Below are 51,669 nucleotides of genomic sequence, written 5' to 3'. Positions count from 1 at the left end.
CGGAAAGTGAATTGGCTTCAGGATTTGCGGTCACGGTGAGGTTGAGGGTGGATGTGTTATAACAATTGTCATCACCAACTGATTGCAATCTGATAAAAACAGTTTGCGGATTGGAGACATTAGTATAAGGACTGGCTAGAGGATTCAAATTATTGTCTGCATCAGCTTGAGTTAAATGATAACTCACTTGCATCATCGATGAATCTTCAGCACCAACCACTTCTGCGTCCCTTTCTGTTAAAGTAAATGAGGTAAAACCGTCCGCCACTGTATCATCGCATAAATTGAAGGGAGAGATATCTCCAGGAACATTTAGAACATTACTTATCAGCTGGAACGATTCTGTTAAAAAGCAGGTTTGAGATATATTTGCAATTCTGACAAATACCGTTTGAGGATTTGAAATGTTATCATAACTATCTGGTAAGGGGTTTAAATTATCCATTGCCTCTTGTTCAGTAGAATGATAACTTATAACGAATTCGTCTGGGTCTTGCCCTCCTATTATCAATGCATTGTTTTCTGTAAGATTAAAGGTGCCTAAGCCTGAGAAACTACAAATGGACAAATCTGACAAATCCTCTATTTCGGGCACATCTCTAAACTCAATTACTATTGCATCAGAACCTTGGCAAACTCCAGAAAAAGAAAAATCAACGCTATAAACGCCTGACTGAGTAACCTCCAAAGTAGAACTTGTTTCGCCGTCTATTACAACTCCGTCTTTGAACCAGATATGATCGGCGGCCAATAAATCTGTTTCTAAAATAACTAAATCATTATCGCAAGGCGCATTATCAGCTGCAATTGTTCGGTCTTCGCCAAGATCTCCACCGAGATTAAAACTTCCTGCCTTTAAAAACACCCCTGAATCCAAAAGACTATCATTGTCATCTCCAATTACTAACTTAATAGTATAAGTTTCACCAGGTATGACATCCGACTGAGCGGTGAATATAGCTGTTCGGCCATCAAAAGCAGTCGGAGGTTGATTAAAATTAGTATAACCTCCAAAAAATTCTTCATTTATAGCCGGGCAAAAACCATTAAAAGGATGAATATTTGTAACTAAAATTGGCGTATTTGTACCAGGTAACACAGCTAAATTGGTTGTATTACCTTCCAAATCGGTTAGAAGGAATGCAAATGCATCAGAAAAATCGCACTCAAAAGAACCTTGATCATATTCTTCGGAGGCCATTAAAAATTCAAAGCTTATTGAGTTTGCAAGCGGTACAAAATCAAATTGAATATATGACGCGTCATTAGAAGTAATTCCTACAGCATTATTTAAATCGTTGTCACCCGGCCACGAACCAGCACTCATTGTAACATTATTTGGTCCACCAGCTTGACTCGCATCACCAGAGGTAATCAACAATCCTTCTTCAAATGGAAAATCAATCCCATTACTAATAAAATATCCTATTCCATTTGGCAGAGTTGAACCGAAATTAATTCCAGTTGAGGAAACAATATTAGAAACCTGCGCACATGGGCTATCGATTAAAACGTCTAAAACCAATTGCTCAACTGTAAATGTATCCTGATCAACTACTACGTTAGGCCCTAAAACAACCACCGTAATCGAGGCTGTAACTCCGCATCCTTGAGGATTATTATCGGAGGCAGTAAATTCAACTACATACGTTCCTGGATTATTAAAGATATTACTTACGACTGTTCCAAACGCAGAATTTCCGTCACCAAAATCCCATTCATATAAAGCCGATGAATCATCGTCAGAAAAAACAGCGGTGCCTTCAAAACTTATAGTTTCTCCAGGATTAATTGTTATGATACCAGACCCATTTGGAGTTGGATTTGTTTCATTTATAGTTGGAGTTATAGTTTGGCAGGGAGAGGCACATAAAATTTCGGCCTCCCAACCAAAAGTGTTTCCGCTGGCATTAGTTACCCATTCAATGGTTAAACAACCACTCGTGTTAGCAGATGTTGCAGATATAAAACCAGGACTAGCTACACCAGTAAAACTTCCCAGTACGCTAACCGTGGTATCAACACCATCATAAATGGTCATAATATCCTGATTTAATTGAGAGCTAAACGCTAAAAAATTAAGAATTATAAAATCATCAGGGTTTTGGGGGCATATGGTTGTAACGAAATTTTCATTATTGCCATAATTACCAAATTCCCCTCCTGAATCGTAAAACATATCTGGGGCGCATCGGTTAAAAGTGCCATCAACCATAATTATATCTTGAGCATTTGACGAAATGCCGATAGTAAAAATCAAAAACAGGTAGACATATTTTAATCTGTTTACTATAAGGTTTTTACAGCAAATAAAATTGAAATTGATATGGTTGAGGAACATTAGGTATAATTATGACATAAAAATTTAGTCGTGAAAAATAAGAAATATTCTACAAGTACAGTAAAATTTAATCATAAAAAAAGCATTTTGAGACCCAACTTAACACCTGATATGATTTAGGTTTTATACTTTTGTACCAAGAAAAAATGAAAATGAAAATTACTGTAAAACTAACCAATAAAGAAAGTATCATAAAATTTGAGGCTGACCAGTTTTTAGTCCCCAACGGAAACTTTGAATTTAATAACATAGATGAAGCTAAACCGTCACCTCTAGCGCAAGAATTGTTTTATTTACCTTTTGTAAAAAAGGTTTATATCGCTTCAAACTTTATTGCTATTGAACGTTATGATATCGTTGAATGGAAAGATGTGCAAAATGAAGTCGCAGAGCAAATTGAAGCTTTTATAAATAGTGGCAAGACTATTATTACTGCAGAAAATATCGTCACAAAAACAGCTGTCACTGTATATGCTGAAAGCACTCCAAATCCCAGTGTTTTAAAGTTTGTTGCTAACAAAAAAATAGTCATTCAAAGCATCGAGTTTAATTCTATAGACGACACCAAATTTGCTCCACTGGCGCTGGCATTATTCCAGTTTCCTTTTGTGAAAAGTGTTTTTTTTGATGATAATTTTGTTTCAATAACAAAGTATGATATTGCTGAATGGGATGATATTACCTTAGAATTACGTGAATTTATCAAGCATTTTTTGGAGACTGGAAAAACTGTTGTTGAAGATGCCGTGTATCAGAATGAAGTAAATACACAAATTAAAATCGATAAAGAAGACGCCATTAACAGCGCGTTAGACACAACGTCGAAACGAATAATAAGCATACTTGAGGAATATATTAAGCCCGCTGTCGCTAGTGATGGTGGTAACATAGAATTTCAGTCATACAACCCAATTACTAAAAGAGTAAGCGTAATACTGCAAGGCGCTTGTAGCGGTTGTCCTTCTTCTACATTTACCCTGAAAAACGGAATAGAAACAATGCTTAAGGAGATGCTAAATGATGACGTTTTAACGGTTGAGGCCTTAAACGGTTAAAATTATCTTAATTAACATGTTATAATTTTTCATTTATAAAAAAAAACTCATATTTGGTGGGTTAATGCATTATTAAATAAAAACTAAAACAAAAAATTTATGTCAAAATTTCCTTTAAAAACTTTCATCCTCATTTTTTCAGTGCTTCCGCATTTTATATTTTCTCAAGGTATCAATGTAGACCTTGCCTCAGAGGTTGGTTTTGCTCCAAAAAACGTAAGCAGGGCAATATCTGGAGCAATGGGTTCTCCTTATATAGAAGAAAGCTACCAAAGTGTAAAAATTAAAAATTTTGAAGATAAAATTTACAGTGGAAGATACAATGCTTTTATAAGCGAAATGGAGATATTACTGGGAGCTGGTCAAACCCCAATAGCTTTGGACATTGCCAATAATGATTATGAAGTGATTTTTCTCAATGAGAATAAAATTTATAAAAGTTTTGCTTACACCACCGACAGAGGTGTATCAAAAAAAGGTTTTTTAGTAATTGTTTCTGATGAAAATAATGTACAACTTCTCAAAGAAGAGCGCATTAAATATTATGATAAAATTCCAGCAACCTCATCTTATGACCAAGACAAACCAGCTAAATTTAGAAGAGAGGATGATACTTATTACATAAAATTAAAAGACGATAGTATTTTGTATTTGCCTTCTCGAACAAAAGATATTCCGAGTGTTTTTCCGAATAACGAAAAAGAAATTTCAACTTTTATTAAGAAAAATAAAATAAAAACTAAAAATGAAGAAGATATTATAAAACTTGTAAATTTTATAGGAAGTTTGTAAAATTGCATATATCTAAAAATATTTATAACGCTGTTAATTTAAATTAACAGCGTTATTTTTTTAACATAAATTCAAATAAATGGAAATGGAAAAATGGACTGAAAAAGGCTATGAACTAATACTTGAATTTGGCCCGAAACTAATTGGCGCTGTTATAATTTTCATTGTAGGGTCATGGTTTATAAAATTAATTCTGAAAAGCGTAGGACGTTTAATGGAAAAAGCATCGTATGATGAAAGTTTAAAAAAATTCTTGAGAAACTTGTTAAAATGGACTCTCAAGATATTATTATTTCTAGTTGTTCTAAGTATTATTGGCATTGAAACTACCTCGTTTGCTGCTATTTTAGCTGCCGCGGGTTTAGCAATTGGTCTTGCCTTGCAAGGTTCATTAGCTAATTTTGCTGGTGGTGCTTTGATAATGATATTTAAACCATTTAAAATTGGCGACCTGATAGAAGCCCAAGGAGAAATGGGTGTAGTTAAAGAAATTGAAATTTTTACAACAAGGTTAACTGGTCTTTCTAATAAAGAAATAATTCTCCCAAATGGGTCGTTATCCAACGGCAATATCGTGAATTATACTGTAAACGGAACTCGACGTGTTGACTTGGTATTTGGTGTTCACTACGATTCTGACATTAAGCAGACAAAAGAAGTCTTACTGAATGTTATTAGTACACATCCAAAAGTATTACAAGAACCTCAACCTAGTGTAAATGTTTTAGCCCTAGCCGAAAGTTCGGTAAATTTTGCAGTACGACCGTGGTGTAAAGCTGAAGATTATTGGGTAGTTTATTTTGAGATTATGGAAGCTGCAAAAATAGCCTTAGATCAAGCAGGGATTGAAATACCTTATCCGCACAGAGTGCTTATACAGAACAAGGATTAACGTTTAGATTTTAAAGCGATGAAATTTTTTAAATAAAAAGGTTCAAAATAGGCAACATCTTCGGTTTTGCCTATTTTTAATTGTTGAAATGCCAGTGAACTCATATCGTTTGCTGATGGTAGCTTATGATAAACAAATGTTGCTTTAGCACTTTCTATCAGCGATGAAAACTTATTAACGGCATTACCAATGAACACCACTTTTTGATGCTTTAAAATGTCTTCAAAACTATTGACAGAGAGAATTTCTGCTTTAATTTCTCTAACAAGTTCATGTCTGAAATTGTAAACAGCCGTGTAAGCTTCCATTCTTCGTGCGTCAAGCATTGCAACAATACATCCATTTTCTACAGTTACTTGATTGGCCAAACTCTCTAAAGTTGAAATAGCAATTAATGGGATGTCGAGTGAAAAACATAGTCCTTTAGCAGCAGAAACGCCAATTCTCAATCCTGTATAAGAACCAGGACCTTTACTTACGGCAATGGCTGAGAGTCGATTTATTGAAACTTCGGCTTCGGCTAATACTTCCTCGATAAATTGATGTAATAGCTCTGCATGAGAATAATTATGGCTGTTGTCTTCTTTTAAAGCAATAGTGTCACCTTCTTTCGATAAAGCTACCGAGCAATTAGTTGTTGACGTTTCTATTGAAAGTATATATGACAATTTTTACTGTTTTGATGTATCTTTTTTAACAGATACTTTATCACCAGGTTCCAATGTTTTTGACACCAGATTGTAAGGGCCTATTATTACCTCTTCATTTTCATTTAGGCCTGAAACTATTTCGATATTGGCATTATCCTGAATACCTGTCGTTACAACTCTAAGTTTCGCTTCTCCATTTTCTTTCACGAAAACACATTCAAACTTTTCTTCATCACCTATAATTTTAACCTGCTTGTATTTTTCGGCTACAGACTTTTTAACTTCTGAGGTATCGGTTTTGATTACAACTGCACTAATTGGAACTGCAAGAATATTAAATCTTTTTTCTGTTATTATATCTACAGTTGCGGTCATTCCGGGTCTAAAAGGCGAATAGCCATCTGGCTTGTCATTAAGTAAATCTTGATATGATGATTCAAGAATTCTGACCTTTACCTTGAAATTAGTAACCTGATCAGCCGCCAAAGTTCCTTGAGCTGAGTTTGCGATTTCGGTAACAATACCACTGAATTCCCGTTTCGGATACGCATCGACTTCTACAATAGAAGTATCTCCAACTTGTACTTTTACAATATCATTTTCATTCACATCCATTAAAACTTCCATTATATTGAGGTTGGCAACCCTCAAAATTTCAGTTCCTGCCATTTGCTGCGTTCCTACTACACGCTCGCCTAACTCTACACTTAACAAAGAAATAGTGCCGTCAATTGGTGCATAAATAGTCGTTCTTGCTAAGTTATCTCTAGCTTCATTAACAGTAGCGGCAGCACTTTGAACACTGTAATACACCGAATTTTTTGCAGCCACAGCACCTTCGTAATTAGCGATAGACCTATCCCAGTCAGCCTTAGAAATGACACCACGTTCAAACAAACTTTTATTTCGCTCGTAATTGGCGGTAGCTTCTTTTAAAGTGGCTTCGGCCTGGCTTAAATTAGCTTGGACATTCAGGTAACCAGCCTGAGATCTATTTAATGCGGCTTGGATTAAGTCGGGATTTACTTTTACTAGTAAATCGCCTTTGTTTACTTTTTGTCCTTCTTTAAAAGGCAATTCTATGATTTCACCAGATACTTCACTTGAAATTTTCACTTCAGTTGAAGGCTGTATTTTTCCCGTAGCCGATACCTTTTCAAAAATATTGATGGGCGCTATGATTTTAACTTCAACTGTTTTAGCGTCGTCTTTTTTACCAAACCAGCCTTGAGATTTGCCAGCCACTAAAACAACCACCAGCAGAACGACAACACCAATAATTATTTTAACTTTTTTATTCATCTTTAAAATTTTAATTCTGTAGCAGGAATACCAAAATATAATTCCAATACTTTTAATTTGAATATATAATCATACTTAGCACGATTGCTGTTTATGATTGCATTATCATACCTTATTTTTGATTGGCTGAAATCTAAGGCATTTATAATACCAACATCAAATCTTTCTTTTGCATATTCAAAAGCTAACTCTTGCGCTTCTAAAGCCTTTAATGCAGCATCATAAGCTTTTAGCGAACCTTCTGCATCCACAAATGCTTGATAGATATTGGACACCAAATCTAATTCAGCCTGCTCTAATTGATATTTTGCACGTTCTAAATTCACCTTCGAGCGCAGGACGTTTGAACGTGTTGAAAAACCATTGAGTATTGGAATGTTAAGACTTAATCCATAAGCAATACCATCATTAAGATATAGCTGATCCCAGAATGATTCTGGAGCGACTTCTATAGTATTTAAATTTGGGAATTGACTTACTACAGCCTGTCCAGTAGCTTCGACAACACCGATTTGTCTAGTTTCTGTAGGGTTATCTGGGTCGACTACTTGACTAAAAGACGTTGCATTAGTATATCTGGTATTATAACCGAAAAAAGCTGTTAACCTCGGTAAATAAGCAGCTTTTGTTAACTGCAAATCTTTCAAGGCTAATTGTACATTTTGTTCTTCTATTTTTATTTCGCTTCGGTTTTCTTTTGCTGAGTCAATTATATCATCAACACTTTTATTTGCGATATCTACATTTACAATATCATATCCTTCATCTTCAATATCAAAATTTTCAAAGTCTTTAATTAAAAGCAGTTGCGCCAAGCTAATTAAAGATATTTGTATATTGTTTCGAGCTGTAACAATATCCTGAACCTCATTAGCATCAGTTGCTAAAATGTCTAATAAATCACCTTGTGGCAAAACACCACCATCCACTAATTCTTGCGTTTGCTTAATTTGTTGTTTGGTAACTTCATTCTGGCTTTCCAAAACTTCTAAATTGGCCTTAAATAAAATAACCTGCAAATAACTGTTCGCAACTAATAAAGAGATGTCATCTACCATTTTAGACAACCTGTATTGGCTCGCCAACTGTGCAATTTCTGCGCGCTGCGCTTGTCTAATATTTCTCAAACCATCAAAAATGGTATAACCTACATTAATATTTCCTGTTGCAGATAAGAACGTAATGGTTTCTGGTTGGTTTGTAGTTGGATTAAAACTTAAACCGGTATTTTCAGCTAGATTGGCTCCTGCATTAAATGTTGGCAAAAAATTACCTAAAGCAGCGAGTTTATCAGCATCAATAGCCTTTAAATCCAGTTCACTTTGCTTGATAGAAATATTTCTCTCCAACGCATATTCAACGCATTCTTTTAGTGTCCATTTTTTTCCTTGTGATTGCACGGAAAAAATAGTTAGGATAAATAATATAACGGTGGTGTGTTTCATAATCTGATTTATAAGACTAGTGATAATTAAAATTGTTACAAAAAAGTTAAATTAATTTCTACGAGCGTATTCTGGAACACCTTGAAGTTGGTTCCAAACCTTAATGTCATCGTTTGTGGTAATACCCTCTAAAATTTGAACATGAATACCGTCACTAATACCCAATTTCACGTCACGTCTCTCAAATTTCTGGTCTCCAGTTGCTACTTCTACAAACGGTTGTTTGGTTTGTGGATCGTACTGAACTAAAGCTTCTTTTATTGCTAGAACATTTTCAGCTTTGTCTAAAATGATTGAAGCATTAGCACTTAATCCCGCTCTTATAAACGTCGTTTCTATAGCGGCTAAGGTACCTTTAATTTCAAATTGAATAGCGCCATTTTCTTCTACTCCTTTTGGTGCGATATAATCTAAAACAGCATCAAAACTTTTATTATCAATAGCTCCAACTGTAATTTCTAGCGGTAAACCTTCCTTAATCTTTCCAACTTCGCTTTCGTCAATTTTTCCTTCAAAAATCATTTTTTTGATATCGGCAATCGAGGCGATTGATGTTCCCTCATTAAAGTTATTGGCTTCAATTACTTGATTACCTTCTTTAATTGGTACATCTAAAACCATTCCTGAAACGGTAGCTCTAACAAGTGTTTGAGCACTATTTCCTAACCCTGCGGTAGTTCCAGTTTTAATAATATCGTAATTTTGTCTTGCAGCGTTAAGTGATATTTTAGACTGCTCAACATTTTGTTTTGCTTGCAAATAACTATTGTTAATGCCATCAAAATCGTTTGCAGAAATTACGCCCTTTTCAAATAATGCCTTTTGACGGTTGTAAATAGCTTCTTGGTTTTTAAAATTTATTTGCGCTGTTTCTACAGACGTTTGGTTTGAAGCAATATTATTTTTGGCAGTAGTCAGAGTTGAAACATTAGGAATTACTCGAATTTTAGCAATTAAATCACCTGATTTAACAAATTCTCCTGCTTCGATGTAAATTTCTTCAACTACGCCAGAAATGTTTGGCTTAATCAAAACTTCTTCCTTTGGAACAATACTTCCTGTTGCCATAGTTTTAACTACAATTGTTTGCTCCAATGCTTTGGCTGTAGTATAGGTGATTGGATCCTCTTGGTTTTTCTTCCATAAATAGATTAAGGCTACTGAGAAACCTAAAACTATTGCTATTAAAACTATTACTGTGGTGGTTCTTTTCATTACTGATCATTAATTATTGAGATGTTATAAGCTATTTTTATTTGATATTTATTCTATACGGAGAGCGTCTACTGGTTTCATTTTTGTAGCGCTATTTGCTGGAATTAACCCTGCCAACAGACCTGAAACAACTAAAATTGTCAATGCGGTAAATACTACTGTCATATTTACGCTTGGATTCACGAAATTTTCAACTGGACCATTTACAGAAAGCATATAATTCATCAAATAGATGACACCCGCCGAAAAGGCTACGCCAACCATGCCTGACAAAATAGTAAGTATTAAACTTTCCTGAAGAATTTGAGATTTTATATTCCACGGTGAAGCACCAAGCGCGCGTCGTACACCAATTTCTTTAGTGCGCTCTTTTACCACAATGAGCATGATATTGCTAATTCCTATAATACCAGACATTAAAATAAGTGCGCCTACAAAGTAACCTACCACGGTTAATATATTAAACAAGCCATTAACACGACCAAATTGTTCGGCTAAATCAAAATGTCCTATGGCACGCTGGTCATCTGGATGCACGCGATGTCTTACTTTTAAAAAGTCAAATACTTTTTCTTTTACTTCGGTTATGCTAGTTTGATCATGGGCCGTAATCGCCATCCAACCAACATTATCGCCTCTATTAAAAGCTTTTCCAAATGTCGTGAACGGAATAAATATAGTATTGGCCTCTTCTTCGCTGTCACCTTGGCTGTTGGTCATTTTAAAAGTTCCAATTACCATAAAATTAACACCATTTATTTTTATGTAAGAACCAATTATTTCTTCATTTTTGTCGTAAAGGCCAGCTATTACATCGGGACCGATTGCGCAAACTTTTCTGCTATCGTTAATATCAGAGTAATTAATGAATCTACCTTTGGTGATATCCATCGGCTTTTGTTTGATAAACTCTGGATAATCACCATAAATTTGGAAAGCTCCAGTTTTCGTACCTCTAATTACATTACTTGCACCTTGATAGCCACCTAAGGAATTTCTTGGAGACACATATTTTAACTCTGGAAATTCTTGTTTAATTGCTTGTACGTCGTCCACTTTATAATCAAATCGTCTGCCTTTAGGTAAGCCTTTATAAGGAATTGATGTTCTTTGAACCCACATAAACATGGAGTTAGTGGCAAAGTTATCAAAGCTAGCAGTAACGCCATTTTTAAGTCCATTTGTCAGGGCTAATAATAGTACTAAAATGGTAATGCCCCAAAATACGCCAAAAGCCGTTAAAAAAGTTCTAAACTTATTAGCGGTTAATGCTTCTAATATTTCGTTCCAACGGTCTTTGCTAAACATACTATTCGTCTCTTAAAGCTATAATAGGTTTTATTTTTGCTGCTCTATAGGCAGGGATAAAACCTGCTAAGGTTCCTGCGATTACTAAAATTAGAACCGTAACCAATGCTGTATTAAAATCTACTTGCGGATATTTTATAAAATCACTTTCAATACTCGGACCAACCAACTCAAGCAACCCCAACCCAGAAACCAAACCTAATAATCCTGAAAACATGGTTACAAAAATGGATTCTTGTAATATCATGCCAACAATGGACATTGGTTGTGCACCGAGTGCCTTTCTAATTCCAATTTCTTTGGTGCGTTCTTTCACGATAATAATCATGATATTCCCGACACCCACAACACCTGCAATGATGGTACCGATACCAACAAACCAAAATACGGCCTTGATAACATCAACTAAGGAATATATTTTTTTTGCTTCTTCCAAAGTATTATCAACTCTTATGGCAGCTGTATCATCGGGAGCAATAGTGTATTTCTGTTTTAAGTCTGATTCAATGCCTGCAACAAGATTTTGCGACAACAGCAATGCTTCATCAAGACTATTAGACATAGGGACTGTAAACGTCATATCGCGCACTCTATCGCCACCATTAAATGCTTTTTGAGCGGAAGTAACTGGTATATAAACATTACTTTCTTCGCGCTCTCCACCTGGATCATAATAAACCCCTACAACCTTAAATTGAATTCCATAAATTGAAACGTATTCGCCAATAGGACTTTTTCCTTTAAACAAATCAGTTTTTACCTTGTTACCAACTACAATTACTTTTTTTGATTCGTTAAGGTCTGCTTCGTTAAGAAATCTGCCTTCGGCAATATCGGAATTTGCTATAAACTGAAAGTCTGGCATGACACCTTGTACGCGAAAGTTTCCAGATTCATTTTTATAATTTATAAGACTACCCCAAATAGAATAATTTCCTGAACGGTATTCTAAGTAATCATCATAATTTCTAGATACATCCAAAAAGTCTTGCATTTTCAGCTGGATATTTCTTCCTGGATTTAATCCTTTATAACCTTTGGTAGTAGTTCTTGTTCTAATGCTCATTTTGGTAGTAGCATCTTGCTGAAATTGGTCTTTAACACCATTTTGAATTCCTGAGCTGAAACCTAATAAAATAACTAAAATAAAAATACCTGAAGCAACTGATAGGCAGGTTAAAAAAGTACGTAGCTTATTTTTGCTTAGGGACTCGAAAATTTCTTGCCAACGTTCTATATCAAACATATTGACTCGCTCTAATTTGTTCTACCTTAGTGTCGTCTATAATCAAACCATCTTTTAAGTTCACGATGCGTTTAGTCATTTGTGCGATATCATTTTCATGGGTTACAATTAGGATAGTTTTACCTTCATCGTTAATACCTTGAATTAAATCCATTACCTCATGTGAAGTTTTTGAATCTAGAGCACCCGTAGGCTCATCGGCTAATAGTACTTTTGGATCACTTGCTAAAGCTCGTGCAATGGCAACACGTTGTTTTTGACCTCCTGAAAGTTCACTTGGCAAATGGTGCGACCATTGAGCCAGTCCTACTTTTTCCAAATAATAATTTGCACGGTCAACGCGCTCTTTTCTTGGCATTCCTTGATAATAAAGTGGCATTGCCACATTATCTAAGGCAGATTTATAATTGATTAGGTTAAATGACTGAAAAATAAACCCTAAAAACTTATTTCGGTATTTGGCCGCAACTTTTTCATTTAAATTTTTAATAGGGACCCCATCAAGTGAATATGAACCTTCATCGGCCTCATCTAGCATTCCTAAAATATTTAGTAAAGTTGATTTGCCTGATCCAGAGGAACCCATAATTGAAACAAGTTCACCTTCTTTTACATTAAAATTAATACCCTTTAAAACGTGAAGGCTGTTGGCGCCCATTTTATAGGACTTGTGTAGATCTTTTATTTCAATCATAATGGCGGTTATACAGGTACAATGTTACATAAATAGTGAACATACTCATACTAACAAACTGTTAAGAGTTCGTCCAAGGATTATTCATAAGACAATAAAAGATGGTCTATGTTACAGAAATTAGGAAAGCTTTAACTTTTTGAAAATTTACGATATAGCAATAATGCAATCCCAGCAACTAAAATGTAGGGTATTGCCATAAGATATACAATACCATCGTTTACACCTTCGGCCATAGACTGGTCCGTATCACTTTCTAGTACCGCACGACACATGGCACATTGTGCACTTACATTTGTTAGAAATAAAAACAATGCAATAAGGATGATTATTTTTAGGGTTTTATACATAATAAGGTGCTATCATTAAGTAAACAATCACACCAGTAACAGCAACATAAAGCCAAATAGGAAATGTGATTTTAGCAATTTTCTTGTGTCTCTCAAAATCATTTGTGATAGCTCTAACGTAAGTTATAAGCACAAAAGGAATCACAACGATAGAAAGAACAATATGCGTAATAAGGATAAAATAATAGATGTATTTTACAGCTCCTTCACCACCAAATTTAGTGCTATCACTAGTCATGTGATAAGCTACATACATTACTAAAAAAACAACCGATGCATAGATGGCAGTTGTCATTAAATTTTCGTGTAATACTAATTTTTTATTTTTAATCGCCCACAAAGCAAGAACTAATAAAACAGCTGTCATTCCGTTTATTGTCGCATAAATTGGTGGTAAAAATGTAAGAGGCTTGACATCAAAACCAAGTTCTCTTAAATTTATTCCAAATAAAGCAGCCACTGCAATCGGAATCACAATTGACAATACAATCACAATTTTATTGTATTTTTTTTGTTTTTTCAAGTCTATTTCTGGTCTCATTCTTTTAAAAGTTTTGCTATGTCTTCTTTTAATTTGGTAATTTCTTGGGGAATTCCATCCTCATCTTCACCTTCGGCTTCACTTACGATACCGTTGTAATATATTAATGGGTTTCCAAAATTATCTAATCTTGATCTGATAAAACCATTTTTGTCGATGAGTGCAAAATTTCCTGAATGCTCAAAACCACCTTCGGCCTCTTTTTCTTCGGCAGTATATAAATTAAAGCCGGTATTAGCTAACTTATAAATTTCATCCTGATCTCCGGTCATTAAATTCCAATTTGGATTGGTGATTCCGTAATCCTCTGCGTACTTTTTCAACACTTCGGGTGTATCAAAATCTGGATTTATGGTAAAAGCAGCCACACCAAAATTTTCAAATTCAGCAAAATGATTTTGGATTTCCACCAAATTTCTATTCATTCTTGGACAAATGGTAGGGCAGGTTGTGAAGAAAAATTCAACCACATATACTTTACCCAAATAATCTTGATTTGTAATGGTCTTGCCGTGTTGGTTTGTGAAACTAAACTCTGGCACTTTTCTTATATCTGTGCCAGAATATATAAACGCTAAATTTGAAGGTTTAGCTTCGGTTTCGGTGGTTATACCAGTACTGCGGCTTTCGTCGTCTCTCACAACATCTTCGTTGGACAATCGGTCTACAATTTTAGGAACAAAAATAATTCCAAATAATAGAATTATAAATGCAATCCCGACGTAAGAATAGTTGGCTTTTTTACTCATTATTTGTATTTAAATCTTCGGCTCTTCTAATTGAAGAGTCAAAATTACCTTTTCGTTTTTGTCTGTATTCTGTAAATAAAATACGCAAATCTTCACTCATTTTATTTTTGATTTCAGATACTTCTAAACAATTATAATCTACTAAACTGTACTCGGGGATGTTATTAGCAATCTCCTTTTTTTCTCTGTCATCAATTCTGCCACGTTGATTTAGGTCTTTATCGATGATATAAACTAAAGGGGAGGACAAATTTGAGTCCAGCTGTTTTTTTGATCTCAAACTCTTATGAAATTGAAGAATATCGCTTTCCGTTCCGTAAACAAAATGCCAATGCTTTAATTCTTCGTATGATGAAATTTCATCTTTAAGATTATCAATTTGGTTTTGCGTACCATTTTGTGAAATTGAAACCACTTGAAAATTTTTAAAACCCTTAAATTTATCGTAGACCAATTCTTTTAAGTTGAGTGCGGCAATTGTATAATCCATAGGCTGAGAACCTAAAAAAACAAGAACGGTAATTCTTTCCTTTAATAAAATTGTTTCGTCTTCGAAAGCATCAAACTTTTCAATATCAGAAACAGACGACTTTACAATTTCAAGCGGTGTATAATTATGTGTGGATGGATACAAAAACAACAAGAACATAACCGGTAAAAAAAACAGGACTCCTAAAGTGAGGTTACGTTTTAAATTTTTCATTTGTTCTTCTCTAGTTTCTTCTAACAATCAGATGGAATACCACTTAAATATATGAGTTGGTTCGATTTTTATTATTGATAAAAAAACTCATAATAAAATGCAAAATTAAAAAAAGACGACCTAATGTCGTCTTTTTTTATGAATGATTAACACTACTATAATTTAAAAACTATTTTAGAAATCACGTTTTATATATTCATCTGAATATACATCAAAAACGTATCCACCTTCTTGGAGTAAAATAAAAATAAGATACGAAATAAGGAATACTGCCGTCCAAACTACGGCGCGCCTTAAACCAGGAGTTTCATCTCTCATGTGCATAAAATCCCACGTAATATAATAAGCTTTTACTATGGTTAAAATGATGAAAATCCAGTTTAGAAGTTTCATGCCTAAAACCACGTTCATTAAAGAAGCTGGTTTATAAATACCCAAAACTACCTCAACCGCAGTTACTATAGATAAAAGGATTAAAACACCCCAAATTTTTTGTGTGTTAGACTTAAATTTAATAAGTCCTCTAAATATTTCTAATTTATGTGCGTGTGCCATATTAAATAATAATTCGAATTAAACCAAGTAGAAGAATGTGAATACGAATACCCAAACCAAATCTACAAAGTGCCAGTAAAGACCGACTTTTTCAACCATTTCGTAACTACCTCTTCGCTCGTAAGTACCAAGAATCACATTAAAAAAGATAATAATGTTTAACAAAACCCCTGACAATACGTGAAACCCGTGAAATCCTGTAATAAAGAAAAAGAAATCAGCAAATAAAGCTGTTCCGTATTCATTGGCTACCAAATTGGCACCTTCTACTACAGTTTTACCATTTTCTTTGATAGACTTCAAGGATTCTTCTCTTGTAAGAATTATTTTTTCTCCTGCTTCATTGATGATTTGAGATCTTACTAGAATATTTGGATTGGCCTCTAAACCGGCATATACCTCATCTACATTATAATTTGGAATTGTTGACTCGCTGCGATACCAAATACCTGATTTACGATTATCTTGAACGCGTTCTTTTTCGCCAACAATAGCAAAATCTGCCACCGAAATTCGTTTAAATACTTGCTCTCCATCTTTGTCTACATACTCACCAAACTGAAGGATATTGCCTCCTTTTGTTTGAACAGCTCCGTAATCACCTTTAATAAATGTTGCCCATTCCCATGCTTGAGAGCCAACAAAAATCACACCACCAATAATGGTTAAAAACATATACCACGTAACTTTGGTTTTATTCATGTTGTGACCTGCATCAACGGCCAATACCATGGTTACCGAAGACATAATTAAAATAAAGGTCATAAAAGCTACATAAATCATCGGTAGCTCTTGACCATGTAAAAAGGGAACGTGGGTAAATACTTCGTCAGCAATAGGCCATGAATCAATAAATTTAAATCTTGAAAACCCATAGGCAGCTAAAAATCCTGAAAATGTTAAAGCATCAGATACAATAAAGAACCACATCATTAATTTGCCATAACTTGCCTTGAGTGGTTCGTTTCCTCCACCCCAAACCTTTTCTTCTGTACCAGTTACTACTGAAGTATCCATATAAACCGTTTACGTTAATTTTTTGACAAAAATAAGGATTTAATTTATTTATAGAAACATCCTATTCTAATTTTAAATAATCTAAATAAGGAATAGTTAAATTTATTTTTGATAATGAAACAGTTGAAAATTACTTCATAAAATACAAGAAGAAAAAGAGGTAAACCCATAGTATATCTACAAAATGCCAAAAAGATGAAGCCAGTTCAAATCCTAACATATTATTAGATGAATATTTATTTCTGAAAAGATTGATAAGAACTACTAATAAACACAATAAACCAACCGCAACGTGTACGATATGTACAAACGCAATTAAAAAAATGTACGACATAGTAACATTACTTGTAGGACCCGTAAAATTATAGCCTTGTGCAACTATTTCAGAAAACCCAGCAAACTGATTTATTATAAAATAGATTCCTAAAGCAAATGCAAGCACTAACCAAACTGAAGTCATTTGTTTGTTGTTATTTTTTAAGGCGCGCTTCGCCAAAATTAATGCTAGACTACTTATTATTATAACAAATACACTTATTAAAAAAGGATCCGGCAATTTAAAATCGGACAGCCAGTCCTTTCTAGTACTACTTACAATAAAAGCACTTGTCCATCCTGCAAAAGACATGATGAGCGAGCCAATCCCAAACCAAAGCATCATTTTTTTTGCTCTATTGTTTTTTTCCTGATCTGTACCTTGGGTTAAATCCATATTTATAAAAACTTATCAATTACATAAACAATTTGTACAAGTGTTATGTATAAAACACTTGAAATCATTAATTCTTTCGCAGCCTTCGCACTGCGTTTTGTAAACAACTCAAAGGCATAATAAAGCATTATTAATCCAAGAGCTAGAACCACCATAGCAGCCACCACCGATAATTTTAAATCGCCCGTAATGCCAAAAGCGGGTAATACCGACACAATGATTGTCCAAATCGTATAGGCTATAATTTGCATGGCTGTGCCTTTGTCTCGTTTTTTTGTTGGTAGCATATCGAACCCACCTTTTTGATAATCATCAAACAAAAACCACCCGATTGCCCAGAAATGTGGGAATTGCCAAAAAAATTGTAAGGCAAACAAGGTGCCCGGTTCAATACCAAATTCATTTCTTGCCGCCACCCAACCTAACATAAAAGGTATAGCTCCAGGAATGGCACCTACAAATACCGCAAACGGTGTTTTTGTTTTTAACGGCGTGTAAACACTTGTATAAAGAAATATACTAATAGCGCCGTACATGGCCGTGCGCGGATTAATAATATATAATGAAATAATTCCCAATACCGTAAAAGTTACTGCAATTATGAATGCGGTAGAAACTTGCATTCTTCCAGCAGGAATTGGTCTGTTTTTAGTTCTATTCATTAAGGCATCTAAATCGCGCTCAATGATTTGATTGTACGCGTTAGATGCGCCAACCATAAAATAACCACCAACGCATAATAAGATTATTGTGGGAATATCAACATTAACAGCACCCAGCAAATAACCTGCAACAGATGAAAAGACCACGCTTAATGACAGTCGCATCTTCGTAATTTCTTTAAAATCTGAAACAACCGAAGTTATTGAAAGGGTAGTTTTTGTGGTACTCAACATGTTTTGCATTAAGCCTTAAAAAGAAAGTGCAAAGATACTCTGAAATTTAAATATGACCAATCCTAACTTATGTTAATTAAAAGTCAATATGCCAATTAAATAAATCGGTTCTTACGCCTAAGCTAAACCATAAAGTATTACTCTTTATAGTTGTAGATGTTGCCATTTGAGGATCAAAATTTCTGTAACTAATATTGGTAAATAATCTCAAGTTGCTGGCTGGATTTAAAATATAACCTGTTTGAAGTTCCGCATGAAAAACAGCAGTGGTATTGCCTTGTGCTACTCTAATATTCGTGTTCCCTACTCTATCATTTTCAGTTCTGAAAATATTACCACCGTAATTAAAACTATCATCTGCCGTGTTAAAATCAAAACCGCGTTCACCAATTATTATTTTTGCATCAGCAAACCAACGTTCGTAGTTATAACGACCAATAACAATGGCCTCTCTAAAATTCGCACCCCATAAATGCGCCATGGGCTGGTTGTTGTGTGCATAATTCAGTACAATAGTATTATGAGAATAGGTATAAGGTCGCACTTGATTATACTCAAACTGAAGCAATAAATTATCAACTTCAAAGGCGTTAAAATATTTTACACCTAGTTGGTAACCAAATTTGTTTTTCCAGCTTTTGTTTCCGGCGGTAACATCGTCTAAGGAAAATTCATCCAGAATAAATTGTCCATAAATATTGAATGAATTATTCCATTTGTATTTACTGGAAAGACCAATTATAGCGTTGCCAGCTGCTTGACCCGTGGCAAATTCAATAGCACGGTAAAAAATAATAGGATTTAGATAATTAATATCAAAGCCTCTACCATTACTGTTATCCCATATCACAGATTCGAATAAGCCGATATTTAGACGTTTTGAAACATTCCAACTTAAATAATGGTTCGCCATATACTTATTTAGAAAGGCGCCATCTTCAACTACTTCTGGGCGAACATCGTTTAGCCACATCCAGGTATTGGTATATTTAATTTTCCAAAATTTGGTGTTAATTTTTAAAAACGGGTGCGGACTAGAAACATCACTTAGCAATATTGAGCGGTAACCATCACCAATAAAATTTTTGCCATAACCAAATTGAACGTTTAAAAAATCGGTCGGAGAATAAGATAAATACGCTTCTGCCACTGGGTAATCGTAAGAATCTGATTTAAATCTTTTACCTATTCCTCTTCCTGGAATAATTGCTGGATCTGGGCCAAACGCTTTTAAACTTTCGGAGTACTCATTAAAATATTGAGCAAACCGACCTTGGCTTTCGAAAACAGTCGTGTAAAAATTAAACTTTTTCCCTAAACCTCCTTGAATTAAAACCCCGCGTGTATTGTTGTAAGTTGAATTGAAATCGGCCTCAGTATCTTTACCTACCTGCAAATCAAAAATAGGGTCTACTATAAACCAATAATCTTCACCTTGGACTTGCACCAAATGTTCATTCCAAAACTTTCTTCCTAACCAAGTTGATTTATCTTTGGCTAAAGCATTTTTTTTCGCTTCAATATTGTAGTAGGGTTGAACATCGGCATATAAAAAAGGTTTAGATGCTGTGTGACTATTCGTGCCAATGGCATTCATTTGCGCATCAAAACGGGCATAATAACTATGCGTGAAAGGAATATTTAACTGACTTGAATATTCTTTGTTTTGAAAGGGCACCAAACTATCATTAACTGCATCAAATTCGTTAAGCGAAGCTTGGTTTAAATCGTAAAAACGATTTACTTTTAAAGGAATAGAATCGGCTGATTTGGATATATTACTTTCAAAATCCAAAAAATTGGTAAGTGGAATATTAATAACAACGGAGTACTGATAAAACGTAGGGTTGCCATTATAGGTTCCTGGCTTAATTTGTGGGAGTGACTCAAAAACACGGTTTGTTTCAGTTTTGAGTTGATCATAAATAGCATCAATGTAGAGTATTAAAAAATTACCTTCTTTATCAACTTCAAATAATACTTTTACACTGCCGCGATAGCTGTTTTCTTCAACTATCTTCGGAACCTCAAAATTCTCAAAAACATGTTTATTCAAGGCTATTTTAAAACACTGTTTTAAATTTTGAAAAGGTTGGCCTGAACAGCTTTCAAAAACTGGTGGTTTTTCCAAAGATTCTTGATTTTGACCATAAACCGAAATTTGAATACAAACTAGAAGAAAAACAATATATTTAGCCATGAAATCTCAATGTAATAAAGATGGTGGAAAGATAGCACTTTTTCAAAATACTTAAATACTATTCGCTTATTTAACTTGAAAATGGCCCATAATTTCAGAAACTGAAACCATAGGCCATTTTGAAGTAAAACCATTTTAAGAGGCACCTAATTAGCCTTCAATCTTATTTGTATTTATTGCTGAATTACAAAGTTTATAGGTAAGGCATATTGAACATTTACTGGTTTATTGTTTTGCTCGCCAGGCTGCATCTTAGGTATTTTATTTAATACACGTCTAGCTTCCTTTTCTAGTTCGGGATGCGGCGCTCTGGTTTTTATTTCAGTAACATTACCATTGGTGTCTATTTTAAATTGAACACCAATGTTTTGTTTGCCAGATAATCCGTATTCCTCTGCTATACCTGTGTTAAAATGTCTTTGAATTAATTTGCCGAGTTTATCTGAAAAACATTTTTTACTATCTTCATTTGTCAAAGATTTTTCACAACCAGGAAACAACGGGACTTTATGCACAAATGCTTCCGGAATAGTGATGTCTTCTGGAACCTTGTATACTACCACATTGTTTGGATTTAAATCACTATAATTTTCTGTGGTGTTTTTTTCAATAATTTTAGATTCAACTTGTTCAGATTTATCATCTACTTCGGTAATATTTGGGCCTAAAACAACTGGGGGTTTTTGTTGCTTTGGTTTTTGAACAACTGGTTCAGGTTCTTTATATATTTTGAAAGGTTTGGGAGCTAATTCATGATTATCGTAAGTTGGACTAACTTTTCCCAGGTCGGTTTGATAAGTTGTTGATGTATATTCTAAAGCGAAATACGACATCAGCAAACAAATAATCAACCCAATTTGAAAATACAAAGTGGTTTCTCCTTTAAAGTTTGGGTCTCTGTCTCTTTTAGTTTCTTCAGTTTTTGGCAAAGAAAAATTTGCATTTGTGTTTGGAACTTTCATAATAAAATGTTTAAAGATTAATAGAATTTTAAACATCCAAGAAGCATACCAAATAAAAAAAGACCGTTAATAAAACGGCCTTTTTTATATTTTACTTTTTTTGATTTAATCCATTACTTGGAAAATAATTGGTAAGGCATACTGCACAGTTACCGCTTTTCCTCTTTGTTTTCCTGGTTCCATTTTAGGCAATTTTCCAATTACTCTTTGCGCTTCCTTTTCTAATCCAGGATGCGGTGCTCTTGCTCTAACGCCGATAATATTACCTGTTTTATCAATCTTGAATACAACATTAATTCTCTGACGGCCTGATAAACCTAAATCTCCAGCTAACTCAGTATTAAAATTTTTATTTACAAATTGAGTGATTTTTTCAGACATACACTGCTTTTTGGCATCGTTTCCGCTCTTGTTTTCACAGCCCGGAAAAACTGGTACGTTTTCAATAACTGAAAATGGTACTTCAATATCTTCCTCAACTTCATCTACAACTACGTCTTGTACTTCTACAATTTTTGTGTCCATATCTGTTTCTGTAGATTCTATAACAGTTTCTTCAACCTCTTCATCGTCTTCTATTACTTCTATTTCTTCTGGAGCGGCTGGCGGTGGCGGTGGTGGTGGCGGTGTGATTAATTGTTCAGTAATTGGAATTTCTTCTTCAATTTCATCACCTAAATCTAATAAACCAATGTCAATTGCAGATTTATCATAAGTTTTAAAATTAATCGCTCCGTAAGTGATTAGCAATACAAGCGCCAATCCTACAGCAAAGTAGATTGAACTGTTTCGGCTAATGTCGGCTTTAGGGTTTTTTTTCGGCTCCATTTTAAAATAATTGTTTGAAATAAGATTGCTAAAATAACCAATTAATTATTACAAAAACAAGTCTTATTTTTAATTTAACTTCAATTTATTGACGTACTGAATTATAAAATAACCCAGAATGACTCCAATTGTATTGGCAACAATATCCAGAATATCAAAAGTGCGATTGGTATTAAGCACATGTTGAAGTACTTCAATAATTATGCCATAGAAAACCGAAAAAACCATAGCTATAAGCACGGCTTTTTTTACTTCAATTTTCTTTAAATAATTAAAACTTAAAATAACAAACACAAAATAAGCTGATGCGTGATATAACTTATCGTCATGATTTGTCCCTATATCAGGTAACCTGTTTATGTTTATTAAACTTAAAACGGTTATGGAAATGATATAAAAAACAACTAAGAATAATGCATAGTGCCTAAGCGTTGATAAGAGCTTTATAATCATCTGAATTTAATAGATTATCTATTTCAGAAGGCTCAGTAAACTTAATTTTTACCATCCAACCTTCGCCATAAGGGTCGGTATTTACCTTTTCTGGTTCGTCTTGCAAGGCTTCGTTAAATTCTATTATTTCACCTGACAATGGTGAGAATAAATCAGATACTGTTTTAACTGCTTCTACAGTTCCAAATACATCTTCTACACTAAGTGTTTCATCTAAGGTTTCAACTTCTACGTACACTATATCGCCCAATTCGCTTTGAGCAAAATCGGTGATGCCAACTGTTGCGATATCGCCAACTATTTTTACCCACTCGTGGTCTTTGGTGTACTTTAATTCTGAAGGTATTTTCATATTATTTAATTATGAGATTGAATTGATTACAAATGTAGAATATTATAATGACGCTATAAATATTAATTTCCAAAATTATAGCGCAGCGTGAATCCTGTTCTTATAGAGGTTTGTGGGAATGCTGTAGAAATAGCAAAGTCTGAAAAAGCATAATCAAAATAAAAAATAGCGGTTAAAAACTTACTAAAAGCATAATCTGCTGTGTATTTTAAGTTCCATATGGTTTGACCTGCTGTCACTTGTGTATTGATTACGTCTAATGGACGGATGATGGTTTTATTATCTCGAACCGAAATATCGGCACGCATATTCAAATCGCTTTTTACCACTTGTGAAGGCCCAGCAATTTTTGAACGGATACGCACATCTTTTATGCGGTATCCTAATCCTAAGGTATACTCTTGCCCTTGAATTTCGGTAAGTAGATTATTATCAAAGCTCAAGGATAAAATTCTGTCCCTTTTTAACTCTGCAAGAATTTTAATTGAATTTTTCATCTCCATATCAATCCTTATTAATGGACTAAAAGATTCTTCTAAATTGATGTTACTGAGCAATGTTTGTTGTTTAAAATCGCCGTTTTGATTGAGGGCTTCGTCTTGATCACTGTAATCTCCGCCTTCTATTGGTGGAACATAATCTAAATTTGCCCTAAACTGATTTATGGTGTAAGTTGACCTATAACCGTGGTTAACGGAGAAACGTCTAAAATTATCCTTAAACCATTTAATTCGCATTAAACCCGTGTATTTAATGTTCCAGTTTGGAAGCGGGAAATTTCTGAAAGACCCTAGAGATACACTTTCAGCACTACTCCCTTGATAGGCTGATAAAAATGCTGGTAGTAACACGCGCTGACTATTTTTACTAAAGCCTAGTGGGTAACCATCCGAGTCTATATCAAAAGTATCCGAACCGTAAAACTCACGTGCCAACCTATTAGCGACTAGCAATCTGTTTTCTCTAAAGGTTTCAAAGGTTTCGGAACTAAACTCATCGCTTTTTGCAAAAGCAGTGCGAATCATAATGGTAGAGATATTAAAATTACCAAAAGAATTTCTAATCAGCTGATTATATTGAAGCTCACCATCAATATCTTCCACTCTAAAGTTCTCAGCATTATTTTCAGCAAAAATTCGACCACCTGTTACGTCTATGGTTAAATCATTTAACGGTTGTACACTGGCCGAATAGTCTAGAATTTTATTGGTTACCTCTGTGTATTGTTGGTTAAAATCGGGGAATACAGTTAACCAACCATTACGCGCCGCTAGTTGACGTATATCTCTTTGACTTCCGAAAGTGTATCCCAATGTTGGTTTCATAGTGCCAACAATACCAGGTGTTCTTAAATAACCCGGTAGAAATGTTCCATTATTTTCAGAATAATTCACCTGAATACGCTTTACCATGGTTACAATATCGATGGCAGTATTTAAAAATGGATTTGGTTTGCTTTGTTTCGCCTGCGCATCTTTATCTTGACCTGCTCTTGAAGTTTGAGGAACACCAGGTTGGGTTAACCTATTGGTTTGCATTGTATTTCGAGGTGTTTTTTTAACTAGCCCCAAATACTTATACAAGGTTTCCATGTTTAGGGTAGTGTTCAGATTATGCGTATTTGCATTTTGAATAGAGTTACCCAATTCGTAATTGGTAAAAGTTCCATCTGGATTTTCAATTTCTAAATTTGAATTGATGTCAGATCCCTTTTGCCATTGAAAACTTCCAGTATAGGCATAGGTTGACCGTAAAAACCCTAAGGTTGGAATTTTATAAAATGGCAATTCATAATTAAGTTGTAATTGCTGATTTTGAAGATTGGGGTCGCCCAAATCGAAGAAATTGTCCCAGACGTTTAAATCCGGGTCTTGCCTACCGTTTAATCTATCGTCTATAAAGTAGTTCCTAACTATATTGCTATTATTAGCTGTAAAGTTAAGATTTAAGGCATCCGTAATATTGTAATTTAATACGTATTGCAGGTTGAAATTGTAATTTCTTCTAAACAGTTCTTCAATACCAATATTATCACCACCCAGTTCAACTTCTCTGAATTTTTGTTTACTAAACTGCCTAAAGAAATCGGTGTTTACCGAAAAGCTTGTAGGTAATAAATTAAAGTTGAAGTCTTTTAAAATTTTTAAATATCTACTTCTAAACAAAGAATCATTTTCCTTAAAAGGCTCAATTTTAATTGGATTAAAGCTATAGTTATAATTCACGCCTGCACGAATATTTTGGTCCAGGGAATTTTCAATTTCAAAATCCCGATATTCAACTTTATTATAGGAATAGTTGAAGGTTAAATTTTCTACATCGTAAAATCTCGGTGTTGCTTCGGTTGTTCGTAATTTTCTAACACCAATAAAATTGATACTTCTTCGTTTGGTGTAGGTTTCGTTTACATTTAATATAGAATCTCGATTATTGGTTGTTTCTAATTGGGTTTGTAACTTAATATCACGGTAAAACTCATCGTATTCTGGTGTAATAATTTCCTCTGCAATACCATAGTTAAATGGTAATTGAATCCCCCATTTTTTAGGTAATAACTGGCCTAAATTTAAGTTTGTTACGATATCGTACTGTTTAATATCTTCCCGACTGCGCTCGTTTGGTTTTTGTTCAAGACCTCCAAAGCCAACAGTGCTTCTTCTACCTGTGGCACTTACATTTGCGAAGTCAGCAATATTCGAATCAAGACTTACTACACTCGCCCAACCACCTTCACTATCTAAATCGGACAATCTGAGCTCGTTAAACCAAGCTTTTCCACATACATTCATACCGTTTTGACCAGGATTTTTAAGTCCCAACATCAACACTCTAATGTCTCCAAAATTCGGATTTCCCTTAACAGCTATACGCTGTTGTCCAGGTGTGTGAGGGTCAAACTGATTAACTTGAACCGGTCCGTTTGGTGTAACATCGTACCAAGTCGCTTCTAAATTTCCGAGCGTACCAGCCGCTATCCCTAATGATTTAATGATTTCTAAATTGCTCAACTCTAAGTTGAATTCATTAGCCCAAATATCTTCGGCGCTTGAGCCATTGTTAACTTCTAAAGGCAATTCTACTTGGTAATAATTTTCAGTAAAATCATTTCCCATTCTAATAAATGCTACCATATCACCGCTGGAAAGCATACCAGTATCACCATCACGGGCATGCATGAACATTCGTAGCTTATTATACTGACGCATATCTAAGCGTACATTTTTGTAAATTCCACGTGAATCTTCAGGCTCTAATTCGCAAACCTCAACCACCAAAGCTTGTTCATTTTGGCGCACAATGGTATTGTTATTATTGAGGCGTTCTCGCACCACACCAGGAGGCGATACGTATGTACCATCATTCTCCTCAATACCAATAACACCAATATTTAAAGTAGTATTATCGTTATCGTTATTTGGTTCATCATCTAAAGATAATCTGTAACGTCTCCAGTCACTTCTAACCAAATCTAAAGTGGCGAAACGTAAAGTTGTAATTTCTGAAAATTCGGTTAAATACATTCTTGCGAATCTGATAGATCTAATATCAGTGATCCCACCAACTGCATTGGTAGCCTCAGAAATTGGAATTCTAAATTGGTACCAAGTAACATCTCTTACGTCACCATTAGGTAATGTTATAGTACGTGTTTTAACATCGTTTATTTGAGGATTATTTGGGTTTGATAGACTTGCCGGTGTAATAGGGATTTCATATTCATAATAACTGTCGATGGTATTCATCGTGTTATCTCGGTTGATATCTTCAGCATCTGGTTGAGGAGCTGCGCCTCTATTTACATTAGAAAATTCATCTGGGGAATTTCCTTCTACGCCGTTGTAACGTTTATAACGTTCAAAGATATTGCCTTCAGCATTTAAATAAAACTGATAATTGTCTTTTGATGGATCTGGGCCAAAATCACCTGTTATACCTAAGGTATTAAGCATTTGTTGCTCCTCCTGATCGTTGTAGCCATCGTAACCTACATCTTGATTTACACGATCTTGTCCTGTTGATGAAAAGGTATAAATTAACGATTGACTTTGGGGCACTACATACGGATTGGTTATAGATAAGTTTCCTTGTAAAAACGAAATATCACCGTTTTCAGGCAAGCCATTTTCGTACTGCTTTTTACCGTCTTTTAAAATGTCTTCTGAAATATTACCTAAATTAATAGTTAGTTTTCCACCCTGACTTGCTGGGCTATCCAAAAATGGATCTTGGACCCAAAATTCTATAAATTCAACATTGGCTTGTTCAAAATCGGTGGTATTGATGGCTCTAGAAATTCCAGCCCAAGTTCGGTTTGGATTTAACGGTGTATTATTTGCTGCTTGAGGATCAAAATTATAAGGACCACGTTCGGTTGGGTAATAGGTTAAATCTAAGGTATTCACAACACTAGTTTGGCCTTGAACGATATCGATATTGGGGAAAATTTCTTCTATAAATACACGTCTGGTATATAGATTTGAAACATCGTCATTTGTAACACCTGCTGGTCGTTGCGATCCGTAAAACAGTGGATCGATGGTGTACCAGTTTAGTACAGCCCTTCCATATCCGTTGGCAAGTCCATTACCATCATTAGCTGTGGTCCCGAATAAATTAACTGGCCTGCTTGATAAATACCAATTTAGTGGTGATTTTAAATCGATGGCGCCTTGTGTGCCTTCAAAATCGTCAATTATTGAAGTTGCCTCACCATCAAAATTAGTGCCTTTAGGAGCTCCAGGAGCCAAATAGGCGAATTCACCTCTAACAGATAAATTTGAAGGCACATCAGTATCAATGTTTGGTAGTTTATTAACCATTCTGGTCAAAAATGGAATCTCGGATGAGTAATTACCATTAAAACCAAAAATACTATTGCTTACGGATTCTGAATTAAAATCCGCCTTTTGGGTTATGGGTCGTTCTGTAAGATTTAAAAAAGTACCACCAAGTACAAAATTTTCATTGAATTGATGCTCTACGTTAACACCCGCAAATCGCCTAGTTTGCTGGCCGAATACTGCATTATTCTCAACCGAAACATTAATTGGTGTATTAGAAGCTTTTAATGCTTCATCAAGAATATTTACACGTCCTAATTGATAATCAACCGTGTAATCTATGCCTTCTACCAATGTTCTTCCACCAGCTGTTACCACTACAGAACCACGCGGTACATTGAACGCGCCTAACGGAATGCCACCACCTCCACTAGATTGAAATCTACCTTTTATTTGAAACTTATTTTTATCGGCTTCGTCTAAAGCCGCTGTTTTGGTTGATTTATAAAGTACATCGTACACATACTTTCGCTGGTTGGCGTTAAAGTTATTTAATTCATAATCCGCATCGTTGTTACCTGGTATACCGTCATCATCTAAAACATCAAACAGATATCGACCGAATGGTTCTACCTTGGTAAATATAATTTTCCCATTCTGAGACAGTACAGTTAGACCTTCTACATAATCGAAAAATCCATCACCACCTTCCTGCGGGTCATTATTGAAGTTCAATCGATCTAAGTGAAATAATCTTATAAGGGGTGTTTCTGAAATAACTGTATCGTCATTCGGGTTATTAGGAGTATTGTTATCGAAGGCTGGAAATGTTGTGCCTTCAACTGGCCTAATATAGTTGACTGGTGAAGCTTCGGTGTAAAAAATATTAAGTCGGAAATCTTCACGCTCTAATTGAAATGCGCCTGTATCGTAAACATTCTTCATCATCAAGTCCCATACAGGTTGATCTACGACTGTAATTGCACTTTTCAACATTTTTAAAATCAAACTATTGTTGGTGATGTTCTGGGTATTATTGGGGTTGTTTTGCACATCCGATGCATTTACGCCATCATTTGCAAATTCACCAACCTGAAACACTTCACCACCAACAGTGTATTGAAACGCCACTGCTAGTACTTCATCGTTTAACAGTCTTTGATTTAATGAAATATAACCTAATCTTGTGTTTAAAAAGTACTCGGAGCCTTCGTTTAGTTTTCTGGCATTTTCTAATTTCCCATAATCAAAACCTTCATTAACAGGAACCAAAACACCACTCTCTGTTGTAGTTATATCACGCACTTGAGGTGTGAGTATAGAACCTGGCCCACCAATATTGGTTGGGTCAAAATCGTTGTTGCCATTATCAGGGAATGCTCCTGGACCAACATTCACAAAGCCACCTGGTGGATTGGGCAAACCAATATTATCAGATTCTCCCAAATCTTGAAATGCCAAAACATTTCTAACATTCTCGGTTTGATTATTGCGGTTCGTTACCCAAACTTCTACCCGTGTTATTTGAATATTGTTATTAATAAAGGGGTAACGCAGCATGGCATCGTCATAATTATTTCTGAAATACTGCGACAAAAAATAATGTCTGTTTTCATCGTATTCTTGAGCGAAAAACTCAAACTCTTCAAGGGTGCCACCACCTTGTGCAACTACTGATGTAGACTGCGATTGTTGCTCAGAAAAAACTGCGGTAACTCGTGTTTTACCGAATTGGAGCTCGGTTTTAACACCAAACAGACTTTGTGCGCCTCTAATTAATGAACTGTTTAAAGGCATGTTGACATTACCAACTTCAATTTTTCTTAATATATCGTCTTCGGTTGGTGTATATTCTAATTTAATAATATTTTGAAAATCGAAGGTTGATTGGGTATCGTAATTAGCGGTTACTTGAAGTCTGGTCCCTACTTTTCCTAAAAGACTTAAACTTATTCTTTGGTTAAAATCGAAGGTGAAATTGCTTCGGTTTTGAGGGGAAAAATTAGGGTTGTCTTGTTGTGTATACAACACACCTAAATCTACTTCCACAGAACCTTGCGGAATGATTTCTATGGTATTGCCACCAAAAATCGTTTCAAAAAATCCTGAATTTACGTAAAAAGCTGGGAGCAAATTCCGCTGTTCTTCTTCCGCACCTTCTTTTTTTCCTTCAGCGGCATCAATTTTTTGTTTATAATACGATTTTAATTGCTCTTGCTGTACGAGTCTTTGATACTCGGCGGGCGTTAAAAATAGTGGGTAATTAATATTAAATTCACCAACCTTTTGACGGTACACATACATATCGGTTATGGGGTCGTAGGTATATTTTGAAACAATGCTATTTGGATTTTTAAGCGCTATTTTTCCAAAACTATAACCTGTAGCTGTAGAATCTTGTTCTGGATTGGTTTCTTGAGCATGACCAACGCAAAAAACCAGTAACATAAAAGTCACCAGTAAACGAACGATGAAGGGTTTAAGATTCGTAAAGTTGGTCGTGTTCAAATCTTTTATAAATTTTTTAAAGCCTCCTTGATAATAGTTTCAACATTTGCCTCAGGTTGAACCGCTATTACCTTATCAACTACGCGCTCGGCTTGTTTTCTCACAAAACCAAGAACTTCCAAAGCAGATAACGCTTCATCTTTGACGGTATTGCTTTTTGCTACCGAATTTTCGTCTATATCGTAAACTTTTAAAATTTTATCTTTTAAATCCAAGATAACCCGTTGAGCGGTCTTGGCTCCAATCCCTTTTATGGATTGAATTAAAGCAACGTTACTTGTTGCAATACCTTCTCTAACTTGAACTGGGGTTAAGGACGACAACATGGTTCTGGCAATACTAGCACCAACACCACTGACAGAAATGAGTAATTTGAAAATCTCGCGCTCTGCAATAGTTGAAAAACCGTAAAGCGTATGTGAGTCTTCTTTTACTTGAAGATAGGTATATAGTTTGATAGCTTCCTCATTGGGGATTTGAGAATAGGTGTGTAATGAAATATTAAGTGTATATCCAACACCGTTGCAATCTATGACCACATCTGTAGGATTTTTTTCCACAAGTTTCCCTCTAATATGCGTTATCATGCCATGATTTAGGTTATCGAGCCAAATGTAATAAAATTATTTACAATTCAAAGGGTTAAGAATGTTTGCATATTGCAGTATTATTAAACCCATTTTTCCTTTTGTTGAGCGTCAATTACGGCAATTGCAGTCATGCTTACAATTTCATCCACACTTGCATCTAATTGTAAAATATGTACGGGTTTATTCATTCCCATCATAATGGGTCCGATAGACTCTGTTTGATTGAGCTCTTTCAGGATTTTATAAGTAATATTGGCGGCATCTAAATTTGGAAAAATAATGGTATTAACTCTTTTTCCTGCCAATTTAGAAAATGGAAAAATATCTTGAAGCATTTTGCTGTTTAACGCAAAATCGGTTTGCAATTCACCATCAACAATCATGTCGGGATGATGTTCATGCAAATATTTAACAGCCTGACCTACCTTTGACGATCTTTCATTAGTTGAAGACCCAAAATTGGCATAAGACACCATCGCAATAACTGGCTCCATGCCAAAAAGCTTTACGGTTTTGGCTGTCATTTGAGCAATAGTTGCAAGATCTTTAGCCGATGGATCGATGTTAATAGCTGTATCACTGAAAAACATTGGTCCGCGTTGTGTGAGTAATAAATTGGTAGTAGCAATACGCGTAGCATTTTTTGCCATTCCTATCAGTTCCATCATAGGCTTAAATACAGATGGATAACTTCTGGAATATCCCGAAATAAGCGCATCCGCATCACCTTCATTTACCATCATTGCTGCGAAATAATTTCGTTCGCGCATAATTTTTTCAGCTGAATATTTGGTTACACCTTTGCGTTTGTTTTTCTGCCAATAAACAGCGGCATATCTGTTTTTGCGCTCGGTTTCGCTATCAGACTTAGGGTCTATAATTGGAACATCGGCATCAAATTCTATTTCAGCTTTTAGTTGTAGGATCACATCTTCTCGACCTAATAAAATAGGAAACGCGATTCCTTCTTCGTGCACAATTTGCGCTGCTTTTAAAACGTCTAGCTGATCAGCTTCAGCAAAAACAATACGTTTTGGATTGGTTTTGGCCCTGTTAAGAAGTAAACGTACTATTTTATGATCAGATCCAAGGCGTTCCAAAAGTTCCTCTTCGTATTTTCCCCAATCTTCGATGATGTGTTTTGCTACGCCACTTTTTATGGCTGCTTTGGCAACTTCTGGCGGAACTGCGGCAATCAATCTAGGATCGAAAGGCTTTGGTATGATATAATCTCTTCCAAAAGTAAGTCTGGTTTCACCGTAAGCAATATTTACCTGTTCTGGGACCGTTTCTTTAGCAAGTTTGGCCAATGCGCGAACGGCTGCCATTTTCATTTCCTCATTAATTTTGGTAGCACGCACGTCTAAAGCACCTCTAAAGATATATGGAAATCCGAGAACATTATTAACCTGATTAGGATGGTCGCTTCTACCAGTTGCCATGATAATATCTTCCCTCGTATCTATTGCTAGCTGATAATCTATTTCCGGATCGGGATTTGCCATGGCAAATACTATAGGATTAGCTGCCATAGACAGCAGCATATCGGGCGTTACAATATTAGACGTTGAAAGGCCTACAAATACATCTGCATCCTTAAACGCGTCTTCTAGTGTATGTAAATTTAAGTGGGTGGCAAACTCTGCTTTTTCTGCAGAAAGATTATCGCGATCTTGTCTTATAACACCTTTGCTATCGGTCATTACCACGTTTTCACGCTTTACACCAAAGGCTTGATACAAGCGTGTACACGAAATAGCCGCAGCTCCTGCACCACTAACAACCAGGCGTACTTCTTCAATTTTTTTATTAGCTAATTCTAAGGCATTCAATAATGCCGCAGCTGATATAATAGCCGTTCCATGCTGATCGTCATGCATAAGAGGAATGTTTAGTTCTTCTTTGAGACGACGCTCTATTTCAAAAGCTTCAGGCGCTTTGATATCTTCAAGATTAATCCCACCAAAAGTTGGAGCAATCATTTTTACCGTTTGTACAAATTCTTCTACATTTTCTGTATCTACTTCAATATCAAACACATCAATGTCTGCAAAGATTTTAAAAAGTAAGCCTTTACCTTCCATCACTGGTTTGGAGGCTTCTGGACCAATATTGCCTAAACCAAGAACAGCTGTTCCGTTAGAAATTACCGCTACCAAATTTCCTTTGGTTGTATATTTATAAACGTTTTCTACATCTTTAGCGATTTCTAAACAAGGCTCGGCCACACCAGGTGAATACGCCAAAGACAGGTCGCGTTGTGAACCGTGTTTTTTGGTAGGAACTACTTTAATTTTACCTGGGGTTGGCTTGGCATGGTACACCAGCGCTTCTCTGCGTTTGCTTTGTTTGCTCATAAACTAATAAGTATTTAGCTACAAATATAGTTAAATGAAAGCATGCAGAATAGGGATTACTTAATCCAATAAATAATGGAAAAACAAGTTGAAATTAGATTTTTTAATAATTTATCAGATTTTGGAGCAAACTAATGGTTCGTATTAGAATGACATTTGACCACTAAAATCGGAATCATTATAACTAATTTCAAAATTACAAGTTTTCAAATTAGCAATTAATCTAGCAAAATGACCTTCATGGTTCCATTCCAAATCAACTTCATGTTTTTTTGATGGGTTAATTTTTAGTGTCCCTAAAAAAGCTTTTGAATTATTTCTAAAATTGATAAGTTTAATTTGATTTTTTACAATATCCTTTTGCAATAAATATGGTATGTCCTCAAGATTTATTGAAGTTCTATTTATTTCTTTATGCCCGCCACTTCCAGCTTTTTCAATAGCTTGGTAGTTATTTTTTCCTGCAAAAATATCTAAATACCAAATTTGAGGAATGCCTGGCGTGAATAATTGAAGCGCTCTAGCTAGCAATAACTTTCTTTCATTTTCGCCTAAAGCGCTAAAAAAAGTTGCGTTAATTTGATAGTAAGAAATTTTTTTTCCTGTTGAATCGTAGAGGTTTTTAATTCGTCCTCCACGTGCTAAAATAATTTGAATTACAGTCTCTACCTCTTCATCGTCCAGCAAACCGTCATGCAAGGTTCCATTAATTTCTTTCCCTTTCAGATCTAAAATCGGAATTCCGTCATGGCATCCCAACATGTTTATCGTTTTATAATTTTTGGTATTAATTTCGTTTATCCACTTTAAAAAAGCGCTGTTATTTCCAGATTCAAGGGAGTGAATCACTAGCCCGGGAAGGAAGAAATCATAGATGTGATATCCTTGCGAAGCAAGTTCATGATGAAGCCCAAGGCCGTATTCTGCATGAATTTCTGGCAAAAGTATGAGATTGTACTTATTAGCTATAGCCTCTAATCGCTCAAGATAAATCCATGTACCGGGTTTATTGAAAAAATTTGATTGCCCTATTTCCTTATGTAAATATGCAAACGCATCTAATCTTAAAATTTTACAGCCATACTCGTGTAGCTTGAGCAGTGTTTCTTCATAAAAATCCCAAACCATGGGTGATTCTGCGTTTAAATCCATTTGACCAAGATAGGTGCACTTTTCGTCAACTATGTTAAGAATTTGATTAACAATTAATTGATCTAAGTTAAAATCAATACTTTTTAAATCTACACCTTGATTAATGGCTTTATTCACCTTATTAACAATTTCTTCTATTTTTAAATCATCAAGATTATCTACCCCATTTATATCGCTAATCGCGATTTCATTGTAATTAACTTGTTGATAAAATGTGTTCCAGTATGGTTGTTTTGAACCATTTGGAAAAGGCACATTTAAAATGGGAAGCCCGGATTTTCTCATAAACAATTTATCGAGAAACTCCTGTTTTGGAATTATAACATCGTCTTGGTTTAGTGCGCCATAATCCTTCCAGAAACTGTTCCAATTAATAAAAAAATTCTTGTATTTTGATTCGTCACCATGCTCAAGTAAGTCTTTAAATTGCGGAGAAGCTACCGACAAATGATTTAAAACAATATCGAATTTTAATTGGATATTAAGTTCGCTGAGCTCATCTAAATCGGCAGTAGAAACTAAATCTTTATTTAATTTATAATCTATGATTGAAAATCCTCTGTCTAAATCGCTGTTAAAAAAAGTTGGCAAAATGTAAAAAACTGAAAATGTATCTTTAAATTCAGGGAATTGCAGCATTTGTATAACATCACTCAATTTCTGACCAATGCTATCGGGATAGGCATTAAGCATAACACCTTTCAAATTTTGTTTATTTCCATCTATTTTCATGATAAATTATTGGTTATATGCTATAAGAGTTTTGACAGTATATTAATGTTATCAGGTAGTCTTCCTACATTTTGTAATTTAAGTGCGGCTAACTTTAATGCTATTTCAAGGCAATTTTTCATGGATTTTTTATTTATATAAGCAAATAAAAAACCTGACCAAAATGCATCTCCTGCGCCAGTAGCATCCATAACCTTTTCTATTTTAATTGCGGGTAATTCAATGATTTTATGATCTTTTTGAGACAATTTTACACCTTTTGGGCCTAGAGTTAAACATACTATATCAACACCTAAATCATGAAAAAAATCGAATATTTCATCATGAGTCAAAGACTTATCAAAAAGTCTGTTGATATCGTCTTGACTAATTTTAATTAATGGGTTAAACTTGCAATACAGCGTTATAATTCTGAGAGCCTCTTCCCTGCTATTCCATATTTTTCCTGAGTAATTAACATCTATACTCAATTTACAACCTAACTGAAAACCTTCTTCGGCTTTTTTAAGAATTGTGGCTTGGGCTGGATCTTTACTAAGTGCAAAACAAGTGGTGTGAAATATGGTTGTTTGCTTTAAAACATCGGTTGTGATTTGGTCTTCTAAGATTTCGGCATCTGCTTCTCTGTAAGGAATAAAATCTGGTGTAGTTTTGGATCTTGAAACAAAAATTACGCTTGACGGTTTGTGCTTTATAATCTTAATATGATTAGTATTTACGCCAGCTTCAAAAAGCCTATTAAAAACATATTCGCCAAAACCATCTTTTCCCACGGTAGCCACCATAGCTGCTTTTAAACCTAATCTGGCAGAATTTAAAGCTACATTAGTAGGCGAACCACCCAGGTATCTATGATAGTCGCGTGTTTCATTAATTAAAACTTCAGATTGGTGGCCAATAAAATCTATTAGAACTTCACCAACACATAATATATCTATGTTTTTCATAAATAAAAAAATATTAGTGTCCTATTGGAGTTGAGACAATGTTATCTGGAACTTTTTTACTTTTAATAAGCATTGTTAAAATAGCACTTATTATTAAAAGTACCCCGGCAAAGGTAATGGCCAAACGTGGGTCGTTATTTAAAACATGCTTTAAAATAAAGCCAAATGATAAGGTTTGAAGTATCATTGGTACTACAATCATCATATTAATAATGCCCATGTAAACACCATATCGTTCTTTTGGAATATCAGAGACTACCATTAAATAAGGGATACCCATTATACTAGCCCATCCAATACCAAATCCGGTAATGGCAAAAAATAATAAGTTTTTATTTTCAATATGAGGAAAAGCTAAAAACCCGATAGCTGCAATAAGTAAACAAAAAGCATGTACCTTTTTTGCGCTGTATTTTTTGGCAAATTTAACTAAGCTAAATGCCACCAAAAATGTTACAACGTTATACCAACCGTTAACCAAGCCTGTCCAACTCACAGCCTCACTGTAGGCCTGGGTGTTTTCTGGCGTTGCGTTCCAAACAGAAAGCGCTACACTTTTAGAAGAGTTTTGCCAATAACAAAACAGTGCATACCACTGAAATAAATAAACCAATGCAAGTTGCCACATTACTTTTGGCATATCTTTAATTGCCGAAATAATTTCTCTTAAAGGCTCAAATGCGTCTTTTTTTTGTCTTAAAATTAATAATTCTTCTTCGGTTGGTGGAATTTCTTTGGTTTTACTAATGCTCCACAATATAGATGCTATAGAGCAGAAGGCTCCTAAGAAAAACGATGCATACACCCACGTTGGCAATGAACCCGTTGTTCCTATAAAAATTAATGGAAAAATAAATATAGATAAATTAGCTAATACTTGACCTAAACCGGTAAAAAAGCTTTGCATTTGAAATCCAAGGGGTTGCTGCTCTGCATCTAGTTTATCAGCAATAAGCGCCCTGTATGGTTCCATTGCGGTGTTATTTCCCGCATCTAAAATCCAAAGTAATCCTGCTGCCATCCATAACGAACTACTAAACGGAAACACCAATAATGCAAAACTACACAGCAAGGCTCCGATTAAGAAATAGGGTTTACGACGCCCTAGCTTTGGATGCCAGGTTTTATCGCTTAAAGCGCCTACAATGGGCTGTACAAGTAGTCCTGTAACCGGTCCGGCCAAATGTAAAATTGGGATTTGGTCCGGGCTAGCTCCTAAAAAATCATAAATAGGGGTAACCGCACTTTGCTGTAAACCAAAACTATACTGAATTCCAAAAAAACCAACATTCATGTTTAGGATTTGCCAAAAGCCTAATTTTGGTTTATAGGTCATAACTCTTACCTGTTTAAATTAGTGTGTTTTGTAAATGTAAAAAAATGAGTCTATACCAATTAAATATAGACTCATTAAACCAATCAATCAATTGCTTAAAAATTAAAGTTTAAACCTAATGACACTGATCGTCCTGGAACAGGTCTTGCTCTTACTATATTTACTTGATTTTCAACAATACTTCCTTCTTCGGTTTCTGTTATACCAAGTGTGTCAAAAATATTGTTTGCCGAAAGGTTAGCAAATAAGTTTTCTGTAATTCCAAAACTAACAAAGCCATTTACTATAACAAAGCCTGGCATAATCAGCTCATTATTATCCTGAGTATAGGCCTTACTTTGCCCTATAAAACTTAACCTTAAAGTATTTTGCTTTTCAGAACCAAAGTTGTAAGAAGGTAAAAAGTTATATATTAAATCAGGTTGTCTTCGTGGGGCATTACCTTTATTATCGCCAGAATCTATTTGAGCATCTGTATATGTAATACCTCCTCTAAGGCTAAAATCGTTGAATTTATAAAATCCTTCCAACTCTACACCTAAAGATCTGTAATCATTTTCAATAATAGAGTTTGAAGTGACCTCAAAACCACCTTCTTCAATGGTTTTTGCATAAAATAAAGTTGCATACAATGCGCCATTATTAAAACCTCTTTTATAGCCAATTTCTGCCTGATTTATAAAGTCTAAGGCATTAATTTGGTTGCCATCAAGATAATTCAATCCTGAAAATAGAATTCTGTCTGCTTTCGCTGCAGCACCTCTACTATAGCGACCAAATACTGCCTGACTATCATTTATTTTATAATTAGCCCCAAGCGAATAAGAGAGGTAATCATAATCGTAATTAACTTGCGTTGGATTGGCATTATCTATTGCCGATACGCTTTGCTCTGGAGCAGAGATATTTCCATCATTATTGATATCAAAAGATGTTTGTACCGGTCCGGCAAATGAGCCATCAACCAAGCCATTATCATATCTCATACTAGCTTCAAAATTCAAGTTGTCATTAGCCTCGAAAGATAAATTAGCATAATAAGCAGAGACATTGTATTGCGTATCGTAATTTCTAGTGCAGCAATTACCCCAAAAAGGAACGCCATAAGCATACAGCCCATTCTCACTCAAAGCATTATCTGAATTGTCAAACACGTTAATCAATCTGGCATTACTACTATTAACTTCCTGAAGATATGAATTCCAAAGCCAAGACATAGATACATCTTGAATAGATTTAAAATAACCTGCGGTTATGTTTAGATTGTCAAAGTTTTTAGTTATCCTCAAATCATTCATAAAATTATTGAAACTGTTAAGTTCCACGTCAAACATATGTATTCTAGCTATCAGGTCATTATTGTTAACAGCTCCTCCGCCTTGAAATTGAAAGGAGTTCCATCCATTATCATTTGCAAAATCCCCAGATAACATATTGGATGCGGTTGCAACTTCGGCAGGGAAAGGAGAAACAAAGTTTCCTTTATTAAATGAAAATCTTCCACTGTTTTTAACACTCCAACCCTGACCTAAGTCAAAATAAGCTTTAAGCCCTACCGAGGTAGAAATGGGGTTCATACCGTCTGCAACGTTTGATCTTCTCAATTGACCATCTGGACCTAAACCAACATTTTGGGTTAAAAAAGGAGAATGAATAGTTCCTCTAGTGGCGTCAAAATTAGGTGCATCATTCCATTCTGGATTGCTATTGGTTCCAGAAACTGCAATAGGCATTGGCAAATAAGCTACAGCTCTGTCATTTAAATATTTTGCAGATAATCTCACATATCCCTTTTCAAATTCCTTAGTAATATTAAACTTAAATTGTCCTCCGTTATTTGCAGTAAATCCAGTTTCTCTAATCCCTTCTCCAACTCTGTAAAATCCGCCCATGTGAAAATATAGACCTTCGCCTATTGGTGCACCATAGTTAAAGTCTGTTCTGAACGAGTCGTAATCTAAACCAAAGGAAGTTCCCAAAGATCCACCCTCTGATTTACCAGTTTTACTAATTAAATTTATAATTGCACCAGGTGAATTTGATGACATTGTCGACGCCGAACCACCTCTAATAGCCTCAATTCTAGAAACATTGGAATCGAATCTTGTAAAAATATCAGCAGTCGCAAAAGACATATCACCAAATAAAAGCACGGGTAAACCATCTTCCTGTATTTGCACATATTTTGAACCTCCTGAAGATACCGGAACACCTCTTACCGCAATGTTTGAATTACCTTCACCACCTGAAGATTCTGATCTTATACCTGGAATTGTTCTAAAAATCTCGGCAGTTGTCCTTGGAGCTGTTTGATTTATCAAGGTTGGATTAAGACTTGTTATCGAGACACTAGACTCTAATTTTGATTTAGGATTAATAACCCCAGTAACCACAATTTGATCGAGAGATTCTGCATCTTCAGATAAACTTAAGTTTAAAACAATGTCCTGTCCCTCAAGAACCAACTGTTTTATTAATTTTGAATACCCTAAGGATGATGCTATTAACTTATAACTGCCATCCTCAACATTAGTTATACTAAAAGCACCATCAAAATCTGTTACAGAACCTTGAGTTGTACCTTCTAAAATAACGTTTACACCTACCAGAGGCATCCCATTTTTATCAGTGATAGTTCCGGAAATTGAATTCTGTGCAACCATCATAGCTGTAGACACTATTAATATGAGTATAATGCCTAAACTTTGCTTAATTTTATTCATGCTTAATTTTCTTAAATTAATACTTAGTTTGGTTAATTGTTGTCGAATTTATATTTATTTAAGAACGAAAATGAATATATTGCAACGAAAACGTTTTCGAATTTAACGAAAACGTTTTCGAAAAAAATTTACCCCATATTTTTTTAATAAATATTTACTTTTCATTTAAACTAATTCAGACCAATTAATAGCATTCATAATTTAAAATTTGTTAAAATAATTTTATAAAAATATAGCGGATGAAACCAACTACTTTAAGCCAAATTGCTGAACTGCTAAATATTTCAATTTCTACAGTATCTAAAGCCTTAAAAGATTATCCCGACGTAAGTAAAAGGACGAAATTGTTAGTTAAAGAAACCGCTGCTACTCTAAATTATAAACCAAATGCCTTTGCAGTAAACCTAAGAACAAAAGAGTCTAAGACCATAGGTATTATAATACCTGAGGTAGTCCATCATTTCTTTTCTAGTGTTATTAAAGGAATTATTGCTCAAGCCGAAAAAAAAGGCTACTTAGTCATAATACTTCAGTCTAATGAGTCATACAAATTAGAAAAAAAACAAATAGAGCTTTTATTAGATAAACATATTGACGGTATTTTGATTTCTTTAGCCAATGAAACAGCGGATTTTCAGCATTTATATGAAGTAATGGCGAGAGAAACTCCGCTTGTAATGTTTGACAAAATAGCCAAATTAGTAAACTGCTCAAAGGTAATAATTAACGATAGAAACGCAGCCTACGAAGCTACAAAGCATTTAATTGATACCGGTTGTAAACGAATTGCTCATTTCAGGGGACCTTTATTACCACAAAATTCAATAGATCGCTTTTTAGGTTATAAAAAGGCATTAACCGATCATAACATTCCATATGACTCATCGCTAATATATTTTTGTAACAACATGAGTTTTGAGGAAGGCGTACAAAACGCAAAAAAACTATTAGATGATCATACCGACGTGGACGGCGTATTTATAAATACCGACCTAGTTGCTGTTGGCGCTATATCGGAGTTTAATAGGCAAAATATAAAAATACCAGAAGAAATTTCTGTGGTTGGTTTTAGCAATTGGTTTATGTCCTCAGTTATTTCGCCAACACTCACAACGATAGACCAACCAGGATACTTGATGGGAAAAAATGCCTTTAAACTTTTATATAAAGAAATTAGGCAGAGAAAAGAAAATAATATAATAATCTTTAAGCAAATTGAGTTGCCAACTAAATTAATTAAGCGTAGCTCAACCCGTGATATTATTTAGTGTCGCCTATAAACAAAATATTTCGTTTCAATCCTTCAAACTTGGTTCGCTTGACGGCAGAATTCTTAAACACCTTTTTAAAGGTTTCTTCGGTAATGTCTTCCCAGTCTTTTTGTGACATCGACAACAATTCTGGATGCGGATTAAAAAGTGGCTCGCTATGTACTTTTGAAAAACGATTCCAAGGGCAAACATCTTGGCAAATGTCGCAGCCAAATATCCAGTCGTCAAACTGACCTTTAAATTCATTAGGAATATTTTCTTTGAGTTCTATAGTAAAGTATGAAATACATTTACTACCGTCAACCACATAAGGTTCAGTAATCGCCTGTGTTGGGCAGGCATCGATACATTTGGTGCAGGTGCCGCAGTGGTCGGTTGTTGGGGTGTCGTATTCTAGTTCTAAATCGATAATGAGTTCTGCAATAAAGTAGAAAGAGCCGACTTGTTGGGTTAGCAAATTACTGTGTTTTCCAATCCAACCCAAACCTGATTTGGCAGCCCATGCTTTATCTAAAACCGGCGCAGAATCAACAAAGGCACGTCCGTGTACTTCGCCAATTTCACCTTGAATAAATTGAAGCAATGACTTCAATTTGTCTTTAATCACGAAATGATAATCTTGACCGTAGGCATATTTCGAAATTTTATAAGTATCCCTTATTTGTTGTTCTTCTGGAAAATAATTGAGCAATAACGAGACAATACTTTTTGCGCCATCAACCAGTTTAGTTGGATCGAGTCGTTTATCAAAATGATTTTCCATGTATTGCATGCTACCATGCATATTATTGTTAAGCCATTTCTCTAAACGTGGTGCTTCAGCTTCTAAAAAACCAGCTTCACTAATGCCACAAGACAAAAAACCGAGGCGTTTGGCTTCGGCTTTGATGAGTTTAGAACGCTCACTAACTCTTTCTCTAAAAGAGACAGAACTCAATCTGTTTTTACTTTTATTGTCCATTGAATGCTTTTATCCATTAATAGGAGTTCCGTTTAATAAATTCACTTTACGAATTTAAGAAAATAACCCTCCTTGAATATCGCCTTTTATCTTTCCGAGGTGTCTGTATGCCAATTCTGTCACTTCTCTTCCTCGAGGTGTACGCATGATAAAGCCTTGTTGAATTAAGAATGGTTCATAAACCTCTTCTATGGTTTCGGCATTTTCGCTTACTGCGGTTGCAAGGGTAGTGATTCCTACAGGGCCACCTTTAAACTTGTCTATGATGGTGGTTAATATTTTATTGTCCATTTCATCAAGTCCAAAAGCATCTACATTTAAGGCTTTTAACGCAAATTGAGCTATGGCAATATCAATAGTACCATTACCTTTAATTTGGGCAAAATCCCGAACCCTTCGCAATAATGCATTAGCAATTCTTGGAGTGCCTCGGCTTCTTCGGGCTATTTCAATAGCAGCTTGTGTTGAAATTGGCACTTTTAAGATAGTGGCGCTGCGCTGAATAATATCACTTAATAACTCTGTATTGTAATACTGTAACCTACTGCTAATACCAAATCTTGCTCGCATTGGAGAGGTCAACAAACCAGAACGTGTAGTGGCACCAATTAATGTAAACGGATTGAGATTGATTTGAACTGTACGAGCATTTGGACCAGATTCTATCATGATGTCTATTTTATAATCTTCCATGGCCGAATACAAATATTCTTCAATAACAGGACTAAGTCTGTGTATTTCATCTATAAACAGCACATCCCGTTCCTCAAGATTTGTGAGTAAACCTGCAAGATCTCCAGGTTTGTCCAAAACTGGACCAGAAGTTATTTTGATACCAACATTAAGTTCATTGGCCAGTATGTGTGCTAAGGTAGTTTTACCAAGACCAGGCGGCCCGTGAAATAAAGTGTGATCTAAAGCTTCGCTGCGAAGATTGGCAGCCTTTACAAATATTTTCAAATTTTCTAAAACCTGTTCCTGACCTGCAAAATCGTCAAAAGTGAGAGGTCTCAACTTTTTTTCTACATCTAAATCTTCAGGAGAGAAATTACTTCCTGTAGGGTCAAGGTTTTGGTTCATTTAATCTCAAATTATAAAGTTCTTACAAAGATAATTGAGTTAGCGGATAAAACTCGGTTACCGTCTAAATTAAAAAACTATATTAATTCCGAAAATTAAAAATACCATTTTTTCAACATTCTTAAAATTTTGCATCAGCCGTAGAAAATTTCATGTATTTTTTAAGAATGGAATAAGCATTCTTATAAATCCAAAAAAGTCCTTTAAATTAAAGAACTTTTTTTTGGATTTCTTATTACAAGGTTTACAGCGTTATTGGCTAACCATTATGGGTGCCTTTCCATCGGTGATGATGATTTTAGCATTGTTAGACCTGCTTAATTCTCGGAAAGCTTCAATACTTTGATATTGAATTAATAAAGGGGTAAGTCCTTGATTAATAATTGCCTGTGCGTCTCTAATTCCTTCTGCTTCGGCGCGTTTTCGATCTGCCTCTTTTAATTCGCGCTGTACCACAAACTCCATTTCTTGAAACTGCTGTTCTGCACGCAGCTTATCTTCAATGGCTGAGGATAACCTGTCTGGCAGATTTATGCTTTTTAATAGCACTGCCTGTATGTCAAAACCTTTTTCACCAAGTACGAGATTCATTTTATCCTGAATAGCGCGTTCAATTTCATTCCTCCTTGTGCTATGCATATCCTTTGCAAAATATTCGGCTGAAATATTCGCCGCTGAAGATCGCAAGGTATTGATCAACACATTTCGCTCGTAATGTTTACCAATATCTTTTATGATATTTGGGGCTTCATCTTTTTCAATATTGTATAAAACAGAAACCTCAGCAGTAATGGTTAATCCTTCTTTTGAGGGTAACAATAGAGTTTGCTCAACGTTTGTGGTTCTAATGGGTACTCTTACAAAAGTTGTTGTAAAAGGGTTGAAGAAGCGCACACCCTCTTCTACAGGCTTATCATTTAGCTTGCCTAAAGTTTGTTTTACGCCTACCTCACCGGGTCTAATAATTGCGCAGCTAGATAGCATAAAGGCTGCGCTAATAAAAACTAAAGTCTTTTTTAATTGCATAATCATATATTTTTATGTTTAAAAAATATGACCAATCAGCATGCCAATTTACACTCAAAACAACTGTTTAATAAATATTTATGATTTTTAAAAAAATGCTATTAAACAAAAAACCTCTCTGTAAACAGAAAGGTTTTTTTAAAATTATTATTATTTCTAATGCTGAAGTTCTTCTTCACCTTCTTTAAGCGGTACATTCTGCGGCACAAAATCATCGTCATGTCCTGGTTTACTATAATCGTAAGACCAACGGTGAACTTCTGGTAAAGCGCCTGGCCAATTACCGTGTAGGTGTTTTACAGGAGTTGTCCATTCAAGGGTGTTAGATCTCCATGGGTTTTGCGTAGCTTTTTTGCCATAGAAAATACTGTGAATGAAATTATACATAAACACCAATTGGAACACGCCACCTATTAAAGCAAAAACGGTGATCACCACATTTACATTGGCTAAATCGTCAAATAATGGAAATGCCGTGTTAGTATAATAACGTCTTGGAAGACCTGCCATACCAATAAAGTGCATTGGGAAGAATACGCCATATGCCGACACTGCTGTTACCCAGAAGTGTACATAACCAAGGTTTTTATTTAGCATCCTACCAAACATTTTCGGGAACCAATGATAAATACCAGCAAACATTCCGTAAAGTGCTGAAATACCCATAACTAAGTGGAAGTGAGCCACTACGAAATACGTATCGTGAACATTAATATCTAAAGCACTATCACCTAAAATAATTCCTGTTAAACCACCGGTTATAAAAGTTGATACCAAACCAATTGAGAACAACATGGCAGGATTCAACTGAAGATTACCTTTCCAAAGTGTCGTGATATAATTAAATGCTTTTACTGCCGATGGAATAGCAATAAGTAATGTGGTAAAAGTAAATACCGATCCTAAGAATGGATTCATCCCCGAAATAAACATGTGGTGACCCCAAACTATGGTTGATAAGAAGGCAATCGCTAAAATAGATGCCACCATGGCGCGGTATCCAAAAATCGGTTTACGTGAATTGGTTGCAATAATTTCGGAAGTAATACCAAGTGCAGGTAATAAAACGATATACACTTCAGGGTGACCTAAAAACCAAAATAAATGCTCAAATAACACTGGCGATCCACCTTGATAATGTAATACTTCACCTTGAATAAATATGTCTGACAAGAAAAAAGACGTTCCAAAACTTCTATCCATTATAAGCAATAAAGCCGCTGACAATAAAACTGGAAATGAAATTACTCCGATAATAGCTGTTACAAAAAATGCCCAAATTGTTAAAGGTAATCTTGTCATTGACATTCCCTTTGTACGTAAATTAATAACGGTTACGATATAATTTAATGAACCTAATAAGGACGATGCTATAAATATCGCCATCGATACAAGCCATAAAGTCATGCCCGCACCAGAACCGCCTTGCGCCATTGGCAACGCACTTAATGGTGGGTAAATAGTCCATCCTGCGGCGGCGGGTCCAGCTTCAACGAATAAAGATAAAATCATAATGACACTGGAAACAAAAAATAACCAGTAGGAGACCATATTCAGGAATCCCGAAGCCATATCGCGAGCGCCAATTTGAAGTGGAATCAGCAAATTACTAAAGGTTCCACTTAAGCCTGCTGTTAATACAAAAAATACCATGATAGTACCATGAATGGTAACCAAAGCCAAATAAATATCGGCATCCATAACGCCACCTGGAGCCCACTTCCCTAGTAAGGCTTCAAATAAAACATTTGGTTTTTCTGGCCAAGCCAGTTGCATTCTAAACATGAGAGACATTAAAATACCAATAACTCCCATTATTGACCCAGTAATTAAATACTGTTTAGCAATCATTTTGTGATCTTGGCTAAAAATATACTTCGTTACAAAAGTCTCTTTGTGGTGGTGTTCGTGATCGTCGTGAACGTGTGTTTCTGCTGTTGCTGACATAATCTCTTTTTAACTTTTCTTTTTAAACAATTTTTTTACTAATTTAATGAATTTTCGAATACCGTTTGTTGCGACATCCATTCATCAAACTCTTCTTGGGTTTCCACAATTATTTTCATTTGCATGTTGTAATGTGATTTTCCACAAATTTTGTTACATAGCAATAAGTAATCAAATTCATATCGTATATCTTGACCGCGTTCTAAAACATCGGCTTGATTTTCTAACCTAATTTTATTAATGTTCGCCACCTTATCTTGCATATCAGGATTTTCACGCATTTCTTGTGTAGTGATTGTTGGTGTAAATGAAAATTGCGTCACCATGCCTGGCACACAGTTCATCTGTGCTCTAAAATGAGGCATATAGGCTGAATGCAGTACATCTTGAGAACGCATTTTAAACAACACAGGTCTATTTACAGGAAGGTGCAGTTCTGTTACGATAACATCATCTTGCGCATTTGGGTCGGATTCATCTAAACCTAGAATATTGGCTCTATCATTGTCTATTAACCTAACGTTTGCATTACCAAGAACATTATCCGAACCTGCATAACGAGCTTTCCAGTTAAATTGCTGCGCATATAATTCAACTACTAATGGATCTTCATCTTCAAAATCTGGGTTCATAATATTAGTCCATGCAAACAATCCTGAAATGATTAAACCTGCAAGCACAATTACTGGAATGATAGTCCAAACCGCTTCTAATGTATTGTTATCGGCATAAAACAAAGCTTTACGTCCTTTCTCGCCTTTGTATTTGTAGGCGAAGTAATGCAGTAAAAACTGGGTGATTGTTTGTACAATAAATATAATAATCATAGAGGCGATCATTAAATTATCGATGGTTGGTCCGTGTGCCGAAGCCGAGTTTGAAACCAAAGGTAAATCACCCCATTTGGCAAAGCTATAAATAGTAATGGCGTAAATAAATATAAGGAAGGCAATCATTAAATAGCCGTTAACCTTATTGTCTTTATCGGTTGCTACTTGATTATTATCACTGGAACCAACTTGAGCCAAATCGAATATTTTAACCATTTGCCAAATAGCAATGGCTACAAAAACTATAATACCTAATGTTAAAAGAACCGTCATCTTATTCTACGTTCGTTATTTAATAATTAATAATGAAAGTGTTCACTCTCTTTAATAAATGGATTTCCTTTTGCTAGTAATGGCGCTTTTGATATTGCATTAAATACAATTAGTATAAACAAACCTGCAAACAATAAGATAGACCCAATTTCAGGAATACCAATATACCATCTGTCTCCAACGGTTGCAGGCATTATCATATTGAAAATATCAAGGTAATGTCCTCCAAGTATAACAATACCAGCCATAACTATAAACCAAGGAATGCGTTTATAATCGCTATTCATAAGAATTAATAACGGAAAAATAAAGTTCATAACCACCATACCGAAGAATGGCAATTTATAGTCATTAATTCTACTCACATAATAAGTTACTTCCTCAGGAATATTTGAATACCAAATAAGCATGAATTGCGAGAACCATAAATAGGTCCAGAAGATACTAATTCCAAACATAAATTTCGCCAAATCGTGCAGGTGGCTATCGTTTACAAACTCTAACAGACCTTTTGATTTTAAGTAAATGGTGATAAGTGCAATTACTGTAATGCCGCTAACAAACATGCTCGCGAACACATACCATCCAAATAAAGTACTAAACCAGTGCGGATCTACACTCATTATCCAATCCCAGGACATAATAGATTCTGTTACAATATAGAATACTAAAAAACCTGCTGAAATTCTGAAATTCTTTTTAAAGTTTGAATTATCGTTTGCTGTGTCTTGCGCCAGAGAAAACTTTCTAGAATATTGCCTGTAAAGTACCCAACCGGATATAAACAAAACAGCTCTTACAATAAAACCTGTAAGATTTAAGTAACCAGATTTGTTGGCAATTATTTCATCATGTGCCACCACTTCTGGATCCATCCAAATAAACAAATTATAATGACCAATAGTTCCTGAAGCAACAGCAATTAGTACGACTATAACAGCTCCTGGAAACACATAGGCGGTAATACCTTCCATAACCCTAAATAATACGGGCGACCAACCAGCTTGTGCGGCGTACTGAATGGCATAAAAAGCCAATACACCTAATGCAATCATAAAAAAGAAAAAGGCTGCCACATACAATGCTGCCCAAGGTCTATTGTGAATTTGATGCATTACATGCTCAGCGTGCTCTGAGTCGTGCCCGTCTTCTGCGTGCGCAGCATCACCTCCATGGCTAGCTTCTTCAACTAACATTACTTCTACTTGCTCTAAAGACACATGAGACGATAGAAATCCTAGTCCAACCATAATAGCACCAGCTACTATTAGTATTAAAGAAAATATTTTAAGTTTGCTCGAAAGTGTGTACATATCTGTAAAATCTTTATCGTCTTATTTTTCTAATTCAGCTTTAAGCTCCATGACATAGGCAGTAACTTGCCAACGCTCTTCTTCGTTTAATTGATTCTTGTAGGCACCCATGGTGTTTTTCCCATAATAAATTACGTGATAAACACTGCCTTCTGTTATGGCACGGCCAACATCGTCGTAACTTGGTACACCCAATATTTTTTCGCGTTCTACCAATTTCCCAATACCGTTTCCTTTTACTCCATGACAAATTCCACAATAAACATCGTAAAGCTCTTTAGCTCTAGGTTTATCGTAAGAAAACTCTTTAGTTGGGTTTTTCAGTTCTGCCTTTGCCAACTCATACCCTTCATTGGTGTCTTCAATTTCATAAAAAGAATAGCCTCGTGGTATGGAACCTTTTGCAGGAAGCTGGGCTTCAATCCCATTTGCAAAAGCATCAGATTCAGAATAGGTTTCATAACCTACCGATTCGTACATGTTAGGCATGTATTGATAGTTGGGCCTTGAGTTTTTCTGGCAAGACACTAAACCGGCAAAAAGGATTCCTATTAATGATAATTTTATTGTAGCCTTCATATTAATGTGCTTCTTCTTTATCAACTATATTTATTTCGACCGCTCCAGTTTCCTCGAGAAGTGACGTTAATTCAATTTCGTTATTTTTAATTGCAATTTCCATAAGGAAATGATCATCCGTAGTTCTTACGTCTGGATTTTCAGCCTTTTTAAATGGCCACATTCTACTTCTTAAGTAAAAGGTAATGACCATTAAATGCGCTGCAAAAAACACTGTTAACTCAAACATAATAGGAACAAATGCCGGCATATTTTCAATATAACTAAAACTTGGCTTACCACCAATATCTTGGGGCCAGTCTTCAATCATTATATAATTCATCATGATAACAGAAACCGCCAAACCAACGCAGCCATACAAAAACGATGTAATGGCAATTCTAGTTGGTGCCAACCCCATTGCTTTGTCTAGACCATGAACAGGAAACGGTGTATAAACTTCTTCTATATGATAGCGGGCGGCCTTAACTTTTTTAACGGCAGCCATTAATACATCGTCATCTGTATATAGAGCATGAATTACTTTTGAAGGTGCTTCCATATTACGCTTTAGTGTTTGAATTAGTATCTTTTTTCCCAGAGGTCCTTTCGTCTGAACCAGTTCCTACCAAGCTGCCTCCACTTTCTCGGATACGCTTGTATTTCTCGCCAGAGGTTTTCAAAATAGTTTTAACCTCTGCTTGTGCTATTACGGGGAATGTCCTTGCGTACAATAAAAATAGAACGAAGAAGAATCCTATAGTACCAATAAATATTCCGATATCTACAAAGGTTGGGCTAAACATAGTCCAAGATGATGGTAAATAATCTCTGTGAAGTGAGGTTACGATAATTACGAAACGCTCAAACCACATACCTATATTCACAACAATCGAGATAAAGAATGAAAACATGATACTTGTTCTTAACCTTTTAAACCACATAAATTGAGGTGAGAACACATTACAAGACATCATCGCCCAATAAGCCCACCAATATGGTCCGGTTGCTCTATTTAAGAAAGCGTACTGCTCATATTCAACACCTGAATACCATGCTATAAACAACTCTGTTATATAGGCAACCCCCACAATAGATCCGGTAATCATAATTACAATGTTCATCAGTTCTATATGCTGTACGGTGATATAATCTTCTAAACTACACACTTTTCTCATAATTATTAGCAAGGTATTTACCATTGCAAATCCAGAGAAAATAGCTCCTGCTACAAAATAAGGTGGGAAAATAGTCGTGTGCCAACCTGGTATAACCGATGTAGCAAAGTCAAACGATACAATGGTGTGAACGGAAAGTACCAATGGCGTTGCTAAACCTGCCAATACTAATGATACTTCTTCAAAACGTTGCCAATCTTTAGCGCGACCAGACCAACCAAAACTTAATAAAGAATAAATTTTCTTTTGAAATGGCTTCACAGCACGATCGCGAATCATAGCGAAATCTGGTAATAAACCTGTCCACCAGAACACTAACGAAACTGAAAGATAAGTTGAAATTGCAAACACGTCCCAGAGCAATGGTGAATTAAAGTTTACCCACAGCGAACCAAACTGATTTGGTATTGGTAACACCCAATACGCCAACCAAGGACGACCCATATGAATAATTGGGAATAAACCAGCTTGCAATACTGAGAAAATAGTCATTGCCTCAGCCGAACGGTTAATTGCCATTCTCCATTTTTGACGGAATAATAATAGTACTGCAGAAATAAGCGTTCCTGCGTGACCAATTCCTACCCACCAAACGAAGTTAGTAATATCCCAGGCCCAGTTTACAGTTTTGTTGAGACCCCAAACACCGATTCCGGTTGATACGGTATAAATAATACATCCAATACCATAGAGGAAGGCGATTAATGAAATTCCAAAAACAGTCCACCATAATTTGTTGGCCTTTCCTTCAACAGGTCGGGCAACATCTACGGTAACGTCGTGGTACGATTTCTCGCCGGTTACAAGTGGTCTTCTAATAGGTGCTTCGTAATGAGACGCCATAATTT

General features: G+C 35.3%; 40 protein-coding genes and 1 pseudogene. 4 read left to right on the top strand and 37 right to left on the bottom strand.

The genetic code is table 11. From position 1 onward, the window contains the following. Window positions 1–2,260 (bottom strand): choice-of-anchor L domain-containing protein (locus V7Z48_RS06895; RefSeq protein WP_334112668.1); only part of this gene is annotated, 2,260 nt, incomplete at its 3' end. Window positions 2,261–2,493: 233 nt separating this feature from the next. Between V7Z48_RS06895 and V7Z48_RS06890 the strand changes: the two genes are divergently transcribed. From V7Z48_RS06890 to V7Z48_RS06880, 3 genes are all read left to right on the top strand, one after another. Next, window positions 2,494–3,396: a NifU family protein gene (locus V7Z48_RS06890; RefSeq protein WP_442954712.1), complete on the top strand. Its 903-nt coding sequence runs from the start codon at window positions 2,494–2,496 to the stop codon at window positions 3,394–3,396. A 99-nt stretch (window positions 3,397–3,495) separates the two neighbouring features. Then, window positions 3,496–4,188, top strand: coding sequence for a hypothetical protein (locus tag V7Z48_RS06885; RefSeq protein ID WP_334112666.1), 693 nt, complete (start codon window positions 3,496–3,498; stop codon window positions 4,186–4,188). A gap of 79 nt (window positions 4,189–4,267) precedes the next feature. Continuing rightward, window positions 4,268–5,080 carry a mechanosensitive ion channel family protein gene (locus tag V7Z48_RS06880; RefSeq protein ID WP_334112665.1) on the top strand — a complete coding sequence of 271 codons (813 nt, stop codon included), beginning with the start codon at window positions 4,268–4,270 and terminating at the stop codon, window positions 5,078–5,080. On the opposite strand, the gene tsaB is transcribed toward V7Z48_RS06880, so the two are convergent. From tsaB to V7Z48_RS06745, 27 genes are all read right to left on the bottom strand, one after another. Next, the gene (gene tsaB, locus V7Z48_RS06875) at window positions 5,077–5,748 is read right to left on the bottom strand and encodes a tRNA (adenosine(37)-N6)-threonylcarbamoyltransferase complex dimerization subunit type 1 TsaB (protein WP_334112664.1); all 672 of its coding nucleotides are present in this window, start codon (window positions 5,746–5,748) and stop codon (window positions 5,077–5,079) included. The two genes, V7Z48_RS06880 and tsaB, sit on opposite strands and share 4 nt — an antisense overlap. Window positions 5,749–5,751: 3 nt before the next feature. Then, window positions 5,752–7,032 (bottom strand): efflux RND transporter periplasmic adaptor subunit, encoded by a 1,281-nt coding sequence (locus V7Z48_RS06870; RefSeq protein ID WP_334112663.1) that lies wholly within the window; start codon window positions 7,030–7,032, stop codon window positions 5,752–5,754. 2 nt (window positions 7,033–7,034) lie between these two features. Further along, a complete protein-coding gene (locus tag V7Z48_RS06865; protein WP_334112662.1) occupies window positions 7,035–8,477 on the bottom strand; it encodes a TolC family protein in 1,443 nt (480 codons plus the stop codon). Window positions 8,478–8,528: 51 nt separating this feature from the next. Beyond that, window positions 8,529–9,692, bottom strand: a complete 1,164-nt coding sequence (locus V7Z48_RS06860) for an efflux RND transporter periplasmic adaptor subunit (RefSeq protein ID WP_334112661.1) — start codon at window positions 9,690–9,692, stop codon at window positions 8,529–8,531. Window positions 9,693–9,740: 48 nt separating this feature from the next. Next, window positions 9,741–11,000 carry an ABC transporter permease gene (locus tag V7Z48_RS06855; protein ID WP_334112660.1) on the bottom strand — a complete coding sequence of 420 codons (1,260 nt, stop codon included), beginning with the start codon at window positions 10,998–11,000 and terminating at the stop codon, window positions 9,741–9,743. Window position 11,001: 1 nt separating this feature from the next. Continuing rightward, the gene (locus V7Z48_RS06850; RefSeq protein WP_334112659.1) at window positions 11,002–12,246 is read right to left on the bottom strand and encodes an ABC transporter permease; all 1,245 of its coding nucleotides are present in this window, start codon (window positions 12,244–12,246) and stop codon (window positions 11,002–11,004) included. Further along, window positions 12,239–12,940, bottom strand: coding sequence for an ABC transporter ATP-binding protein (locus V7Z48_RS06845; RefSeq protein WP_334112658.1), 702 nt, complete (start codon window positions 12,938–12,940; stop codon window positions 12,239–12,241). Before V7Z48_RS06845 ends, V7Z48_RS06850 begins: the two co-directional genes overlap by 8 nt. Before the next feature lie 131 nt (window positions 12,941–13,071). Beyond that, the gene (locus tag V7Z48_RS06840; protein WP_334112657.1) at window positions 13,072–13,290 is read right to left on the bottom strand and encodes a hypothetical protein; all 219 of its coding nucleotides are present in this window, start codon (window positions 13,288–13,290) and stop codon (window positions 13,072–13,074) included. Next, window positions 13,283–13,831, bottom strand: coding sequence for a DUF420 domain-containing protein (locus V7Z48_RS06835; RefSeq protein ID WP_334112656.1), 549 nt, complete (start codon window positions 13,829–13,831; stop codon window positions 13,283–13,285). Before V7Z48_RS06835 ends, V7Z48_RS06840 begins: the two co-directional genes overlap by 8 nt. Further along, window positions 13,828–14,580 carry an SCO family protein gene (locus V7Z48_RS06830; RefSeq protein ID WP_334112655.1) on the bottom strand — a complete coding sequence of 251 codons (753 nt, stop codon included), beginning with the start codon at window positions 14,578–14,580 and terminating at the stop codon, window positions 13,828–13,830. The genes V7Z48_RS06835 and V7Z48_RS06830 overlap by 4 nt, the downstream gene beginning before the upstream one ends. Further along, on the bottom strand, window positions 14,573–15,283 hold the full coding sequence (locus V7Z48_RS06825) for a hypothetical protein (protein WP_334112654.1): 711 nt from the start codon (window positions 15,281–15,283) through the stop codon (window positions 14,573–14,575). Before V7Z48_RS06825 ends, V7Z48_RS06830 begins: the two co-directional genes overlap by 8 nt. Window positions 15,284–15,457: 174 nt before the next feature. Beyond that, entirely contained in the window at window positions 15,458–15,838 is a 381-nt protein-coding gene (locus V7Z48_RS06820) for a cytochrome C oxidase subunit IV family protein (RefSeq protein WP_334112653.1), read from the bottom strand. 18 nt (window positions 15,839–15,856) lie between these two features. Beyond that, on the bottom strand, window positions 15,857–16,855 hold the full coding sequence (locus V7Z48_RS06815; protein WP_334112652.1) for a cytochrome c oxidase subunit 3: 999 nt from the start codon (window positions 16,853–16,855) through the stop codon (window positions 15,857–15,859). Window positions 16,856–16,985: 130 nt separating this feature from the next. Further along, a complete protein-coding gene (locus V7Z48_RS06810; RefSeq protein WP_334112651.1) occupies window positions 16,986–17,567 on the bottom strand; it encodes a cytochrome c oxidase subunit 3 in 582 nt (193 codons plus the stop codon). Between the two features lie 2 nt (window positions 17,568–17,569). Beyond that, complete coding sequence (cyoE, locus tag V7Z48_RS06805) at window positions 17,570–18,472, bottom strand: heme o synthase (protein ID WP_442954711.1); 903 nt, start codon at window positions 18,470–18,472, stop codon at window positions 17,570–17,572. Between the two features lie 67 nt (window positions 18,473–18,539). Continuing rightward, window positions 18,540–20,663 carry a gliding motility protein RemB gene (locus tag V7Z48_RS06800; protein ID WP_334112649.1) on the bottom strand — a complete coding sequence of 708 codons (2,124 nt, stop codon included), beginning with the start codon at window positions 20,661–20,663 and terminating at the stop codon, window positions 18,540–18,542. A gap of 173 nt (window positions 20,664–20,836) precedes the next feature. Then, on the bottom strand, window positions 20,837–21,625 hold the full coding sequence (locus V7Z48_RS06795; protein ID WP_334112648.1) for an energy transducer TonB: 789 nt from the start codon (window positions 21,623–21,625) through the stop codon (window positions 20,837–20,839). Window positions 21,626–21,730: 105 nt separating this feature from the next. Further along, window positions 21,731–22,453 (bottom strand): energy transducer TonB, encoded by a 723-nt coding sequence (locus V7Z48_RS06790; protein ID WP_334112647.1) that lies wholly within the window; start codon window positions 22,451–22,453, stop codon window positions 21,731–21,733. Between the two features lie 69 nt (window positions 22,454–22,522). Then, a complete protein-coding gene (locus V7Z48_RS06785) occupies window positions 22,523–22,906 on the bottom strand; it encodes a VanZ family protein (protein ID WP_334112646.1) in 384 nt (127 codons plus the stop codon). Next, the gene (gene gcvH, locus V7Z48_RS06780) at window positions 22,878–23,258 is read right to left on the bottom strand and encodes a glycine cleavage system protein GcvH (protein ID WP_334112645.1); all 381 of its coding nucleotides are present in this window, start codon (window positions 23,256–23,258) and stop codon (window positions 22,878–22,880) included. Before gcvH ends, V7Z48_RS06785 begins: the two co-directional genes overlap by 29 nt. Window positions 23,259–23,320: 62 nt before the next feature. Next, on the bottom strand, window positions 23,321–30,547 hold the full coding sequence (gene sov, locus V7Z48_RS06775) for a T9SS outer membrane translocon Sov/SprA (RefSeq protein WP_442954710.1): 7,227 nt from the start codon (window positions 30,545–30,547) through the stop codon (window positions 23,321–23,323). A gap of 5 nt (window positions 30,548–30,552) precedes the next feature. Further along, window positions 30,553–31,134, bottom strand: a complete 582-nt coding sequence (gene ruvA, locus V7Z48_RS06770) for a Holliday junction branch migration protein RuvA (RefSeq protein WP_334112643.1) — start codon at window positions 31,132–31,134, stop codon at window positions 30,553–30,555. 83 nt (window positions 31,135–31,217) lie between these two features. Next, window positions 31,218–33,494: an NADP-dependent malic enzyme gene (locus V7Z48_RS06765; RefSeq protein WP_334112642.1), complete on the bottom strand. Its 2,277-nt coding sequence runs from the start codon at window positions 33,492–33,494 to the stop codon at window positions 31,218–31,220. A 144-nt stretch (window positions 33,495–33,638) separates the two neighbouring features. After that, window positions 33,639–35,378, bottom strand: a complete 1,740-nt coding sequence (locus V7Z48_RS06760) for a glycosidase (protein WP_334112641.1) — start codon at window positions 35,376–35,378, stop codon at window positions 33,639–33,641. Window positions 35,379–35,398: 20 nt separating this feature from the next. Further along, the gene (locus tag V7Z48_RS06755; protein ID WP_334112640.1) at window positions 35,399–36,325 is read right to left on the bottom strand and encodes a carbohydrate kinase family protein; all 927 of its coding nucleotides are present in this window, start codon (window positions 36,323–36,325) and stop codon (window positions 35,399–35,401) included. A gap of 13 nt (window positions 36,326–36,338) precedes the next feature. Beyond that, on the bottom strand, window positions 36,339–37,661 hold the full coding sequence (locus V7Z48_RS06750; RefSeq protein ID WP_334112639.1) for an MFS transporter: 1,323 nt from the start codon (window positions 37,659–37,661) through the stop codon (window positions 36,339–36,341). Between the two features lie 95 nt (window positions 37,662–37,756). Beyond that, window positions 37,757–40,384, bottom strand: coding sequence for a TonB-dependent receptor (locus tag V7Z48_RS06745; RefSeq protein WP_334112638.1), 2,628 nt, complete (start codon window positions 40,382–40,384; stop codon window positions 37,757–37,759). Between the two features lie 239 nt (window positions 40,385–40,623). On the opposite strand from V7Z48_RS06745, the gene V7Z48_RS06740 reads away from it, so the two are divergent. Beyond that, window positions 40,624–41,652 (top strand): LacI family DNA-binding transcriptional regulator, encoded by a 1,029-nt coding sequence (locus V7Z48_RS06740; protein ID WP_334112637.1) that lies wholly within the window; start codon window positions 40,624–40,626, stop codon window positions 41,650–41,652. On the opposite strand, the gene queG is transcribed toward V7Z48_RS06740, so the two are convergent. From queG to nrfD, 9 genes and pseudogenes are all read right to left on the bottom strand, one after another. Next, the gene (gene queG, locus V7Z48_RS06735; protein ID WP_334112636.1) at window positions 41,645–42,616 is read right to left on the bottom strand and encodes a tRNA epoxyqueuosine(34) reductase QueG; all 972 of its coding nucleotides are present in this window, start codon (window positions 42,614–42,616) and stop codon (window positions 41,645–41,647) included. The two genes, V7Z48_RS06740 and queG, sit on opposite strands and share 8 nt — an antisense overlap. 54 nt (window positions 42,617–42,670) lie before the next feature. Then, on the bottom strand, window positions 42,671–43,696 hold the full coding sequence (gene ruvB, locus V7Z48_RS06730) for a Holliday junction branch migration DNA helicase RuvB (protein ID WP_334112635.1): 1,026 nt from the start codon (window positions 43,694–43,696) through the stop codon (window positions 42,671–42,673). 252 nt (window positions 43,697–43,948) lie between these two features. Next, window positions 43,949–44,722, bottom strand: a complete 774-nt coding sequence (locus tag V7Z48_RS06725; protein WP_334112634.1) for a prohibitin family protein — start codon at window positions 44,720–44,722, stop codon at window positions 43,949–43,951. A 156-nt stretch (window positions 44,723–44,878) separates the two neighbouring features. Beyond that, entirely contained in the window at window positions 44,879–46,669 is a 1,791-nt protein-coding gene (locus V7Z48_RS06720; protein ID WP_334112633.1) for a cytochrome c oxidase subunit I, read from the bottom strand. Window positions 46,670–46,707: 38 nt separating this feature from the next. Next, the gene (locus tag V7Z48_RS06715) at window positions 46,708–47,772 is read right to left on the bottom strand and encodes a cytochrome c oxidase subunit II (protein WP_334112632.1); all 1,065 of its coding nucleotides are present in this window, start codon (window positions 47,770–47,772) and stop codon (window positions 46,708–46,710) included. A 26-nt stretch (window positions 47,773–47,798) separates the two neighbouring features. Continuing rightward, window positions 47,799–49,085 (bottom strand): quinol:cytochrome C oxidoreductase, encoded by a 1,287-nt coding sequence (locus V7Z48_RS06710; protein WP_334112631.1) that lies wholly within the window; start codon window positions 49,083–49,085, stop codon window positions 47,799–47,801. Between the two features lie 21 nt (window positions 49,086–49,106). After that, window positions 49,107–49,664 (bottom strand): c-type cytochrome, encoded by a 558-nt coding sequence (locus tag V7Z48_RS06705; protein WP_334112630.1) that lies wholly within the window; start codon window positions 49,662–49,664, stop codon window positions 49,107–49,109. 1 nt (window position 49,665) lies between these two features. Next, the gene (locus V7Z48_RS06700; protein WP_334112629.1) at window positions 49,666–50,205 is read right to left on the bottom strand and encodes a DUF3341 domain-containing protein; all 540 of its coding nucleotides are present in this window, start codon (window positions 50,203–50,205) and stop codon (window positions 49,666–49,668) included. A 37-nt stretch (window positions 50,206–50,242) separates the two neighbouring features. Beyond that, a pseudogene (nrfD, locus tag V7Z48_RS06695) lies at window positions 50,243–51,664 on the bottom strand (NrfD/PsrC family molybdoenzyme membrane anchor subunit); the annotation flags it as partial. Window positions 51,665–51,669 lie beyond the last annotated feature (5 nt).

This window comes from Paucihalobacter sp., from assembly GCF_036825875.1.
Classification (GTDB): domain Bacteria; phylum Bacteroidota; class Bacteroidia; order Flavobacteriales; family Flavobacteriaceae; genus Paucihalobacter.
This window is presented reverse-complemented; position numbering and strand designations above follow the sequence as displayed.

What these genes read in the sequence shown, in the direction of transcription:
- V7Z48_RS06760 (WP_334112641.1), bottom strand. Translation starts at nt 35,378, where the DNA reads ATGAAAATAGATGGAAATAAACAAAATTTGAAAGGTGTTATGCTTAAT.
- V7Z48_RS06790 (WP_334112647.1), bottom strand. Translation starts at nt 22,453, where the DNA reads ATGGAGCCGAAAAAAAACCCTAAAGCCGACATTAGCCGAAACAGTTCA.
- V7Z48_RS06835 (WP_334112656.1), bottom strand. Translation starts at nt 13,831, where the DNA reads ATGAGACCAGAAATAGACTTGAAAAAACAAAAAAAATACAATAAAATT.
- V7Z48_RS06705 (WP_334112630.1), bottom strand. Translation starts at nt 49,664, where the DNA reads ATGAAGGCTACAATAAAATTATCATTAATAGGAATCCTTTTTGCCGGT.
- V7Z48_RS06825 (WP_334112654.1), bottom strand. Translation starts at nt 15,283, where the DNA reads ATGAAAAATTTAAAACGTAACCTCACTTTAGGAGTCCTGTTTTTTTTA.
- V7Z48_RS06755 (WP_334112640.1), bottom strand. Translation starts at nt 36,325, where the DNA reads ATGAAAAACATAGATATATTATGTGTTGGTGAAGTTCTAATAGATTTT.
- V7Z48_RS06890 (WP_442954712.1), top strand. Translation starts at nt 2,494, where the DNA reads ATGAAAATTACTGTAAAACTAACCAATAAAGAAAGTATCATAAAATTT.
- V7Z48_RS06870 (WP_334112663.1), bottom strand. Translation starts at nt 7,032, where the DNA reads ATGAATAAAAAAGTTAAAATAATTATTGGTGTTGTCGTTCTGCTGGTG.
- V7Z48_RS06750 (WP_334112639.1), bottom strand. Translation starts at nt 37,661, where the DNA reads ATGACCTATAAACCAAAATTAGGCTTTTGGCAAATCCTAAACATGAAT.
- V7Z48_RS06745 (WP_334112638.1), bottom strand. Translation starts at nt 40,384, where the DNA reads ATGAATAAAATTAAGCAAAGTTTAGGCATTATACTCATATTAATAGTG.
- V7Z48_RS06815 (WP_334112652.1), bottom strand. Translation starts at nt 16,855, where the DNA reads ATGGATACTTCAGTAGTAACTGGTACAGAAGAAAAGGTTTGGGGTGGA.
- V7Z48_RS06820 (WP_334112653.1), bottom strand. Translation starts at nt 15,838, where the DNA reads ATGGCACACGCACATAAATTAGAAATATTTAGAGGACTTATTAAATTT.
- V7Z48_RS06850 (WP_334112659.1), bottom strand. Translation starts at nt 12,246, where the DNA reads ATGTTTGATATAGAACGTTGGCAAGAAATTTTCGAGTCCCTAAGCAAA.
- V7Z48_RS06855 (WP_334112660.1), bottom strand. Translation starts at nt 11,000, where the DNA reads ATGTTTAGCAAAGACCGTTGGAACGAAATATTAGAAGCATTAACCGCT.
- V7Z48_RS06830 (WP_334112655.1), bottom strand. Translation starts at nt 14,580, where the DNA reads ATGAGTAAAAAAGCCAACTATTCTTACGTCGGGATTGCATTTATAATT.
- V7Z48_RS06720 (WP_334112633.1), bottom strand. Translation starts at nt 46,669, where the DNA reads ATGTCAGCAACAGCAGAAACACACGTTCACGACGATCACGAACACCAC.
- ruvA (WP_334112643.1), bottom strand. Translation starts at nt 31,134, where the DNA reads ATGATAACGCATATTAGAGGGAAACTTGTGGAAAAAAATCCTACAGAT.
- V7Z48_RS06795 (WP_334112648.1), bottom strand. Translation starts at nt 21,625, where the DNA reads ATGAAAGTTCCAAACACAAATGCAAATTTTTCTTTGCCAAAAACTGAA.
- V7Z48_RS06810 (WP_334112651.1), bottom strand. Translation starts at nt 17,567, where the DNA reads ATGGATTTAACCCAAGGTACAGATCAGGAAAAAAACAATAGAGCAAAA.
- V7Z48_RS06865 (WP_334112662.1), bottom strand. Translation starts at nt 8,477, where the DNA reads ATGAAACACACCACCGTTATATTATTTATCCTAACTATTTTTTCCGTG.
- V7Z48_RS06725 (WP_334112634.1), bottom strand. Translation starts at nt 44,722, where the DNA reads ATGCAATTAAAAAAGACTTTAGTTTTTATTAGCGCAGCCTTTATGCTA.
- V7Z48_RS06710 (WP_334112631.1), bottom strand. Translation starts at nt 49,085, where the DNA reads ATGTACACACTTTCGAGCAAACTTAAAATATTTTCTTTAATACTAATA.
- V7Z48_RS06885 (WP_334112666.1), top strand. Translation starts at nt 3,496, where the DNA reads ATGTCAAAATTTCCTTTAAAAACTTTCATCCTCATTTTTTCAGTGCTT.
- cyoE (WP_442954711.1), bottom strand. Translation starts at nt 18,472, where the DNA reads ATGCAAAACATGTTGAGTACCACAAAAACTACCCTTTCAATAACTTCG.
- V7Z48_RS06845 (WP_334112658.1), bottom strand. Translation starts at nt 12,940, where the DNA reads ATGATTGAAATAAAAGATCTACACAAGTCCTATAAAATGGGCGCCAAC.
- V7Z48_RS06740 (WP_334112637.1), top strand. Translation starts at nt 40,624, where the DNA reads ATGAAACCAACTACTTTAAGCCAAATTGCTGAACTGCTAAATATTTCA.
- ruvB (WP_334112635.1), bottom strand. Translation starts at nt 43,696, where the DNA reads ATGAACCAAAACCTTGACCCTACAGGAAGTAATTTCTCTCCTGAAGAT.
- V7Z48_RS06785 (WP_334112646.1), bottom strand. Translation starts at nt 22,906, where the DNA reads ATGATTATAAAGCTCTTATCAACGCTTAGGCACTATGCATTATTCTTA.
- V7Z48_RS06715 (WP_334112632.1), bottom strand. Translation starts at nt 47,772, where the DNA reads ATGACGGTTCTTTTAACATTAGGTATTATAGTTTTTGTAGCCATTGCT.
- gcvH (WP_334112645.1), bottom strand. Translation starts at nt 23,258, where the DNA reads ATGAAAATACCTTCAGAATTAAAGTACACCAAAGACCACGAGTGGGTA.
- V7Z48_RS06800 (WP_334112649.1), bottom strand. Translation starts at nt 20,663, where the DNA reads ATGGCTAAATATATTGTTTTTCTTCTAGTTTGTATTCAAATTTCGGTT.
- V7Z48_RS06700 (WP_334112629.1), bottom strand. Translation starts at nt 50,205, where the DNA reads ATGGAAGCACCTTCAAAAGTAATTCATGCTCTATATACAGATGACGAT.
- V7Z48_RS06880 (WP_334112665.1), top strand. Translation starts at nt 4,268, where the DNA reads ATGGAAATGGAAAAATGGACTGAAAAAGGCTATGAACTAATACTTGAA.
- queG (WP_334112636.1), bottom strand. Translation starts at nt 42,616, where the DNA reads ATGGACAATAAAAGTAAAAACAGATTGAGTTCTGTCTCTTTTAGAGAA.
- V7Z48_RS06860 (WP_334112661.1), bottom strand. Translation starts at nt 9,692, where the DNA reads ATGAAAAGAACCACCACAGTAATAGTTTTAATAGCAATAGTTTTAGGT.
- V7Z48_RS06765 (WP_334112642.1), bottom strand. Translation starts at nt 33,494, where the DNA reads ATGAGCAAACAAAGCAAACGCAGAGAAGCGCTGGTGTACCATGCCAAG.
- V7Z48_RS06840 (WP_334112657.1), bottom strand. Translation starts at nt 13,290, where the DNA reads ATGTATAAAACCCTAAAAATAATCATCCTTATTGCATTGTTTTTATTT.